Source organism: Lysinibacillus sp. NPDC097868, assembly GCF_044761135.1.
Classification (GTDB): Bacteria; Bacillota; Bacilli; order Bacillales_A; family Planococcaceae; genus Lysinibacillus.
Window position 1 is genome coordinate 57,672 of record NZ_JBIWBS010000008.1, and the last position, 49,787, is coordinate 107,458.

The 49,787-nt window shown below is 34.5% G+C and carries 49 protein-coding genes (1 of these 49 only partly in view); 43 read left to right on the forward strand and 6 right to left on the reverse strand.

The window, feature by feature from the left end; translation table 11 throughout:
• Both murJ and ACIQXJ_RS22945 read left to right on the forward strand, forming a co-directional pair.
• On the forward strand, positions 1 to 382 hold the 3' portion of the coding sequence (gene murJ / locus ACIQXJ_RS22940) for a murein biosynthesis integral membrane protein MurJ (protein WP_401014184.1). The gene continues 1,151 nt to the left of window position 1, outside the view; the window shows 382 of its 1,533 coding nt (coding positions 1,152-1,533); the start codon falls outside the window, past its left edge; the stop codon is at positions 380 to 382.
• A gap of 401 nt (positions 383 to 783) precedes the next feature.
• Positions 784 to 1,407, forward strand: a complete 624-nt coding sequence (locus ACIQXJ_RS22945) for a TetR/AcrR family transcriptional regulator (RefSeq protein ID WP_403058259.1) — start codon at positions 784 to 786, stop codon at positions 1,405 to 1,407.
• A gap of 414 nt (positions 1,408 to 1,821) precedes the next feature.
• Here the strand turns inward: ACIQXJ_RS22945 and ACIQXJ_RS22950 are convergent, their stop codons facing one another.
• Together ACIQXJ_RS22950 and brnQ are read right to left on the reverse strand one after the other, a co-directional pair.
• Entirely contained in the window at positions 1,822 to 3,210 is a 1,389-nt protein-coding gene (locus tag ACIQXJ_RS22950) for a S41 family peptidase (RefSeq protein ID WP_403058134.1), read from the reverse strand.
• A gap of 111 nt (positions 3,211 to 3,321) precedes the next feature.
• The gene (gene brnQ / locus ACIQXJ_RS22955; protein ID WP_403058137.1) at positions 3,322 to 4,644 is read right to left on the reverse strand and encodes a branched-chain amino acid transport system II carrier protein; all 1,323 of its coding nucleotides are present in this window, start codon (positions 4,642 to 4,644) and stop codon (positions 3,322 to 3,324) included.
• A 251-nt stretch (positions 4,645 to 4,895) separates the two neighbouring features.
• Here brnQ and ACIQXJ_RS22960 point away from each other — a divergent pair, with 251 nt between their 5' ends.
• The gene (locus tag ACIQXJ_RS22960) at positions 4,896 to 5,825 is read left to right on the forward strand and encodes a C40 family peptidase (RefSeq protein ID WP_403058140.1); all 930 of its coding nucleotides are present in this window, start codon (positions 4,896 to 4,898) and stop codon (positions 5,823 to 5,825) included.
• Between the two features lie 209 nt (positions 5,826 to 6,034).
• On the opposite strand, the gene ACIQXJ_RS22965 is transcribed toward ACIQXJ_RS22960, so the two are convergent.
• Together ACIQXJ_RS22965 and secA2 are read right to left on the reverse strand one after the other, a co-directional pair.
• Positions 6,035 to 6,934: an accessory Sec system S-layer assembly protein gene (locus ACIQXJ_RS22965; protein WP_403058143.1), complete on the reverse strand. Its 900-nt coding sequence runs from the start codon at positions 6,932 to 6,934 to the stop codon at positions 6,035 to 6,037.
• A complete protein-coding gene (gene secA2 / locus ACIQXJ_RS22970) occupies positions 6,934 to 9,297 on the reverse strand; it encodes an accessory Sec system translocase SecA2 (protein ID WP_403058146.1) in 2,364 nt (787 codons plus the stop codon). The genes ACIQXJ_RS22965 and secA2 overlap by 1 nt, the downstream gene beginning before the upstream one ends.
• 225 nt (positions 9,298 to 9,522) lie before the next feature.
• On the opposite strand from secA2, the gene ACIQXJ_RS22975 reads away from it, so the two are divergent.
• Positions 9,523 to 10,566, forward strand: coding sequence for a glycosyltransferase family 4 protein (locus tag ACIQXJ_RS22975; RefSeq protein ID WP_403058149.1), 1,044 nt, complete (start codon positions 9,523 to 9,525; stop codon positions 10,564 to 10,566).
• 318 nt (positions 10,567 to 10,884) lie between these two features.
• Here the strand turns inward: ACIQXJ_RS22975 and ACIQXJ_RS22980 are convergent, their stop codons facing one another.
• Both ACIQXJ_RS22980 and ACIQXJ_RS22985 read right to left on the reverse strand, forming a co-directional pair.
• Positions 10,885 to 11,940, reverse strand: coding sequence for an LCP family protein (locus ACIQXJ_RS22980; RefSeq protein ID WP_403058152.1), 1,056 nt, complete (start codon positions 11,938 to 11,940; stop codon positions 10,885 to 10,887).
• Between the two features lie 145 nt (positions 11,941 to 12,085).
• A complete protein-coding gene (locus ACIQXJ_RS22985) occupies positions 12,086 to 12,721 on the reverse strand; it encodes a YigZ family protein (RefSeq protein WP_403058155.1) in 636 nt (211 codons plus the stop codon).
• 165 nt (positions 12,722 to 12,886) lie between these two features.
• Between ACIQXJ_RS22985 and ACIQXJ_RS22990 the strand changes: the two genes are divergently transcribed.
• From ACIQXJ_RS22990 to ACIQXJ_RS23180, 39 genes are all read left to right on the forward strand, one after another.
• Positions 12,887 to 14,035, forward strand: coding sequence for a sensor histidine kinase (locus ACIQXJ_RS22990; protein WP_401014157.1), 1,149 nt, complete (start codon positions 12,887 to 12,889; stop codon positions 14,033 to 14,035).
• A 40-nt stretch (positions 14,036 to 14,075) separates the two neighbouring features.
• Positions 14,076 to 14,750 (forward strand): response regulator, encoded by a 675-nt coding sequence (locus tag ACIQXJ_RS22995; protein ID WP_173479690.1) that lies wholly within the window; start codon positions 14,076 to 14,078, stop codon positions 14,748 to 14,750.
• A gap of 199 nt (positions 14,751 to 14,949) precedes the next feature.
• Positions 14,950 to 15,498, forward strand: a complete 549-nt coding sequence (locus ACIQXJ_RS23000) for a DUF4440 domain-containing protein (protein WP_403058158.1) — start codon at positions 14,950 to 14,952, stop codon at positions 15,496 to 15,498.
• Positions 15,499 to 15,656: 158 nt separating this feature from the next.
• On the forward strand, positions 15,657 to 16,499 hold the full coding sequence (locus ACIQXJ_RS23005) for a DegV family protein (RefSeq protein WP_403058161.1): 843 nt from the start codon (positions 15,657 to 15,659) through the stop codon (positions 16,497 to 16,499).
• A 278-nt stretch (positions 16,500 to 16,777) separates the two neighbouring features.
• Complete coding sequence (locus ACIQXJ_RS23010; protein ID WP_403058164.1) at positions 16,778 to 18,139, forward strand: ATP-dependent helicase ComFA; 1,362 nt, start codon at positions 16,778 to 16,780, stop codon at positions 18,137 to 18,139.
• Entirely contained in the window at positions 18,136 to 18,726 is a 591-nt protein-coding gene (locus ACIQXJ_RS23015; protein ID WP_403058167.1) for a ComF family protein, read from the forward strand. The genes ACIQXJ_RS23010 and ACIQXJ_RS23015 overlap by 4 nt, the downstream gene beginning before the upstream one ends.
• 84 nt (positions 18,727 to 18,810) lie before the next feature.
• Positions 18,811 to 19,224, forward strand: a complete 414-nt coding sequence (locus ACIQXJ_RS23020; protein ID WP_173479685.1) for a TIGR03826 family flagellar region protein — start codon at positions 18,811 to 18,813, stop codon at positions 19,222 to 19,224.
• Between the two features lie 251 nt (positions 19,225 to 19,475).
• On the forward strand, positions 19,476 to 19,736 hold the full coding sequence (gene flgM, locus ACIQXJ_RS23025) for a flagellar biosynthesis anti-sigma factor FlgM (protein ID WP_173479684.1): 261 nt from the start codon (positions 19,476 to 19,478) through the stop codon (positions 19,734 to 19,736).
• A gap of 26 nt (positions 19,737 to 19,762) precedes the next feature.
• The gene (locus ACIQXJ_RS23030) at positions 19,763 to 20,263 is read left to right on the forward strand and encodes a flagellar protein FlgN (protein ID WP_403058170.1); all 501 of its coding nucleotides are present in this window, start codon (positions 19,763 to 19,765) and stop codon (positions 20,261 to 20,263) included.
• A gap of 33 nt (positions 20,264 to 20,296) precedes the next feature.
• Complete coding sequence (gene flgK / locus ACIQXJ_RS23035; protein WP_403058173.1) at positions 20,297 to 21,844, forward strand: flagellar hook-associated protein FlgK; 1,548 nt, start codon at positions 20,297 to 20,299, stop codon at positions 21,842 to 21,844.
• A gap of 45 nt (positions 21,845 to 21,889) precedes the next feature.
• A complete protein-coding gene (gene flgL / locus ACIQXJ_RS23040) occupies positions 21,890 to 22,804 on the forward strand; it encodes a flagellar hook-associated protein FlgL (RefSeq protein WP_403058176.1) in 915 nt (304 codons plus the stop codon).
• 78 nt (positions 22,805 to 22,882) lie between these two features.
• Positions 22,883 to 23,446, forward strand: coding sequence for a DUF6470 family protein (locus ACIQXJ_RS23045; RefSeq protein WP_403058179.1), 564 nt, complete (start codon positions 22,883 to 22,885; stop codon positions 23,444 to 23,446).
• Between the two features lie 18 nt (positions 23,447 to 23,464).
• The gene (fliW, locus tag ACIQXJ_RS23050) at positions 23,465 to 23,908 is read left to right on the forward strand and encodes a flagellar assembly protein FliW (RefSeq protein WP_403058182.1); all 444 of its coding nucleotides are present in this window, start codon (positions 23,465 to 23,467) and stop codon (positions 23,906 to 23,908) included.
• A complete protein-coding gene (gene csrA, locus ACIQXJ_RS23055) occupies positions 23,908 to 24,126 on the forward strand; it encodes a carbon storage regulator CsrA (protein WP_403058185.1) in 219 nt (72 codons plus the stop codon). Before fliW ends, csrA begins: the two co-directional genes overlap by 1 nt.
• Positions 24,127 to 24,323: 197 nt before the next feature.
• Complete coding sequence (gene hag / locus ACIQXJ_RS23060) at positions 24,324 to 25,136, forward strand: flagellin Hag (protein ID WP_403058188.1); 813 nt, start codon at positions 24,324 to 24,326, stop codon at positions 25,134 to 25,136.
• 232 nt (positions 25,137 to 25,368) lie between these two features.
• Positions 25,369 to 27,084, forward strand: a complete 1,716-nt coding sequence (locus ACIQXJ_RS23065; protein ID WP_403058191.1) for a motility associated factor glycosyltransferase family protein — start codon at positions 25,369 to 25,371, stop codon at positions 27,082 to 27,084.
• Positions 27,074 to 27,418: a DUF8042 domain-containing protein gene (locus tag ACIQXJ_RS23070; protein WP_403058194.1), complete on the forward strand. Its 345-nt coding sequence runs from the start codon at positions 27,074 to 27,076 to the stop codon at positions 27,416 to 27,418. The genes ACIQXJ_RS23065 and ACIQXJ_RS23070 overlap by 11 nt, the downstream gene beginning before the upstream one ends.
• A 10-nt stretch (positions 27,419 to 27,428) precedes the next feature.
• Positions 27,429 to 28,625, forward strand: a complete 1,197-nt coding sequence (locus tag ACIQXJ_RS23075; protein ID WP_403058197.1) for a motility associated factor glycosyltransferase family protein — start codon at positions 27,429 to 27,431, stop codon at positions 28,623 to 28,625.
• 5 nt (positions 28,626 to 28,630) lie between these two features.
• Positions 28,631 to 29,641, forward strand: a complete 1,011-nt coding sequence (locus ACIQXJ_RS23080; RefSeq protein WP_403058200.1) for an NAD-dependent 4,6-dehydratase LegB — start codon at positions 28,631 to 28,633, stop codon at positions 29,639 to 29,641.
• On the forward strand, positions 29,638 to 30,792 hold the full coding sequence (locus tag ACIQXJ_RS23085; protein WP_403058203.1) for a LegC family aminotransferase: 1,155 nt from the start codon (positions 29,638 to 29,640) through the stop codon (positions 30,790 to 30,792). The genes ACIQXJ_RS23080 and ACIQXJ_RS23085 overlap by 4 nt, the downstream gene beginning before the upstream one ends.
• The gene (locus ACIQXJ_RS23090; RefSeq protein WP_403058206.1) at positions 30,792 to 31,835 is read left to right on the forward strand and encodes a hypothetical protein; all 1,044 of its coding nucleotides are present in this window, start codon (positions 30,792 to 30,794) and stop codon (positions 31,833 to 31,835) included. Before ACIQXJ_RS23085 ends, ACIQXJ_RS23090 begins: the two co-directional genes overlap by 1 nt.
• Positions 31,836 to 31,845: 10 nt before the next feature.
• On the forward strand, positions 31,846 to 32,991 hold the full coding sequence (locus ACIQXJ_RS23095) for an FkbM family methyltransferase (RefSeq protein WP_403058209.1): 1,146 nt from the start codon (positions 31,846 to 31,848) through the stop codon (positions 32,989 to 32,991).
• 797 nt (positions 32,992 to 33,788) lie between these two features.
• Positions 33,789 to 34,928, forward strand: a complete 1,140-nt coding sequence (locus ACIQXJ_RS23100; RefSeq protein WP_403058212.1) for an FkbM family methyltransferase — start codon at positions 33,789 to 33,791, stop codon at positions 34,926 to 34,928.
• A gap of 20 nt (positions 34,929 to 34,948) precedes the next feature.
• Positions 34,949 to 36,121, forward strand: coding sequence for a Gfo/Idh/MocA family protein (locus ACIQXJ_RS23105; RefSeq protein ID WP_403058215.1), 1,173 nt, complete (start codon positions 34,949 to 34,951; stop codon positions 36,119 to 36,121).
• A gap of 22 nt (positions 36,122 to 36,143) precedes the next feature.
• Positions 36,144 to 37,646, forward strand: a complete 1,503-nt coding sequence (locus ACIQXJ_RS23110; protein WP_403058218.1) for a class I adenylate-forming enzyme family protein — start codon at positions 36,144 to 36,146, stop codon at positions 37,644 to 37,646.
• An 11-nt stretch (positions 37,647 to 37,657) separates the two neighbouring features.
• Positions 37,658 to 37,903: an acyl carrier protein gene (locus ACIQXJ_RS23115; protein ID WP_403058221.1), complete on the forward strand. Its 246-nt coding sequence runs from the start codon at positions 37,658 to 37,660 to the stop codon at positions 37,901 to 37,903.
• 73 nt (positions 37,904 to 37,976) lie between these two features.
• A complete protein-coding gene (locus ACIQXJ_RS23120; protein WP_403058224.1) occupies positions 37,977 to 38,858 on the forward strand; it encodes a polysaccharide deacetylase family protein in 882 nt (293 codons plus the stop codon).
• Between the two features lie 12 nt (positions 38,859 to 38,870).
• On the forward strand, positions 38,871 to 39,992 hold the full coding sequence (neuC, locus tag ACIQXJ_RS23125) for a UDP-N-acetylglucosamine 2-epimerase (protein ID WP_403058227.1): 1,122 nt from the start codon (positions 38,871 to 38,873) through the stop codon (positions 39,990 to 39,992).
• Positions 39,989 to 41,068: an N-acetylneuraminate synthase gene (neuB, locus tag ACIQXJ_RS23130; RefSeq protein WP_403058230.1), complete on the forward strand. Its 1,080-nt coding sequence runs from the start codon at positions 39,989 to 39,991 to the stop codon at positions 41,066 to 41,068. The genes neuC and neuB overlap by 4 nt, the downstream gene beginning before the upstream one ends.
• Entirely contained in the window at positions 41,061 to 41,684 is a 624-nt protein-coding gene (locus ACIQXJ_RS23135) for an acetyltransferase (RefSeq protein ID WP_403058233.1), read from the forward strand. Before neuB ends, ACIQXJ_RS23135 begins: the two co-directional genes overlap by 8 nt.
• Positions 41,685 to 41,688: 4 nt before the next feature.
• Entirely contained in the window at positions 41,689 to 42,735 is a 1,047-nt protein-coding gene (locus ACIQXJ_RS23140; RefSeq protein ID WP_403058236.1) for a nucleotidyltransferase family protein, read from the forward strand.
• Complete coding sequence (locus ACIQXJ_RS23145; RefSeq protein WP_403058239.1) at positions 42,732 to 43,412, forward strand: acylneuraminate cytidylyltransferase family protein; 681 nt, start codon at positions 42,732 to 42,734, stop codon at positions 43,410 to 43,412. The genes ACIQXJ_RS23140 and ACIQXJ_RS23145 overlap by 4 nt, the downstream gene beginning before the upstream one ends.
• A gap of 539 nt (positions 43,413 to 43,951) precedes the next feature.
• Entirely contained in the window at positions 43,952 to 44,335 is a 384-nt protein-coding gene (locus tag ACIQXJ_RS23150; RefSeq protein WP_403058242.1) for a flagellar protein FlaG, read from the forward strand.
• A gap of 22 nt (positions 44,336 to 44,357) precedes the next feature.
• On the forward strand, positions 44,358 to 46,856 hold the full coding sequence (gene fliD / locus ACIQXJ_RS23155) for a flagellar filament capping protein FliD (protein WP_403058245.1): 2,499 nt from the start codon (positions 44,358 to 44,360) through the stop codon (positions 46,854 to 46,856).
• Positions 46,857 to 46,890: 34 nt separating this feature from the next.
• Positions 46,891 to 47,250: a flagellar protein FliT gene (fliT, locus tag ACIQXJ_RS23160; protein WP_403058248.1), complete on the forward strand. Its 360-nt coding sequence runs from the start codon at positions 46,891 to 46,893 to the stop codon at positions 47,248 to 47,250.
• Between the two features lie 74 nt (positions 47,251 to 47,324).
• Positions 47,325 to 47,735 (forward strand): flagellar export chaperone FliS, encoded by a 411-nt coding sequence (gene fliS, locus ACIQXJ_RS23165; RefSeq protein WP_401019101.1) that lies wholly within the window; start codon positions 47,325 to 47,327, stop codon positions 47,733 to 47,735.
• A gap of 239 nt (positions 47,736 to 47,974) precedes the next feature.
• Positions 47,975 to 48,358, forward strand: coding sequence for a PilZ domain-containing protein (locus ACIQXJ_RS23170; RefSeq protein WP_403058251.1), 384 nt, complete (start codon positions 47,975 to 47,977; stop codon positions 48,356 to 48,358).
• An 88-nt stretch (positions 48,359 to 48,446) separates the two neighbouring features.
• Complete coding sequence (gene hpf, locus ACIQXJ_RS23175; protein ID WP_173479666.1) at positions 48,447 to 48,998, forward strand: ribosome hibernation-promoting factor, HPF/YfiA family; 552 nt, start codon at positions 48,447 to 48,449, stop codon at positions 48,996 to 48,998.
• A gap of 193 nt (positions 48,999 to 49,191) precedes the next feature.
• Positions 49,192 to 49,437, forward strand: coding sequence for a hypothetical protein (locus ACIQXJ_RS23180; protein ID WP_403058254.1), 246 nt, complete (start codon positions 49,192 to 49,194; stop codon positions 49,435 to 49,437).
• Positions 49,438 to 49,787: the final 350 nt, after the last annotated feature.

Genomic DNA, 49,787 nt, shown 5'->3' on the forward strand with positions numbered 1-49,787 from the left:
AATTAATGTATTTGGTGTCAATATTGCCGTTATTATGCTAATGGTGGACAATTACGGTGCTGAAGCAATCGCTTGGGGTACATTAATTAGTTCCATTACAAACTATATTATGTTAGTTATTTATGCGATACCTAAGTATGACTTAAAAATGGGTATATTCAGCAAAGAGCTGCATTTTTTCAGAGCGATGCCGCCAATGATTATCATTACGATTGTCATGTATTTCTCAAGTCATTATTTAGTGTTTGAATACAAGTGGTTAACATTCATTGTAGGGCTAGCTATTTTTATCGCTGTCTTTGTTGGCTCTTACTTAGTATTTGGCATTAATGAAGTAAAAGAGTATATAGATAAGCTGAAAAAGAAGTTATTAAAACAATAAAAAATGAAAAGGCTGTGTAAACAGTCAGTTAAAAATCCAATTTTTTATATGTTAAAAATATGCTTATTTTAACCAGATTATTTTTTAAAAGGCATGCCGGGAATACTCCCGGCATGCTTTTTATATTGTATCTAAAGCCTGTGAAGGCACATCTGTAAAGGATGTTAATGATGATTGGGTTGAATCTTTTAATCGATTGTATTTATTTTCAAAAGGCAAGAAAAGTACCAAACATCATATTATTGCTAAAAATGCATAGTGTAATTTTTTGAATTGTATTATAATTAACATTATTCAGGTAGTGAAAAGGAAAATGATGGGTTATTATATGGTATTAACTATTTTAAATACCATAATTAAACAAAATGATGAATATTTATTAATAGAGTAAGGTGACAATTATGGCAAGAGGTAGGAAGATTAATTCGAATGGTGAAAGAAGTAAACAATTATTACTTGAAAAAGCAGTGGAGCTTTTCTCTGAAAGGGGATATTATGCTACGAAAATAAGCGATATAGTGAAAGCAGCAGATGTAACGCAGCCGACATTTTATTTATATTTTAAAAGTAAAGAATCGCTCTACAATGATTTGAACATAAGATTTCAACAGGGATTCAATGAAATCATGTGCAATCAAAATGAAGATGTGGAAAAGGGGATAGAGGGTTTTATTCAAATACTAGAGCAAAAGTTATATTTGTTGTTCCTTTATATAATTGAGAATCCAAAGCTAACGAAAATAGGCTTTTTTGAATCTAAACAATCATCATGCGTTAAATCTCAATTGACACAGCAATTTATTGAACTAGTTTATCGTCATGATTGTGCTCGTCTGTTTCAATTACAAAATATCGATATAAAAATAATAGCAGATAGTTTAGTTGGCTCATTTGAACGTTTAATATTAACAAATTTACTAGAACAAAAAAGCAAGCCGTGTGAACTTGCACGAAATTTAGTGCATGTATTTTTTCTCCTAAAAGAATCTCCCAGTAGTGATAGTGGATGTAGCTATACTGAATAATGTCAAAACCCTTCTCCCCATAGCCTGGAGAAGGGTTTTTAATGTAAAGAAACCGTTGATTTCTGCTACGGGCGGACGCTTTCCGCTCTGCACTCTGTAAGCCGCAACCCTCGCTAACGTGCGGTCTGTTGCATCTTTTGTACTGTGTTTTGGCGCAAGAGTCATCACCTTTCCTCCATTCAAATTGTTTGAGTGCCTGGCACTTAGTCATCAGCTCCTATATCGTAAAAATCCACTTCGATTTCTGCAGGCACGGCTCCAACTATTTTTAGCTGCGAATCGTCCATTAAAATAGGATTATTCATTCAAATCGCTTCTTCCAAATCAATGCTATTAGAAAAGCGTTTGATTTTCGCAGCAAGCATCCACTTGAAGCAAAAATCAAACGCAATCTATTATGGGGTAGCCCCATCTTTATTTAGTTACTGCTATATGGAGATAAATCCCCTTTTGTAATTTGCCACCTGTAGGTTTTTGAATAGTTGGATGAACAAGCAGCATATATTCTTGCCCTTCAACTAGTGGGTCAGTAGGTGTAATCATTAAGGAATTATCTTTTTCTACTTTTGTTGTAAATGAAATTTCGTCTCCGCCTAGAGCAACTAGCTGTACGCTGCCTTCAGGGATTGGTGTAGAGAAAGCTTGTGAAAACTTAACAGTAAACGTTTTAGTAGTAGGTACATTTTTTAGGCTAACTAGTTCTTGATAATCTTTGTATTGCGCTTTAATAGCATCATAGTGAGCTTGGAAAATTGGTGCAGACTTCGTTTGGATGTTTGGTTTCACACCTACTTCATTAATAGTGTGACCTGCAGGGCCAGTAAATTTACCGACAGTAAGCTTTAAATAACTGCCGTCATGCAATTCATAGAAGCCTTGCATTGCCCCTTTACCGTAAGTAGTTTCACCATACAGAATAGCGGATTGTTGATCTTGTAACGAAGCCGCTAGCATTTCAGATGCACTTGCACTATAGCGATTTACTAAAATACGAGTATCTGCTGGGAATTTAACGTTTTGCTGTTTAGCTCGGACTTCGTAAGAGGCATGTGCTTCTTGCAATAAATAAGCGATTTTTGCCTTTGGGAATAAACCAGTAAGCTGTTCTGCAGTTGCAACATAGCCACCGCCATTATTTTGTAAATCCAAAATAAAAGAAGTAGCGCCACGCTGTTTAAGCTGAATCATTGCCTCTTTTACTAGTTGCGCACCATCCTCAGAGAAAGAAGACATTGCTATGTAGCCAACATCACCAAATAATAAAGCAGACTCTACGTTTGGCAGTGTGAATTTTTTACGTGTAATTGTTTTCGTAGAAGTGGAACCGTTGTCGTGTAATAGCTTAACCTGTACTTGTGAACCTTCATTACCGATTAGTAGGGAAGAGGCTTCTTCTATCGAGTTACCTACAATGGATTGCCCGTTAATGGCAATAATGATATCCCCAGCCACGACACCTGCCTCATAAGCTCCACCTTCGTCGATTACTTGTAAAATATGAATACCATCCTCATGTGCCTCGATTACAACACCAATACCAATTGTGGATAGATTGATGCTATTCATAAATTCCTCAAATTCTTGTTTAGAAAAATATGTTGAATAGGGGTCTAACATGTTAATGATGTCAGAAATGGTTGTTGCTTTTTGTAGGTCTCCATTAATTTTACCAACATAATTTTCCGTAATAATTTCTTTTATTTCTTCAACAAGTTGCTGGTCATTATTCGCAGCAGAAGCGTTTGATAATGGAAAAATGACAAAGCTCAATATGAACAAGAAGGACCATAATACTTTTTTCATAAGACACCTCTTTTCAGAATTATTTACATATATTATACATGAATTTCCATATTGACGTCGAATAAAAACAGACACGTCTATAAATAGAACGTGTCTGTGAGCAATTCGTATTTAGCTTTTCTTGAAAAGCTTATGAATAATGAAGCCTAAAATTGCTCCTATCATTGCAGGTACAAGCCATCCAAGACTTTGCTCGTACAGTGGTAATGCTTTTAGGATATTTTCATAGGAAGTAACTTTAATTTCCATTTGTTTTAAGCCATCGTAAAAACTAACAAAGAATGTCGGTATTAACGCTAAAATATAAACAATTCGGCCACCTTTAAAGAAATGATCGGCAAGCGATAACACCATTAATACCATAGCTAGTGGATAAATAATCAATAGTACAGGAAGTGATGTACTAATGATTGTTGATAACCCAACATTTGTAATGGCTACACTTAATAACGTAAATACGATTAAGAACGTTTTATAAGAAATTTGCGGGAATAGCTTATTAAAAAACTGCGCATTGGCTGTCAATAAGCCAACAGCAGTAGAAATACAAGCTAATAAAATGGTAAGCGATAAAATAATACTACCGAAGCTGCCGAAAAGGTATTCTGCAGATTTTGCGATGATGACGCCACCATTATCGGATGTACCGATTGCTCCTATGCTTGTATTGCCGATATAGCCAAGTGAAATATACACGAAGGCTAAGCCAATTGCAGCTACAATGCCTGCAAAAATTGTTGTTTTAACTTGTTTTTTAGTGTCTTTCATTCCCATATCGCTTAAGGCTTGTAAAATTACAATACCGAAAACAAGTGCACTTAGGACATCCATCGTTAAATAGCCTTGAACAAAGCCCTCTGAAAATGGTGAAACAGTGTATTTCCCAACAGCCATTCCTGATTCACCCATAGGTGTAATAAAGCTTTTAACAGCTAGTAGTAAAATAACAATTAAGAGTGCAGGAGTTAAAATCTTTCCTACACGATCTACTAGTTTAGAAGGATTGAATGCTAAATAAAGTATAAACGCAAAGAATACTACAGATGTAATGAATAGTGGAGCCCAATGTTCTTGTGCTGCCTGTGAAAGAAAGGGTGCAATGCCAATTTCATAAGACACAGAGCCAGTACGCGGAACTGCGAAAAATGGCCCGATTGCTAAATAGACAATTGACGTAAATATGATTCCGAATACAGGGTGAACACGACTTGCAAGTAGCTGTAAGTCGCCACCTGCTTTTGCAACAGCGACAATAGCAAGTAATGGTAAACCTACACCCGTGATTAAGAATCCAATCATCGCTATTGTAATATGTTCACCGGCTTGTTGGCCTAGTAATGGTGGAAAGATAATATTGCCTGCCCCTAAGAACAATGCAAAAAGTAGTAAGCCTACTGCTAAATTCTCTTTGATGAAAATCAAGATGTTTCTCATAAATACTAAAAACTCCTTTATAATTGAAAAAATAAAACTTTCTAAAAATTTTAAATACAGTCATGTATGTTATCATAGGACTATAAAACTTGCAATTATTATACTAATAGTAGATAGTCGGATTCTGTAGTATTCTATAGGATTCATAAATTGTTTGAAAAATAGTCAGTTTTTCCGATTTTTGTTTAGACACATCTTTAGTATGATAGACACACAAGGAAATATTCTACCATGAACGGAGGCTATTTGATATGCTAAAATCACAAAAATGGAGAATTCTCGCTTTAAGCACTATTGCTACTTCATTTTTCGCAATACAGACCGCAGAAGCTGCAACATATACAGTACAAAAAGGCGATACATTATCCAAAATCGCCCAAACACATCAAGTGACAATACAGGACATAAAAAAATGGAATAATCTATCAAAGGATACGATTTATGTAGCCCAAAAACTAGAGATTACGAAGCAGGCGACAACGGAAACAGTAAAACCGTCAAACCCTACAACGGAAACAGTTAAACCGTCAAAGCCAACAACAACTACACCTTCTAAGCCATCGACTGCCGTTCATACAGTTGTTAAAGGTGATACACTTTCAAAAATAGCAAAGCAATATAATGTGACATTAAAAGAGCTTAAAGATTGGAATGGAATAGAAAACGACACGATTTATATTGGACAAGTGTTAAAAATTTCTCCAGTAGCTGTTATACCCGAGGGTGATACAATACATAACAATGTGACTTCAGATACGGGGACGCCATCAAAAGTAACGAATCAAGATCCCACAGCGAATGGACAAGCTATATACAAAAAAACGGTGGAAATGGCTAATAAATTAATTGGAACACCGTATCTTTATGGCGGAAACACACCAGAAGGTCTTGATTGCAGTGGATTTATTTTTTATGCTTTCAATCAAGGCGGTTTGAAAATAGGAAGAGATAGCAGCGAAGGCTATTTCAATAGCAGTACAACGCAAGTGAAAAATCCTGTACCAGGAGACTTAGTATTTTTTGAAAATACGTATAAAGAAGGTATTTCTCATATGGGTATTTACCTAGGTAACAATAAATTTATCCACGCAGGTACGGATGGTGTGGAACTTTCTGATGTTACGTACTCTTACTGGTCAACTAGATTAGTAGCTTATAAACGATTCGATTCAGTGAAATAATAACTAGGCGATTTTTGCATTGCGCAAAAATCGCTTTTTTTCGATAGATAGAACGGAGCGAATCACCGATAGGACGGGGAGAACTGACGATAAAGCTATTTCAAGTGTTTCTCTGACATCCTTCATCCATTTTTGCGGCATCCACCAATCAACGATTTGTTGACACTAAAAAATCCTTCTTTCTAATAGAAAGAAGGATTTTGTTAATATTATTGTGTTACACGTGCTGTCCAGCGAGAAAGATCAGCTTGTTGAGCATCAACAAGTTCAGCTGGGAAGATGAATGTCCAAGGTTTTGTTGAGTTCGGTTGGACAGTTAGGATTGGATCCATTGTAAATGAACCTTTTGCAATTTGTTTACCTGTTGCATCGATAATTTCTAATGGTAATTGCTCTAGATTAATCGCTTTGTTGTGACCATTACGGATAAAGATCGAAACATTCAGGTTACCGTTATCAGCAAGTTTTGCTTGTAGACCAGTGAAGTTAACTTCCGTTTCGCCTAATTTTGGTAATGTATTGACGATTTTTGCAAGTTCTTCCTTTTGTGCTGCTGGTAACTGTTGCTCCCATGAAGGGTCTAATTCTAATTGGTGACCTCGTAATGAGACAAGGTTAAAGGCAATTTTCCAACCGTCTTCTGGCACTTCGTCAACTTTAATAGTTGATTTTTCAAATTCAAATACCCATGGACGTGCACTTTCAGCTGGAATTGTGCCAAGTGCTTTAAAATCGAATTTTTTAGATGCTATAAGCTCATCATTTTTATCCATAATGAATAATTCAATTTCACCAAGCTCAATCGCTTCAGCTAATGAAGAACGGAAAAATGCGCGAACAAGCCATTTACCTGTACGTGGCTCATCTTCAATACTAATAGAAGATAGCGATAATTGATTTGGTTTTAATGGCTCTAGCTCATTTGCTAGGAAGTTAAAAATGTATTTTTGCTCCTGTGGTACATCCCATTCAGGGTGGAATGAAAGTTTCGTCACCACATCACGATTGTCACCTTTATTCGTAGAAGCTTTACCTAGTAAATCTTTAGAGTCAATTGTGTTCTCTTGTACGATTTTGTCTGATTTCTTAAAAAATGAAAATAAGCCCATTATTGTACCTCCTGTTGTCCTTCAACCATTTTCATGAAGCCTGTAATTTCGATAATAATAGAACGGCGTAATTCTTGGAAGTTCTTGCCGAATAATTCAAGTCCTTCACGTTGATAAATGCGCATTGGATCTTCCTGTTGGTAATGACGTAAGCCAATACCTTCTTTTAAGTGAGCCATGGATTCTAAATGCTTCACCCAGCCACTATCTAAATAGCTCAACATAACTTGTGGAATAACAGCCATTACTTGCTCATTTTCTGCGAATTTTTGCATATGATCAAGGAGTTCTTGTTCAGAAGGCTGTACATCAGTTAAAATTTGTTTCACTTTGCCTACTTCACGATCAATCGTAACAGGAGTGATGAATAACGAATTAAGTGATTTTTCCATTTGATCATAAGCCCATTCTACAGAAGGGAGCTCTTCAGGCGCAGCATCGCGCACTGCGAAATCGACCGTTTCGCTCAACATTTTTTTCAGCTCACCCATTAAATCCTCGCCAGCTAAAATTTTGTCACGTAAACCATAAATAACAGTACGTTGATCATTAATAACATCGTCTAATTTTAAATTGTACTCGCGCATGCCATATTGTGAGCCTTCAACAATACGCTGTGTACGATTGATTAGCTCTTGTACATCTTTGTTTTGAATGACATCATTTTCATCTACAACCATTTTTGCAGAGAATTTTTCAACCTCTTCTTTTGCATAGCGGCGGAACATATCATCTTCAATAGAGAGAATGAAGCGACTTTCGCCTACGTCACCTTGACGGCCAGAGCGACCACGCAGCTGATTATCAACGCGTCGGCTTTCATGCTTCTCGGTACCGATAACATAAAGTCCACCAAGTTCATGGACATCGTCGCCTAGCACGATATCTGTACCACGACCAGCCATATTTGTAGCAACGGTAATACGACCTTTTTGACCTGCTTGAGAGATAAGTTCAACTTCTTGTTCAACCGTTTTAGCATTTAACAATTGGAACTTTAATCCCTCTTTTTTTAAATGATCTGCAACCGTTTCGGATTGTAGAATGGATGTTGTCCCGATTAACACTGGCTGACCTTTTGCATGGCGTCGTTTCGCTTCAGCAGCAACGAATTTATATTTGGCTGCTTGCGTTTTGAAAATCATATCAGGCTGGTCAACACGTTGACGTGGACGGTTTGTTGGAATTTGAATAACTTCCATGCCATACACTTCACGAATTTCTTTTTCCTGTGTTTTCGCTGTACCTGTCATCCCAGAAAGCTTCGGATACATACGGAAATAGTTTTGAATTGTAATTTGTGCTTGTGCTTTATTTTCTTCCGTAATCGTTACGCCTTCTTTTGCTTCGATTGCTTGGTGTAAGCCATCAGAAAGAGAGCGACCTTCTAAAATACGACCTGTGAACATGTCAACAAGCTCGATTTTATCTTCTTTAACGATATAATCAACGTCACGCTGGAACATGACATGTGCACGTACAGCTTGGATCACATAGTGATAAAGCGTTTGATGTTCTAAATCGTATAAATTATCAACATCGAATGCAGCCTCTACTTTTTCAATGCCTTTATCTGTTAATGAAGTTGCCTTTGTTTCATCATCGAAATCATAGTCTTCTTCAGCTTTAAAGCGTTTTGCTAGCATTGCTGCAATGCGGTGTAATTCATCGTTTGCAGGCATTTTACCAGCAATAATTAATGGTGTTTTTGCTTCGTCAATAAGCACACTATCGACTTCATCGATGATGGCGAAATGATAAGCACGTTGCACTTTATCGGCTAAGCTATGTGCCATATTGTCACGTAAATAGTCGAAACCAAATTCTGTACCAACACCGTACGTAATATCTGCGTTATAAGCTGCCTTTTTTTCAGTTGGCTCCATCATCGGTATATTTAAACCGACTGTTAAACCTAGGAAACGGTGAATTTGACCAACAAGCTCAAAGTCACGTTTAGCTAAATAGTCATTTACTGTAATGACATGAACACCTTTACCTTCTAATGCGCGAACATAAGAGGGCAGTGAAGCGACAAGTGTTTTACCTTCACCTGTAGGCATTTCAGCAATATTGCCTTCTGTTAATACAAGACCACCAATCAGCTGTACATCAAAATGACGCATACCTAAAACACGCTTTGAGGCTTCGCGTACAACAGCAAATGCGTCTGGAATAATTGATGTTATTGGTTCGCCTTGTTCTAAGCGATCCTTGAAAATAAAAGTCATCTCTCTTAATTCAGCATCTGACTTGTTGACATATTTTTCTTCTAAATGATTAATTTGCTCTACTATTTTATAGTAGCGTTTTAATTGACGAGCACTTGTTTGCTCGTTGTTGCGTTTAAAAATTGAGAACATGAATTTACGCTCCTTTAAAGTTGTCTAAATGCTAGACACCTCATTATTCTATCAAATTTTACGAATGATGACTACATTTGACATTAAGTAATACAAGTAGAATAATAGAGAAAAATGTAAATTGTGAAATCGTGGAAAATGAATAGAAAAAGTATATTTCAGAGCTTGTTCATGCTATAATCAAATTGGATTCAAATGTAGATTATTTTTTTGAGGGGGAGAGACATGCTTTACGTGTCTTTAATAGCAGCATTCGTTGCTTCCATTTTGTTAACTCCACTAGTTAAACGTTTGGCGTTTAGAATAGGTGCCGTTGACGCGCCAAACTATCGAAAAGTACATGCACGCATAATGCCAAGGCTTGGTGGTCTGGCGATTTTCCTTGCGTTTTTAATAGGGTTGGCGTTCTTACAGCCACAAGGTGAAAATAGTTTAGCGATTATTATCGGAGCTTGTATTATTGTAGCAACTGGTGTCATTGATGATATGCGCGAAATTTCCGCAAAGGCAAAAATGCTTGGCCAAGTTGTTGCTGCCCTTATCGTTATTTTTGTAGGCGGTATTCAAATTGATTTTATTAACTTGCCATTTGGTGGGCAATTAGATTTCGGTTTCTTAAGTATTCCATTTACTATATTATGGATTGTTGGTATTACAAATGCGATTAACTTAATTGATGGCTTAGACGGTTTAGCTGCAGGTGTTTCTTCTATTGCACTAATCACATTATCAGGTATGGCATTTATAATGGGCGATATGTTCGTATTAGCCTTTGCAGCAATTTTAGCTGCAGCGACAATTGGTTTCCTATTTTATAACTTCCATCCAGCAAAAATCTTCATGGGAGATACTGGGGCACTATTTTTAGGATTTATGATTTCTGTATTAGCATTATTAGGATATAAAAACTTTACGATCATTTCGTTAATTATCCCAGTTATTATGCTAGGTGTACCGATTTCTGATACATTCTTTGCAATTGTTCGTCGCTTACGTATGAAGAAAAAATGGTCAGATCCAGATAAATCGCATTTACATCATCGATTATTGGATATGGGCTTTACACATCGTCAAACAGTACTTATTATTTATGGCATTGCGATGATGTTCGGCTTAGCTGCTATTATCTTCTCAATGGCTAAATTATGGGGAGCAATTTTGCTTATTACAGTTATTTTAATTGCCATTGAAATTTTCGTCGAGATCATAGGACTTGCCGGCAAAAACTATAAACCGCTATTAAATTTCATGCGGATTTTTAATAAATAACATTAGAACCAACCATACTGTAGTATGGTTGCTCAGACTGAAGACAAACTCAAAGGGATTTTGAGTTTGTCTTCAGTCTTTTTTGTGGAGATTTTTTCATGTATCGCTATCGCGGAAAAACCTGGTTGCTTCGCGGAAATATGGTCCTAAAGCGCGGAATTAATCTCGTGAAACGCGGAAAAACGATGCCGAAGCGCGGAATCAATACCGTGAAGCGCGGAATCATCTCCATTGTATCGTATGACTCTTAATCATGAGCAGACAAAAAAACAACCAGTCACCGGTTAAATACCGGCAACTGGTTGTTTTTCAAAAACTTTATTGTGCTGACTCGTTAGTCGAACTGTCGTCGCCAGCTGCATTATCTTTATCTGTATTATTATTTGTTAAAGTAGAAGAAGATTTTAAAGCAAGATGGTTTTTAAGAATTTGTGACACATCATCAACTGATTGTTGGTCTAATTGATAATAGTAAGTGCCTGTCGACATATCATCGCTACCATCTAAAGTTAACGAATCGATGCGTGGTTTACCTTGTGTTAAATAAGACAGGAATGATTTCATTTCACTAAATGTCATATTTGTTTTCATATTATCGCCAATTGCTTTAATGACATCGTCATACTTTGTAATCGAACCGACTGAAGCTACTTTATTTGTAATAGCTGTTAGAATTTCTTGTTGTCGAATACCACGTTGGATATCATTATCTTGTTTACGTGTACGTGCTAGTGCAAGTGCTTGACTACCATTTAAATGTTGTAAACCTGGTTTTAGATTAATCGTATTACGATCAAATTCATCTTTTTCATGTAGAGCATATGGTACTTCTGCTTCAATGCCACCTAATGCGTCGACAACATCAATAAATGCATTAAAGTTCATGCGCACATAGTAGTCGATTGGAATATCTAGAAGTCCTTCAACCGTTTCAATTGTTGCCAGCGTACCACCTAAAGCATGTGCATGTGTGATTTTATCTTTATAGCCTACTGTAGGAATATAAACGTAAGAATCACGAGGGATGCTTAACATTTTAATCGTTTTTGTATTGTTGTTTAATGTAGCTAAAATCAGTGCATCTGAACGTGAGTGATCAGAACCTTGTCCACGATTTTCACTATCATCAACACCTACAAATAAAATAGAAACATTATCATGAACTGGTTCTACTTTTTCTTCTCTTAGTGTAGAAACATCGCGACCTTCTAATTCTTCATGTGCTGAGTTTGCAGCGTGTTCGGCTTGCTTTGTAATATAGACTCCGTAGGCCGTAACGCAAATTAGGAAACTAGCAACAAGTAGTAATGCTACTTTTATAATGAAAGAAGCTTTAGAAGACCTCTTTTTCCTTTTTACATTCGTTCTTTTCATGTCTGGTATATTCTCCTCTTGATTTTGGGAATAATTACGTGATTGAACTAAAATTTATTCAAATTAGCATAGTGGCGAAACTGAGTAAGTTAGCTCAATATTAAAATTATACTATGGACCTTCAGCATTAGACAATTAAAACTATTTATTTCACAATAAATTCGATAAATTGCGCGCTCTCGAATGAGATGGATGCTTGTCCATTTGTAAGTTCTGTAATCCAATTAATAAATTGATTTTCTTCCTCTTTTAACACGGAAACAATGATTTCGACACCTTCCAAGTAGCGAATTTCCTCTAATGAGTAAGCGGAGTTACGAATCTCATTTTCTACTTTTCCGAGCCAGGTGTAGTCGATTTCAATTTTCATTAGATGATGTAGCTTGCGTTCGACAACTTGTGCAGCGAGTAATCCCTCTGTTGTTGCCTTACCGTACGCACGAATAAGACCGCCACCGCCCAATTTAATGCCACCAAAGTAGCGTGTGACGACAACGACCGTATCTTTTAAGCCTTGTTTTTTTAATACCTCTAACATAGGGACGCCTGCCGTGCCGCTAGGTTCCCCATCATCATTTGCCTTTTGAATATGATCATGCTCCCCGATTATATAAGCAGAGCAATTATGTGTCGCATTATGATGCATTTTTTTTATGCGCTCAATAAACATCATTGCATCCTCTTCGCTTTCAGCGCGTTCTATATAAGTGAGAAAGCGAGATTTAGAAATTATGATTTCACTTTCTCCATAGCCTTTTACAGTTAAATAGTTATCTCTCATATGTGTCATTCTCCTTTAATGTAGGGTTGTATGCTATAAATTTCATAAAGAAAAAGCATTAATTTTTATCATTGTGATGCTATAATAGGTTTAGACTTAGATTCTATGAAATTGGTCTTTCAAAATACTATGTGGTAATAAGGACATTAGACTGGGGAGTACACTATGTTTTCAAATGATACCTTCGATTTAAAGTCGCTTGATGACGTATTTAATCGAATGTTAGAAACAATAATGAGCTCTAAAGACGATATTTTCATTATAAGTGAACAAAGCCGTAGAAGCTTTGAAGATATGCAACAAGAGCTAGAAATTGTTCGAAAACAGATTTCAACTGTCATCGATGAAGGCGATGCTTTAGAAAAAAGCACGCAACTTGCTAAGCAAAGACTTGTGTTAGTGAGTAAAGCTTTTGATAATTATACCGAAGAACAAGTTAGAGATGCATATGAAACGGCCCATGATTTTCAATTGAAGCTCTCTGTCATTAGAACACAAGAAAAGCAACTTCGCGACAAAAGAGATGATTTAGAGCGACGTCTAAGAGGATTACTCGATACAATTGAACGTGCTGATCATATTGTCAATCAAGTAAATGTTATTTTAAATTATTTAACTTCTGATTTGAAAAATGTTGGGTTAGCGCTTGAACAAGCGAAAATGAAGCAAGATTTTGGTATACGAATAATCGCAGCGCAAGAAGAAGAGCGAAAACGTTTATCAAGAGAGATTCATGATGGACCTGCCCAAATGTTGGCCAATGTCTTAATGCGTACGGACTTAATTGAAAGAACGTATCGTGAGAAGGGCATTGAATATGCTTTGGCTGAAATTGCTGATTTAAAGAAAACAGTGCGCAATGCGCTATCAGAAGTGCGACGTATTATTTATGATTTACGTCCTATGGCGCTAGATGATTTGGGAATAGTACCGACATTAAAGAAATATTTGTCGACTGTGACCGAATACAATCCTGGTGTTGAAATCCATTTTCAGTCAAGAAGCACAGAACAACGTATTCCATCAAATTATGAGGTATCCATTTTCCGATTAGTGCAGGAATGTGTAACAAATGCTATGAAACACGGGAAATGTAAGGATATTTGGGTAAAGCTTGAATGGTTGAACAATGCGGTAAATATTGTCGTGAAAGATGATGGCGTTGGATTCGACCAGAAAGTCGTAAAAGATCATTCCTTTGGTATTTTAGGAATGAAAGAACGAATTGAAATATTAAATGGTACAATCTCAATTGAAAGTGAGATAAATCGTGGCACCACGGTATTATTTAAAATTCCGTTAGAAGTAGATTAAAGAAAGAAATGTGTTGCAGAATTTTAGGGGGTAAAGACTAATGACGAAGATTATTATTGTAGACGATCACCAGCTATTCCGCGAAGGAGTTAAACGCATCTTAGATTTTGAAGATACGTTTGATGTAATTGCAGAAGGTGACGATGGCACAGATGTTGTAAACTTATACGCAGAAAATCAACCAGATGTTGTTTTAATGGACATCAATATGCCAGGAAAAAATGGTGTAGAGGCAACAGCTGATTTAATTGCAGAATTTCCAGATGCAAAAGTAATCATGCTATCTATCCATGATGACGAAACATATGTAACACATGCACTAAAATCAGGTGCACTTGGCTATATGCTAAAAGAGATGGATGCTGACGAAATCGTAGAAGCGATTAAAGTAGTGGCAAATGGCGGCTCTTATTTACATCCAAAAGTAACAAAAAATTTAGTAGCAGAATTCCGTCGCCTTTCTGAACATGAAAACAAAGGTAATTTCCACCAAACAGAAATTCGTCGTCCATTCCATTTGCTAACAAAACGTGAATGTGAAGTACTACAATTACTAACAGATGGCCAATCTAACCGTACAATCGGTGAGACACTGTTTATTTCGGAAAAAACGGTTAAAAACCACGTTTCAAGCATTTTACAAAAAATGAACGTAAACGACCGTACGCAGGCCGTAGTAACTGCCATCAAAAATGGTTGGGTTGAAGTACGATAACTGCATAGTATAGAATTCAAAGCTGTTTTTAAAAGCTACTTTAACAAATAAAGTAGTTTTTAAGGCAGTTTTTTTGTTGTGCAACATTTTAAATTAAAAGACGTCTTAAGAATGATATAAGCACCTAAAAGTAGAAAATGCGCAACAAAATTCCTACTAATGCATTTATATGCTACAATATTGCGCGGGAGGTTTTATGATGTTAAAGAAAAGTATTCTAGCAGTTTTAACCTTATTAGTGTTAACTGCCTGTGGCAATAAAGATGAAGATTTAACTGCTAAAGAACGTGAAAAGGTTATTGAAGATGGTACAGTAGGCTTTGAAATGATGGGTGGAGAAGTCGAAAAAGCAACGAATGTACCAGCAAATGAGGAAAAAGCAATTATAGCGGCGTTCGATGAATATATTGCCGCATTCAATGATAAAGACATTCATCGTTATATGAGTACGATATCTAAGAACCCAAAAGGATTTAACTATGATGAAGATAAAGTATTTGCAGAGAAAGTATTTGATCAATCCGATACGAAACGCGATGTTGCAAATGTGACTATTGCGAAGTATGAACAGGAAGAAGCTCAAGTATTTGCCAATGTGACAACGCATTCACTCCAACTTGAGACCAATGTAGAACACGAAAGTGCCGGGCGACAAGTTACGGTATTTGTGAAAGAGGATGGAGCTTGGAAAGTGACGAGCGTCTTTTATATTGGCGATGACTCCAAATCTAGCACGGGCAATCAATAAAGGGGAATCTTTCCCTTTACTATACATAGAAAATGAATGTGAAGTGGACGTCATCGTTTGAACAGCGGTTCAATCCTGATGCAATTACGTTAGGTCGTAATTCAATTCACATTCATTTCTTTTTGAGGTAAACTTGGAACATAGGAGAGTGGACATGAATGAGGACGGCAATCGTAACAGACAGTACTGCATACATTACGCGAGAAGAACGCGCGCGCTTAAACATTCGTATGATTCCGTTAAGTGTAAACATCGCAGGTGAATTATTCGCAGAGGAAGTAGATATTACTGCTTCTGAGTTTTATGATAAAGTACGTGGGGCAAAAGAATTCCCTAAAACAACACAGCCACCAATTGGTGAATTTGCTTCTCTCTTTGAAGAGTTGGCAAATGATTATGACGAAGTAATTTCCATTCATTTATCGAGTGGTATAAGTGGTACATATCAAGGAGCTGTCCAAGCAGGAGAAATGGTGGAAGGTATTGATGTGTACGCATTTGACAGCGAGATTTCTTGCGCTGTTCAAGGCTTTTATGTGCTACGTGCAGCTGAAATGGCGGCAGAAGGTTGCTCGGCACAAGAAATATTAGCAGCATTAGCGGACATGAAGCAGTATATTCGTGCTTACTTCATTGTAGATGACTTAGTGCACTTACAACGTGGGGGACGTCTTTCTTCAGCAGCAGCTTTAATCGGAGGCTTATTACAAGTAAAGCCTGTTTTGCATTTTGTAGATAAGGTAATCGTACCATTTGAAAAAATTCGCACACGTAAAAAAGCACTAAAGCGTGCAGAAGATTTACTAGCTGAAGATGCAAACAAGTATGACAAGATGGATGCAGTAGTCATTCACGGCAACTGCCAAAAAGAAGCAGAGGAATGGTTAGCGCAGCTCGCTGCGACATACCCAAACGTAAACTTTAAATTGAGCTATTTCGGCCCAGTTATTGGCACACACTTAGGTGAAGGCGCAATGGGACTAGGCTGGACAAAAAAATAATATGAAAAAGTCTCTACAACTTGTTGTAGGGACTTTTTTTATTGCGTTTATGGCGGGTGGTTGGTCGGTAGCATGGTGAGGTGGAAATCGCCAGTAAACCTAGGTAAATCGCCATTATCTGTCGTGGAATCGCCACTAAAGCCCCGTGAATCGCCGGTAAAACTCTTGAAATCGCCGATAAAACCGCGTAAAACGCCGACCAACTCGAGTAAATCGCCAATAACCCGGCAGAACCCCCTTTTAAAACTACTATCTCAAAAAGAAAGGAGCAAATTAGAATGAAATATAAAGGATGGCTGTTGCCTCCTGCTTTACGAGATTTTCATGAAGGGCGTATATGGTTAATGGAACATTCACCATTTGCTAATCATGACATACAGTATGCTATTGATAAAAAGTATCTTCATATAATAGAAGGTATTCAAACAAGACCACGATTAAGATGTAACCGTTGCTATAATGATAAGCCACAGTTTTTTACGATGTTTGATTGCTCAAAATGCCAACAACAATGTGTGTATTGTAGACATTGCCTAAGTATGGGCAGAGTGAGTAGCTGCACGCAACTGATCATATGGCGAGGGCCGAAAGCTTATAGAAAAAGACAGCATACGCTCCAATGGGCAGGCCAACTGACGGAACTTCAACAACAGGCGGCAAATGAGCTGCTTGAAAGTGTTAAAGCAGGTCGATGTCATTTGATTTCAGCGGTGTGCGGGGCTGGTAAGACAGAGCTGCTTTTTCAACCAGTACAGTATGCGCTGGAAAAAGGGATGCGCGTTTGTATTGCAGCGCCACGAACAGATGTAGTGCTAGAGTTGTTGCCACGCTTTCAAAAGGCTTTTCCTGAAACCGTCATTCACGCTTATTATAGTGGAGCGCCGAAGCAGAACGGTTATGCGCAACTAATACTGGCAACGACTCACCAGCTATACCGCTTTGAACAGGCATTTGATGTGATGATTGTTGATGAGGCGGATGCTTTCCCTTATTCATTCGATGAAACATTAGCAAGAGCCGTGAAAAAAGCCAAAACTGCGAAAGCCTCAACTTACTTTATTACGGCTACACCGTCACAGTCATTAATCAAAGAGTTTAATCATTGCTCATTTATTCCAAAAAGATATCACAACAAGCCTTTGCCAGTACCGCACTTCAGCTCGCTATGGGGATATGAAAAAAGCTTGAAGCGTGGAAAAATGCCTCGAAAGCTAAAAGAATGGACAGAGGAGCGGCTTACTAAAAAAGAGCCTTTTCTTATATTTTTCTCGAAAGTTGAATTGTTGAAAATTGCAACGCCACTTTTTCAAAGGCTACATGCAAGTATTTTAACCGTTCATGCTGATGACCCAGAAAGGAAACAGAAAGTACTTCAGCTACGTAATGAAGAAATTCCTGGGTTACTAACGACGACTATATTAGAAAGAGGTATTACGATAAAAAATGTACAAGTCGCTGTTGTTGGGGCAGAATCGACTATTTTTACTGCAAGTGCATTGATTCAAATTGCTGGACGAGTAGGGCGGCATGAAAATTATGCAGAGGGAGATGTGGTGTTTTTTCATCATGGCATTACAATAGCAATGGATGAAGCACGAGAGAAAATAGTATATAACAATAAAGTAGGGTTCTCGCTATGAAAAAAGTAGAAATGTTTTGTTTACTATGTGCACAGCCTTTGCGTATCGTTCCTAGCTGGAAAACACTTTTAATAAGCAACTTTTCACCTTGCCTTTGTGAAAAATGTGCCTCCAAATTTGAGCGTTCATCTACTGCAACAGCACTTTATCAATATAACGATGCAATGAAGAAGTATTTACATCAATATAAATTTCTCCAAGACGTTGCACTCGCTAAAGTATTTCGACAGGAGTTACATGCACAATTTAAACGAGAGACAGCAACAATTATTCCAATTCCTATGCACCCTATTAAGCAACAAGAACGTACCTTCTCACATACGGAGGAGCTTCTAAATGCGGCTAATATTCCTTATAAACAACTATTAGAAAAAACAACTATAGAAACACAAAGCTCAAAAAATAGGGAGCAACGTATAAAATCAGCTCCACTTTTTCGACTAATGCCTGCAGCACAAGTTGAGCATAAAGATTATCTCCTTTTTGACGATATACAAACTACAGGGACAACACTGCGGCATGCCAAACAGGTTTTACTAGAAGCAGGCGCCCAAAATGTTCGAACCTTCACATTAATTAATGGATGAAAATGCTAATACATCATGTATAATAGATTACGAATTTAGGATTCGTGTAATTAAATAGTGATCATGCAAGAGGAGGAAGAAGAGATGGCTGAGGTTCGAAATTGTCCAAAATGTAATGAGTTTTTTAATTATACTGGGGTCAGAGACGTATGTCATAAATGCGCACAATCAGAAGAGGAATTATATCAAATTGTTTATCGTTTTTTAAGAAAGCGTGAAAACCGTGCGGCTACAGTAGAACGAATTGTGGAGGCAACTGGTGCTGAAGAGGAGCTATTATATAAATGGGTTCGTAAAGGTCGTTTACAGCCTGCAATGTTCCCGAACTTAGGCTATCCATGCGATAACTGCGGTCATTTAACGACAACAGGGAAACTGTGTACAAAATGCCAAGATGAATTAAAGTCAGATCTTCGCACATTTGAGGCAGCTAAGGAGTTCCGTGAAAGTGTAGCTGAGCATGATCGCGTAACATATCATGCTGAACGTAAAAAATAACAAGATGGCACGTGTTGTTTTTTACACTAGAGTTTAGCTTCCTTCACTTACACATGTTCAATGCTCATGCGAATCAGCAAGCAGGATATTCAAAATGACGAAGTTAAATTATACACCTTAAAGATGGTTGATAAGCGAAAGTGTGTTAATTTTAAACAAAATTAGCACACTTTTTTATATTTGAAAACTTAACATTGTTGGAGACAATCCGAAATAATAGTAAGATAAGCTTTTAAGATAGGGGGATGAACATGAAAATCACATCGTATGGTGTTAATGCTGTTAACGCATATAAAAATCAAGTACGCAATGTCAAATCTGGCGACAACAAAGCGTCATTTGCTGACAAAATTGAAATTTCAAAAGCGGCGCAAGAAATGCAAGGTGTAACGACGTACAGTACTGAACGAGCTGAACGCGTGCAACAATTAAAGGCAGATATCGATTCTGGCGAATACAAGGTCAATGCTCGCAAAGTTGCTGAAGATATGCTGAAATATTATCGTTTCTAGGAAATACAGAAAGGGTGCTTAGTAATATGACTGTAGAAACAATTTGTTCTACATTAACAATATTAGAGAGAATGCATAAAAGCTTACTCGAACTAGCCTTTAGAAAAACAGAAATTATTAAAGCTGGCGATATCGAAGCACTAGACCAAATGCTCAAGGATGAGCAGGCACATGTAGCGGCCATTGATAAGCTCGAGCAACAGCGTCAGGTACAGGTAACCGAATACCTTGGAGCAAAAGGAATTGCTTCAACTGACACAATGTCTGTTGCTGATGTCATCGAGGCTGCTGAACAAGAAGCTGAAAAAGAAGCACTTTCAGCTGTTCGCAATCGACTAATGCTAATCATCAATGATTTACGCAAACAAAACGAACTCAATCAAAAATTGGTATTCCAATCATTACAATTTGTCAATCTTACATTAGATGCGCTACGTCCCCAACCAGAGCAAATGAATTACTCTGGTCGTGAGGTACGTGGTACAAACACAGTCGCAAAAAAATCGTACTTCGATTCTCAAGCATAGTTCTTTTAATCGTTACTAAAGGGAGGAATAAAGATGCGCTCAACATTTATGGGCTTAGAAACAAGTAGAAGCGGTTTATTTACACAGCAATCTGCTTTATATACAACAGGTCATAATATTTCAAATGCAAACACACTTGGTTACTCACGCCAACGAGTAAACATGCAAGCTACGCCAGGTTTTCCAACGGCAGGCTTAAACACGCCAAATTACCCTGGACATATGGGAACAGGGGTAGAGACAGGTTCCATTCAACGTATTCGCGATGAATTTATTGACCGTCAATACCGTCAGGAAACAAATAAGCTAGGTTATTGGGAATCACGTTCAAATGCAATATCCCAAATGGAAGATATAATGGACGAACCTTCGCAGTACGGTTTAAACGCAGCCTTAGAACAGTTCTGGAAAGGTCTGCAAGATGTTAGTACCGGTCCGGAAAACGCGGCATCACGTAAAGTAGCCATTGAACGTGCCAACCATTTAGCACAATCATTTAATTATATCGATACGCAATTAAAAACAATTCAAGGCAACTTAGGTAACGAAATTAGTGTTTCGACAAATCGCATCAACTCCTTACTAAAGCAAATTGCTTCTATTAATAAGCAAGTGCAAGAGGTTGAGCCAAATGGTCATGTACCAAATGATTTATATGATGCTCGCGATGTGTTAATCGATGAATTAAATAGTTACATCCCAGTCTCAGTTGAACGTGTACCTTCTGGTGGACTTGCTTCTAGTGTAGCTGAAGGCAGTGTAACTATTACATTTAAGCCATATGGCACAAACACAGCTATTAAATTAGTGAATGGTAAAGATGCTGCGAGCATTGAAGTAAATAGTGGAACTACACAAATTGATGGAACGGATTTATCAAAAGTATTTACGAGCATCAATGTAACTGGCACAGGTACAGCAGATTCAGGAACGATTACATATGACCAGTTAGAGCCTGGCAAAGGTAAATTATTATCATTGATCAACTCTTATGGATATCAAGATGGGGCCGATGTTAAAGGCTATTATCCAGAAACGATGGCTAGCCTTGATAAACTTGCCTCTGAATTTGCAAATGTCTTCAATGCGATGCATAAGCAGGGGTATGATTTAACTGGTGCTCAAAGCACAATCGATTTCTTTGAACCAATTGATAATACAAAACCGATGTCAGCAGGAAATATTAAAGTCAATGCTGACCTTTTGAAGGATTCTTCAAAATTGGCTGCTTCGAGCAAGCCAAATGAAGAAGGAAACGGCAAATGGGCACTTGAGCTTTCAAATATCCAATCAAAAGTTCAAGCAAATTTAGATGGTGCAACATTTAACTCATTCTATCAAGGAATCATTGGTAAGCTCGGTGTCGATGGGGAGGAAGCAGCGCGCTTAAACGGAACTTCAGAAACACTTCTTGTGACAATCGGCAACAGCCGTGCTTCGATCACTTCTGTATCACTTGATGAAGAAATGACGAATATGATTACATTCCAACAAGCGTATAACGCAAATGCACGTATGATTACCGTTATCGATGAAACATTAGACAAAATCATTAATGGCATGGGCCGAGTAGGAATTTAAATAAAAACTAATTGAGTATGACTAAAGGAAGGAGCTTTTACAAACATGCGCGTAACACAATCCATGTTATCGAATAACATGCTTCTAAACTTAAATAATAGCTACGGAAAAATGTCGAAGCTACAAGATCAAATCACTTCAGGCTCTAAAATAACGAGACCTTCAGACGACCCTGTAGTAGCAGTTAAAGGGATGGGCTATCGACGTGATCTAGGGCAAGTTGAACAGTACACACGTAATATGAATGAAGTGAACAACTGGCTAGATACATCTGACGAATCGTTAAATCAAGTAGGCGAGCAGATGAAGCGAGTTCGTGAGCTTGTAATTCAAGCTGCGAATGATACAAATACACCAGATGAGCGAGCGAAAGCGAAAGCTGAAATCGACCAAATTCGTAAACAAATTCAAGATGTAGCGAACACAAAAGTGGGAGATCGCTATATTTTCAGTGGTACAAAAACAGGTCAACCATTATTTATAAATGGCACACTTAACAATGCAAATGTCAATTCTGAAGATGTAAAGATTGAAGTATATGATGGTATTCAGATGACAGTGAATACTGCTGGCATGGATTTATTTAAAAGTGTTGATGATATGATGGGCAAAATTTCAGATGTTCTAGACCCGAATAGAATTCCACTTGCTACAAGTGACGAAATCAGCTCAACATTAGGTGGTGTTACAAGTACAAGCACTGACGATGACATTACAACAATGCACAATAAAATTCTCGAAACGCAGGCGGACATTGGTGCACGCCAAAATCGTGTGGAATTAATGGAAAACCGTTTATCTATTCGTGAAGTTAGCGTAACGAAGCAATTATCGAATAACGAAGACGTTGATTATTCAAAAGCTATTACAGAAATGGTAACATCAGAATCAATTCATCAGGCAGCATTATCTGTTGGCGCTAAAATAATTCAACAATCTTTAGTAGATTTTATTAGATAATACAATTGATTTTTCCGCTAATAAATCCAAGCGTTTGAACATTTTGTTCAGACGCTTTTCTTGAAAGGAGAGATGTACATGAGACTCCCGCAAATCCAAATCCGCACAACAGATGCACAAATTGACCTTAATATTTCCAAACCACAGCAATACATTAAACAGCCAAATGCTACGCAGCAGTTTGAACAGCCTGCTGCAATACTTGATATTAATACAACACGTGGTGTCTTGAAAATTGATTCATCCCAAGCAAGACGTGACTTAGGCTTAATTGGACCATTAGAATCAAGTGCAAATTATGCGCAAAAAGGTAAGCAAGAGGCAATCAAGGGTATGGCACGAAGAGCAAGAGAAGGCCGACAAATGATGGAGGCAGCTGGCAAGGATCAGGGGAGAGCAACTATCCAAAATATTGCTAAACAAAATCATGGCCCCCACCGTGTTCAATTTAATGTGAAATTTGTACCATCTGTTGGATCTGTTAAAATTGACTACACACCAGGTACAACTGACGTCAATATTCAACGAAGAGAACCAATAATTGACGCACAAGTGAACAAACCCATCCATGAATACACACCAGGTAAAGTAACTGGTACAATGATACAAAGACCAGACGTTGACATTGATGTCATCGTTTAAAGGAGTGCACCCGAAAATATGAAAATTGCTACTAAATTTTTAGGAGAAGTCGAAATCGTTGAACAAGATATCCTGACATTTGAACATGGCTTATTAGGATTAGAAGAAGAAAAAGAGTTCGTATTGCTTCCAATTGATGCAGACTTGCCCCTTGCATTACTTCAGTCTGTTCAGCATGTCGAAATCGGCTTTGTCGTTGCCTATCCATTTGCATTCAAAAAAGATTATAGCTTTGATATTAGCGAAGAGGATCGCGAGCAATTACAAATTGAAAAACAAGAAGATGTCCTTCCATACGCCATTGTCACAATGAAAGAGACATTCCAAGACTCTACGATTAACTTGTTAGCACCCGTTATTTTAAATATTGCTAAAAAACGAGGCAAGCAAATCGTTCTCCAAGATAGCAAAGCCTTTCCATTACGTTATCCAATGCTGCCATTGGAAGGAAGTGCGAAATAATGCTAGTACTTTCACGCAAAAAAGATGAGTCTATTATGATAGGCGATCAAATCGAAATAAAAATATTAGCTGTTGATGGTGACCAAATTAAACTTGGTATAGTTGCCCCGAAAACAGTAAAAGTACACCGTTCTGAAGTTTTTGAAGCAATCCAAGCACAAAATAAAGAAGCACTTTCCTCTTCAGCGAATTTTTTAGAACATCTAAAGAGAAAATAGTTACTATATTAATGGTAAATGCAAACTTAAAATCTATTACATAAAAAATAAAAAAACTTTTAAAAAACTATTAAACTTTTCCAACTACTAACGATATATAGATTGTAGGGTAAGGGAAGTACATACATACAACCTAAACCGACAATATTCCACACGGATGTGGAATAACAAAACAAACATTCAAGGAGGAATTCCAAATGAGAATTCAACACAATATTTCAGCTTTAAACACACACCGTAACCTAGCTTTCAACAACACTGAAGCTTCAAAAAACCTTGAGAAGTTATCTTCTGGTTACAAAATCAACCGTGCTGGCGATGACGCTGCTGGTTTAGCAATCTCTGAAAAAATGCGCGGACAAATCCGTGGTCTTGACATGGCAACTAAAAACGCTCAAGATTCAATCTCTTTAATCCAAACTGCTGAGGGTGCACTTAACGAAACACACTCTATCCTACAACGTATGCGTGAATTAGCAGTTCAATCTTCAAACGATACAAACGTATCTGCTGACCGTAATGATATTCAAAAAGAAATTAATGCATTATCTGAAGAAATTACACGTATTTCTACAGATACTGAATTTAACACTCAAAAACTTCTTAATGGTTCATTCAAAGGTAAAGTATTCCATATTGGGGCTAATGAGAAACAAAATATTAAGCTTTCAGTTGCTGACATGGGTGCATCTGCACTAAAAGTTAAAAATATTGATATTTCTAAACAATCTGCTGCTGATAATGCAATCACAAAAATCAATGATGCATTAAAAACAGTATCAGCTACACGTTCTGATTTAGGTGCTGTTCAAAATCGTCTAGAGCACACAATCAATAACTTAGGTGCAACTTCTGAAAACTTAACTGCTGCTGAATCACGTATCCGTGATACAGATATGGCAAAAGAGATGATGGGCTTCACGAAGAACAACATCTTAATGCAAGCTGCACAATCTATGCTAGCGCAAGCTAACCAACAACCACAAGGTGTTCTTCAATTACTACAATAAAAAACAAAAAAAAGAGAGGACAATTCCTCTCTTTTTTTTTGTTTTTGAAACCCCTCTACTCTTATCTATAGGTTTTAAGATGGCCTAGTTAAAATCAATTAAGAAAGTATTTTAGGTTCTGACTTCGTTGAATTTTCAATAACGAATGAAAAATCTAGAGTGTTAGTAAAAGACGTACTTACATTGTTCATATTTTCTCAAAAATGACGATATAAAATTTGAGGTGAAGGTTTTGGGAAAACATAATATTGAATATTTATCATCGAAAATTAATGTAAAAACAGTAATTGTGGATGGGCTATTACTACATAGTAAGTATGATCCAATAAAAGAAGCAGATAGAATAGTAGAAAAAGAGTTCGAACCGAATTTTGCTTATGTATTATTTGGTTTTGGATTAGGCTATATTAAAGATGCATTATTAGAGAGAATCGATAATCCATCTAAGCTAGTAATTATTGATCCAATATTTTCGTTAATAGAACATGATGATAAGTCACATCATGTCATTGAGAAAATAGACGAAAAAGAAATTGAAACCTATATTGCAAATCAGTTACCTCACTTAAGTAAAAAAGTAAAAGTAGTGTGTTCTCCGAATTACGAGAAATTATTTCCAAAAGAATATAAAATGGTTTTACAAATAATTAAAAACGTACAAATGATTAATTTAGTAAATGAAAATACAGTGAGATATTTTGCTGATTCATGGCAAGAAAATTCAATTCATAATTTAGTTAACGTTTATACAGGGATGTCATTAGAAATATTGAATAAGTATTATACTTGCCCAGTGATAATTGCAGCAGGGGGTCCTTCATTAACTAAACAACTGCCATTATTAAAAGAAATAGAAAAGAATGTGATTTTAATTGCTGCAGGATCAACAGTAAATTCGTTATTAAAAAATGAAATTGAACCTGATTATATTGTTACTATCGATGGCTCATTAGCTAATTATAACCATTTTAAGAATATTGGTGAAATAAAATCAAAATTGCTTTTTGCAATTACAAGTAATTACAAAATTCAATATGAATATAAAAATGAAAAGTATGCATTTGTTGATGCTAATGACGTTGAGTATAGAGAGCAAATTAAAAAAATGTTCGGTTATAACTTACCATTAATTCTTGGGGGAGGGTCAGTGGCTAATTTTTGTTATTCAATAGCAAATTATATTACTACTGGACCAATTGCTATGATCGGACAAGATTTAGCATATACGGACAATAAGTCACATGATGAAAGTAATAAACATTATATTGAAATTAGTGATGAAATCAAAAAAGAAAGACGATCATTTGAATTAGAGGGCTATTATGGGGACAAAGTTTTGACAGATTACTCTTTTCTATCAATGAAAAAAAGCTTTGAAATGCTGCACTATCATAACAATAATGATAATGAAATTTATAACTGTACTGAAGGTGGAGTGAAAATTGAAGGAATAGAGCAATTGCCTTTTCGAACTTTTGTTGAAAAATTTGTTGATAGAAACAATGTAATAGATATTGAAGTGGAAATTACAAGAAGGAAATCGGATGATAAAACTTTTTACAGTATAATGGATCAAAATATAAAAATATATGATGAAGTGATTAAAGAAATCAAAAATGCCATTATTTTTTTAAAAACAAACAGATCATCGGTTAATTTTGATAAAAAAGTACTGAGAGGTCTTGATAAGATAGACGCTAAATTAAAGAAAGCGTTTATTGAGCTTTCAATTGAATATATTACTGGTCCAATTACTATTGATGTTTTAAGAAATTATGAACAAGTACCAAATGAAAAACCAGAAGAAAGTTATAAAAGGATTTATAATCAAAATTTAGAGCTATATACTAGACTACTAGAGGTTATTGAAAAATCTAAGCTTTATACAATAGAAGCAACTAAAGAAGCAGAAAATTATTTAGATAAGGATGGGAATTATGGAAAATGAAATTTTAGAAGTGTTAGAAAGTTATAACGAGTATTTAGGGAAAATTCCATTTGGTTCGGAATATATTGCAAATAATTTAAGAAAAGATAATATTACTGATGCATTACAGGCTATTAGTAATTTTTCTGAAGGGGTTATTTGGATTACGGAAGCAAATAAGTTATTAAATAAAGGCGGAGTGAAAGTTGAAATGGATATCGATAAAATTAAAGAGTTTTTTATCGAAATAAATGAAGGATTAGAAAATAAAGATTACTTATTGGTCGCGGATTTATTTGAATATGAAATAGTACCATTCTTTAGCGAATCGAAACAAGCGACATTGAACATATAGTACAATGGTTATGAAATGGGAAGTAAAACTTGCAAAAAATAATGAAAAAACGTTAAAGCTAAATGACATTTCTATTTATAGTACTTATCGACCTTTTGAGAGTGTTGAGAAATGGATAAAAGCTGAAATAGATTTGAAAGTAGATAATTATTTGCTAATTGGATTAGGACTAGGCTACCATTTGAAATCATTACTTAATTATGCGAGAAATAAGAAAATTATTGTATATTATTTTAATCTAGAAGAATTATTATTGTTTAAGAAAAATAACAGCGATGATTGGTGGAAAAAAGATAATATTCAAATAGTCAATACTTTAAAGGGGTTGGACTTTAAATCATTTCAAGTGCTCTTTCCTAATAGTTGGTTGACTGCAATTGGAGAAACACATCCTTTATTTAATTCATTAGAAGTTATAAAAATTACACAAAATTCTTACAAAAAAAATGCTGATAAAATGCAGGAAAATTTCCAATTAAATAGTTTGTTAGGTGATGCTTCGTTTATTGAGATGCAGCAAGAAAAAGTAGTTTGCCTAGTAGCGGCAGGGCCATCATTAGACAAAACAATAAATTGGCTAAAATTATATCAAGAAAAAATAGATATTTTTGCAGTAGGGGCAGTGTTAAAAAAGCTATTAATGAATGAAATTATTCCTAGTGCTATTGTTTTAACAGATGCAAATGAGGTGATAAAATCACAAATTGATAATAGTGGTTTTACTGGAGATTTATACTATTTGAGTACGGCAAATCATAGTTGTGTTAAATTGCATGAGGGACCTCGTTATATAATGTACCAGAAAGGGTACACGGCAGCAGAAGAACTAGCGAAAAAATATAATTATCCAATGATAGAGACCGGAGGATCAGTTGCAACTGCTACACTAAGCTTAATAGAAGCATTAGGTTATAAAAATGTAATTTTGTTTGGAGTAGACTTAGGTTTTGAAAATGATAAAACACATGCTGATTTTACTAATTCAGTATTTGAGAGTTCCACAAACAGATTCCGCAAAATTATTGCAAATGATGGCAGTGTCATTAACACTCACGCTATGTTTCAGATTTTTTTACAATGGTTTAATGAGAAAATGAAAGACACTGAGCTTAATGTTTATAATACAGCAGAAAAAGGTGCAAAAATAGATCATGTTTCATTAATAGATAAAGAGGTTTTTGAAGAAATTGTCTGTAATAATTATTAAAAAGGATGAAAAAATTGAGATCGAAAATATTAGTAACTGGTGCTGATGGCTTCATTGGCTCACATTTAACAGAAACATTAGTACGACAAGGCTATGATGTTCGTGCATTTGTTTATTATAATTCATTTAATTCATGGGGCTGGTTAGATCAGTCTTCATCTGAAATTAAATCATCATTGGATGTGTTTTCAGGAGATATCCGTGATCCTTATGGTGTAAAAGAAGCAATGAAGGGTTGTACGCATGTCCTGAATTTAGCAGCGCTAATTGCAATTCCGTATTCCTACCATTCTCCTGCAACTTATGTAGATACAAATGTAACAGGGACATTAAATGTTGTACAAGCAGCGAAAGAGTTAGGTGTAGAAAAGGTAGTTCATACTTCTACAAGTGAAGTATATGGAACAGCGTTATATGTACCAATCGATGAAGAGCATCCATTACAAGGACAATCGCCATATTCTGCATCAAAAATAGGCGCTGATCAAATGGCTTTATCATTTTATCGCTCATTTGATACACCTGTATCTATTATTCGTCCGTTTAATACATATGGACCACGCCAATCTGCACGGGCGGTTATACCGACGATTATTAGTCAACTGGCAAGTGGCAAAACGAACATAAAGCTGGGAGCAGTAAGCCCTACACGCGATTTTAACTATGTAAAAGATACTGTTAACGGTTTTATATCTGTTATGGAATCTACTAAATCAATCGGTGAAGTCATTAATATCGGGTCAAACTATGAGGTTTCAATTGGTGAAACTGCAGAAATGATTGCAGATATTATGGGTGTAAATTTAAAGATTGAAACAGATGAACAACGCCTACGTCCTGAAAAAAGTGAAGTCGAACGTCTTTGGGCTGAGAATAAAAAGGCGAAGGAACTACTTGGTTGGGAGCCACAATATGGTGGCAAAGATGGTTTCCGTAGAGGTCTTGAAGAAACAATAGAATGGTTTACAAATCCTAAGAACTTATCTCAATATAAGGCAGATGTTTATAATATATGAATACGCAATGGTTGGAATTTGCAGATAATGTAAAGCAGTTTTATGGAAAAGAATTTGTGCCTTTACATGAGCCTACATTCAATGATAAAGAAGTTGAATATGTCACGGATTGTATAAAAACAGGTTGGGTTTCTTCAGTTGGCGCTTATGTTAATCGTTTTGAGGAGGATTTAGCTAAATTTGTCGGTGTAAAGCGAGCGGTTGCTGTTGTTAACGGTACAGCAGCACTTCATATAGCTTTAAAGGTAGCTGGGGTAGAGGAAAATGATGAAGTACTTATGCCATCACTTACCTTTATCGCCACAGCGAATGCGGTATCATATTTAAAAGCAATACCTCATTTTGTCGATGTAAATGAAGATACATTAGGTGTCGATCCAGTTAAACTTGACCGATATTTAGAGCAGCTTGCTGAGATGAGAAATGGAGATTTATATAATAAAGAAACAAATCGCCGAATTAAAGCTCTCGTACCGATGCATACATTCGGACATCCTTGTATGATGGATGAACTAATTGAAGTATGTAAGAAATTCAATCTTGTGCTTATCGAGGATGCCGCAGAATCATTAGGTAGTTATTATAAAGGGAAACATACAGGTAGTTTTGGAAAAGTAAGTGCGATGAGCTTTAACGGTAATAAAATTATTACTACTGGTGGTGGTGGTGCGATTCTAACAGATGATGATGAGATTGCGGATTATGCCAAACACTTAACGACTACAGCGAAAATACCCCATAAATGGGAGTATAGACATGATGAAGTTGGCTTTAATTATCGAATGCCAAATATAAATGCAGCACTGGGATGTGCACAACTTGAGAAGATGATTGAATTTATCGAACAAAAACGTCAGCTTACAAAGATATATATGGATTTAGTACAAGATTTAGATGGAGTTAGATTATTTACAGAGCCAAACTATTGTAAAAGCAATTACTGGCTACAAACATTAATTTTAGATGAAACATTGGACCGAGATGAAATTCTTACAATTTTAAATGATAATGGAATAATGAGTCGGCCTATTTGGCAGCCATTACACATGCTAGAAATATATAAAGAGTGCCCCAAAATGTGTCTTAGTGTAACAGAGCTATTAAAACAAACGATTATTAATATTCCAAGTACACCATTTGAGGTGAAATAATGAATAAATTTGATGAAAGATATGAAATACGTTTAGCCAAATATGCCGATATCAAAATGATTATGACATTTTTAAACGATCATTGGCGTGAAGGACACATTATGGCGATAGATCAAACGTTATTTGAATATGAATATGTGAATGGTGAAGATGTTAATTTTGTACTAGCTATTGATCGTAACTCAGGGTTATTAGAAGGGATTTTTGGGTTTTTAAATTGCTCACAAACTGCTGATTTAAATAAAAAAGATATTTGGGGTAGTATGTGGAAAGTAGTGGAGGTACGTAATAATATTCCTTTTTTAGGTATTGAGTTAGCAAAACGAGTAGTGGAAATAACAAAATGTCGTACTCAAATTGGTAACGGTGCAAATCCTAAAACGACTGTCCCATTAAGAAAGATGTTTTTTAAAGAAAAAGTTGATAAAATGCAACATTTCTATTTTTTAAACAATAATATAGAGGAATATAAAATAGCTATAGTCAATGAGCTACCTAACTTGAATCATAATACAACAAGAAAATCGAAAATTGTAAGATTGAACTCAATAGAAGATTTAAAAAGCGAATTTGATATTGAAAAATTAAATACAATTCCATATAAGGATAATTGGTATTTTAATAAACGCTATTTTGAACATCCGTATTATACTTATGAGGTTTATGGAGTTACAGATGAAAGAAATGAAGTAGGTGCAATACTAGTTTGTAGAGAAGTTATTCATAATGGATCAAAAGTGCTTCGAATAATGGATTATTTGGGTGAAGAAAGCCTCTTCGAAGGATTATATAATGAATTTGTGTGTTTAATAGAAGATAGAAATATAGAATATATTGATTTTTATGTTTATGGCTTCGAAAATCAGTATATCACAAATGCGGGGTTCGTTTTAAAAAATGAACTAGATACTAATGTAATTCCTAATTACTTCGAACCTTTTTTACAATCAAATGTGGATATATGGGTACATTATAAACTGCCTAGCACAAAGTTTTTTAAGGCAGATGGAGATCAAGATAGACCAAATCTAATTAGAAGATAGAGAGAGAAAAATGGAAAATTTATTAATAGATGAGAATGTATTTTACGAAAATTATAATAATTATATACAGCATATAAAGGATAAAGAAGAAATATTAATTTGGGGTAGTGAACTTTCGAGTGCTAATATTATTGAATTAATAAAGAATGAAAATATTTGGTTCAAAGTTATTGGATTTGTAACCAATAATAAAGATTTGTGGGGAGGGAGAATTCAAGAGAAAAGAATATTTAGTCCTGTTGATGTAGTAAATAATCTACAGAAAGATAATGTACTGGTTATTATCGCTGCTCAACAACAAAGCGCTATACAAAGTCAATTAGAAAAACTTCAAGTACCTAATGAAAAAATTGATTTAAAAGGATTTGGTTTATCTAAAGATTATCTTACTTATAAGGATAATCAAACTCCATTTGAAATAATTCAAGAAAATTTATTAGAAATTAGAAAAACTTTCGATTTATTGGAAGATCAAAAATCAAAAAATGTGTTAAGTAACATACTAAATTCTAAGATAACTTTAGATAATAGTTATTTGAATGGTATTGCTTCTCCACCAGTACAGCAATATTTTGATGAAGAATTAATTAGTTTAAATGAAGGGGAAGTCTTTATAGATTGTGGAAGTTTTAATGGAGATACTTTAAAATCTTTCTTGAATTTCTCGAATGGAACGAAATACAAAAAGTATATTGCTATTGAAGCGGATCCAAAAATATATAAAGATCTTTTATTAACAATAGAAAAGGAAAAAGTAGAAAATGTTTTACCTATTAATATAGCTTGTTGGTTTGAAGAAGCTACTTTATCATTTATGCAACAATCAAGTTCAGGTTCAATAAATACTGAAGGATCGATGTCTGTTCAAGCAAACAGTTTAGACAATTTATTTTCTGAAGATAAAATTACATTTATAAAGATGGATATAGAAGGAGCGGAACAAAATGCTTTGTTAGGTGCAAAGAAATTAATAGATAAAAATTCACCTATTTTAGCAATTTGTCTATATCATAAGCTAGAAGATTATTTTAAGATTCCATTAATGATAAATGAGATGAATTCTGAATATAAGTTTTTTATAAGACATTATACAGAAAGAGTAGATGTTGAAACGGTATGTTATGCAATTCCTAAAAATAGATTGAAGCAAATTTGAATAATTTTTAGACAGAAAGATTATGTAAGTAAAATAACAGGCTAACGACATTAAGTTTATTTAATTATTAGATGTATTATTTTAAGAATTTTAGATAAGGACTCAATTAAAATTATACTATTTTAAATATAATAGAGAAAAAGTAATCACTTGTGAAGCATCGAATAAGGTTGAATTAATATTTCATCTATTTCAGGAATTTCCAAATAAATCAACTTTGAATCTATACTAAACTATGTAGACAATAATAAAACTAAATTAGGGGAGATAAAAATTGTCGAAAGATTATCTCTCCAAATGATATAAAGGAATTGGCCTTAGAAAACGAACTTTTTAATTAAAAGTTGAAGATAAAATTGCAAAATAAAAGTATTGCCTAAATTAACACATCATGCAACAAAGAAATCTAAAATAATGAAATTAACCTCTATAGAAGATTTAAAAGACGAATTAGATATTGGAAAATTCAATAAAGCTCCATTGAATAATGGATTATTTAGGAGAAGAAAGCCTCTTCGAAAGAAGATATGAGGAATTTATGTGTTTAATAGGAGAAAGAAATGTTTACAATACAATGATTTCTTTATTTATGGCTTCGAAATACATTTTATTACAAATGTGGGAATCGTTTAAAAACTAAATCCGAAATTTTTTGTTCGATTAAATGTGGATATATTTCATTATAAACCTGCCTAACACAAAATTTTTTAAGCTGAAGGGAATCAAGATAGACCAAAGTTTGTAAAAAATTAAAAGCATTTTATTTAGATTACTGAAAGTGAGTGGGGATTTTGAATTTGCTGAAATCTATTTTTTTAGAGGATTTATTTGAGTCTTCTATCAATCAATATGTTGAGGAACTAAGAAATGTAGAGTTTATTGTAATTTGGGGAACTGGAAATGGAGCTTCTCTAGTTTATAACTTTTTAGATGAATACAACATAAGTAATAAAGTTAAATATTATGTAGACAGTAACTATGCTATTGTAGGTACTTATAGAAATGGTTGTAGTGTTATTAGTCCTCTAGATTTAAATAATATTATGATAGAGGGAAAGTATAAAATCATTATCTCTTCAATGTTTTTAGCTGAGATTAAAAACCAAATATTAAATTTAAATATAGATGAGAAATGTATTGATATAAGGGGATTTGGGCTAGCAAAAGATTATTGGACTTTTAAAGATTGTTCGCCTTATAAAGTAATATATAAAAATATTGAATTATTTGAAACAGTATATAATAGTTTAAATGATGACTTTTCAAAAAGGATATTTACAGGAATTTTAAATTCTAAAATTGCTTTAGATAATAAATATTTAGTAGGAATTAATAGTGAGCCATTACAACAATATTTTGAAAAGGACTTAATAAAATTAATTCCAGGCGAAGTTTTTGTAGACTGTGGTAGCTATGTTGGCGATACTTTAGATATTTTTTATAAATTAACAGAAGGAAAATTTGAAAAATATATTGCCATTGAAGCAGATCTGAATAATTTTGGAAAGTTGAATGAAAACATACATACACATAAATATGAAAATATAGTCACCTATAATTTAGCTTGTTGGAATGAAGAAACAACACTAAAATTTGATTCAAATCAAACTGCAGGGCATATTGTAAAAGAAGGTCAAGTTACTATAGAAGCAAACACTCTGGATAATATTTTAGAAAATGAGAATGTTACTTTCATCAAAATGGATATTGAAGGTGCTGAAGAGAATAGTTTAATAGGTGCTAAACAAATTATTAGTAAAAACAAACCAATTTTAGCAATTTGCTTGTATCACGGTTTTGAGGACTTGTACAAATTACCATTAATTATGAAAGAATATAATAATGAATATAAATTTTATATTCGTCATTATACTGAATTAGTAGATCAAGAAACGGTTTGCTATGCAATTCCTGAAAATCGATTAATTAGTTATTAAATATATAAGGAGGGCTTAATATGAAGCCTATCGTAATAGGTATGGTAGGAGCAGGACGTGCAACGGAACTACATATGCAAGCACTTCAGAGAGTAAGTGGAATTCCATTACGTTTTAAAACAATTGTAGCTAGGCGTGAGGAGCAACTAATGCCAGCGAAAAATTTATATGGATTTGAAATCGCTTCATATGATTTCGAAGATTTATTAAATGATCAAGAGATTGATGTCATTGATATTTGTACACCACCATATGTTCATGAAGATATGGTCATTCGTGCAATGGAAGCAGGCAAGCATGTTATCTGTGAAAAGCCTCTTTCTGGATTTTTTGGGCGCGAAGGCGATCAAGTACCGATTGGTGATAATGTTTCTAAAGTAGAAATGTATGAACATTTATTAAAATCTTTAGAGAAATTACGAGATGTAGTTGAAAAATCTGAAAAAAAATTTATGTATGCTGAAAACTTTGTGTATGCGCCAGCAGTAATGAAAGCAGCAGAAATAATTAAAGCGAAGAAAAGCCGTATTTTATATATGAAAGGTGAGGAGAGTTTAAAAGGTTCGAGTTCTCCAGTTGCTGGCGAATGGTCAAAAACAGGAGGAGGTACCTTTATAAGAACTGGTTCTCACCCATTATCAGCTATATTATGGCTAAAGCAACAAGAAGCTGAGACAAGAGGGACTAAGATTTATGTGGAAAGTGTGTTAGGAGATATGGCACGAATTACACCTTCCTTAACAGATTATGAACACCGTCATATTATGGCAAGACCAAACGATGTTGAGGATATGGGGACTGTCATTCTTACCTTTTCAGACGGTTCTAAAGCAGTAATTATTGCAACTGATGTTTGTTTGGGCGGTAGTAAAAATTATGTTGAACTATACTGTAATGATGCTTCTATTAATTGTACGATTACATTAAATGATTTAATGGAAACTTATTTTTTAGATGAAGATGGGTTAGATAACGTTTATCTTTCTGAGATGTTACCGAGTAAAAAAGGGTGGAATAAACCTTTTATTGCTGATGAACTTATTAGAGGCTATACAGGTGAAATGCAAGACTTTATGGAGTGTGTATATTATAATCGAGATCCTAAATCTGGATTCGAATTAGCGTACGATACGATAAAAGTTACATATGCTGCATATAAGTCTGCCGAAATTGGAAGTAAAGTGAACTTGTAATTAAGGAATTGAGGAAAGCATAATGAATAAGTTAGCGGATTTATTTTTTGAAACGGCTATCTTAAACAAAAATAAGTTAGCTATTTGGTGTGAAGGTGAGAGTATAACTTATGAAGAATTAGCAAATTTAATAAGTCGTTATGCTAATCTTTTGTTAAACAATGGAGTTAAATATGGTGACCATATAGGTATAACCATGAATAATAGTATTACTTCTGTTGCTCTAATTTTAGCTGCTGCAAATAATGGTTTAGGATTGGTTCCAGTAAATCCTACTATGCCTAAAGAAGCTCTCATTCATGCTTTTGAAGTAGCAAATGTAAAGCATATTATTGCTACGAAGAAGTTTTACGAAAAACATGAAGGTCTAAACTTTAGTGGTAAAACGTTTTGTTTAGATGCAAATATGGAAGAGAAAATATCTTTTTTAGATAGTAAAAGTCAATCGGAGGAAAGACCTTATGTTAAAGAGGTTACCGGTAATGAATCTTTTATTATAACTATGACTTCAGGTTCAACAGGAAATCCTAAGCCAATTTTATTAACACAGGAAAACAAATATAAGCGTATAATAGCCCATTTAAATTTGTATAATATTACATTTGAAGATAGGGTATTAGCGGCTACACCGTTATATCACTCATTGGCAGAAAGATTGGTACTAATACCATTGATAATTGGTGGTACTAGTATCCTGATGTCGCGTTTCACACCAATGAGATGGTTAGAAATTATTAAAAATCAACGCGTAACATTTACTATTGCAGTCTCTGCACAATTAAATCAAATAGTTAATTGCCTTCCTAAAGTTGAATTGGATGATATTAGCTCGCTGAGATGTGTTGTTTCCTCTTCAGCATTGTTAGAAGAACATGTTAGAAAAGAGTTAGTTGCAAAACTAGAATGTGATTTTTATGAGATGTATGGTACATCAGAAATATCTACTGCAACAAGTATTAATTTTAAAGAAGCTCACCTGAAGCAAAATTCTATTGGAACACCTTTGTTAGAAGCGAGTATTAGGATATTAAAAGAAAATGGTGAGCTTGCAAAGCCATACGAAGTGGGAGAAATTCTTTGTAGAACCTCTTTAATTTGCGAGGGGTATTATGGAAGAAACGAATTATTTAATGAAAGTGTTAAAGATGGATTTTTTAAAACAGGTGATTTAGGCTATCTAGATGAGGATGGGTATTTATTTTTTTCTGGAAGGAAAAAAGAGTTAATTATTACCGGAGGGATTAATGTCTATCCAATAGATATTGATAAATGTGTAGCAGAATTGTCTGAAATAGAGGAATGTGCCGCATTTGCATGTCCTAATGAGAATTTAGGAGAAGTAGTGGCCTTAGCTGTTATTTTAAAGAAAGATGCTTCTTTATCTATAAGGGATATCCAACGGCACTGTGCAAAAAATTTAGCTGACTATCAGCAACCACAAAAAGTTTACTTTGTGCAAAGTCTCCCTAAAAATGCTATGGGGAAATTATTGAGAACTAAAATTATGGATACTGTCATTAAATGAGGGACTAAATAATGAACATTACAGATTATATTTTAAGTGCTTTACAAGAAAAACATACTATTGAAGATATGACTGACTTAAATAATTTAAATTATGTCCAAGAAGGATATATTGATTCTTTTGGCATTATTCAATTTGTTTGTGATATTGAGGAACATTTCGATATTACCTTTTCTGATGAAGAAATGATGTCAGATGAATTCCAAGTTGTAGGAAAGTTAATTAATTTGATTGAACAGAAAATAAATACAAAATAATATTTAGCTCATAGCTTTTGATTTTATATAAAATATAAAAGTTATGAGCTTTAATTAAGTTGGAGTGTAATTAATGAAAGATTTGATAATTATGTACCATTATGTGATGGAGCCTGAGCAATGGAAAGGTAGTGTTCCAATTAGTCCAGAGAATTTCAAGAAACAAGTATTATGGGCAAAGAAACATTATGAAATTGTAAAACCAGAAGATATACATAAGCCTACTTCAAAACCAAAATGTATCATTTCATTTGATGATGGAACAAAGGATCAATATATAAATGCATTTAATATTTTAAAAGAGCTCGAGGTTCCTGGATATTTTACTATAATGTATGGTCCCCTTAGACTAAAAAAGATACCTATTTTTCATTTAGTACATACAGTGCTTTCATACTTCGATGATCAAGTAATTTGGAATGAAATTTCCTCTAAAGTAAATCAAGATGAAATAAGAAATAGAAGTGAAATTTATTCATATGAAACGAACAAATATAGACGTTATGTTAAATATTTATTCAATTTTTATTTTGAAGAAAAAGAGAGTAGAATATATTTAGAGGAAAAGGTTATTTCAATTTATGGATCTTTAGAAAAATTTATAGAGGAATTTTATATTTCAGAACAAGAAATTCTGGAAATGGACAATGCAGGTATGTCTATCGGAGTACATTGTGTAAATCATAAACCTTATGGTGGAAATGCTTTAGATTTTTATAATAAAGAAATTGCACCATGTAAAAGCTATTTAGAGAAGCTTTTATCGAAAGAGGTTAAACTTTATACCCCAGCCTTTGGAGGTGGTGAGAATGCGGTTACTATGCAAGGGGAACTACTTCCAATTTTACAGCAAAAAGGATTTATTGCAGGGTTCACTACTCAAAAAGGATTCACTGATTTGCAACAAGGTTTTTGGCATAATAGAATTGATTGTAATCAATTAAACTATGAATGAGGTAATCGTGGAATGAAAATTTGCTTCATAACAGCTACTAGAGCAGAATACGGGTTGTTAAAACCATTAATAAAAAAGATTCAAATGAATGATTATTTCGAACTAAAAATGATTGTTACAGGTATGCATTTGTCTTCAGAATTTGGACTAACTTTTAAACAAATTGAAGAAGATGGATTTAAAATAAACGAAAAAGTGGAGGCACTTTTATCATCAGACACAGCTATAGGTGTGGCAAAATCTATGGGGTTAACAACGATAGGATTTGCTGATGCTTTTGCGCGCTTAGAACCTGATTTAATAGTAATTTTGGGTGATCGGTTTGAAATGTTAGCAGTTGCTCAAGTTGCGCTTGTCATGCAAATTCCAATTGCACATATCCATGGAGGAGAATGTACATTTGGTGCTTATGACGATGCTATTCGACATTCGATTACAAAAATGGCAACTTGGCACTTTACAAGTACTGAAATGCATAGAAAGCGTGTTATTCAATTAGGTGAACACCCCGATAGAGTTTGGAATGTAGGGGCAATAGGTATTGAAAACACGAAAAAATTACAATTAATTTCAAAAGAAGATATTTATAGAGATTTAGGTTTAAATATAGAATTGCAAACAATGTTAATTACATATCATCCAGAGACTGTTGATAATGAGAATGGAATAACGGAATTAATTAACGCTCTAAGTGAGTTTACTCAATTTAATTTAGTGTTTACAAAAGCTAATGCAGACAATGGCGGACGTTATATTAATCAAATAATTCAAGAATTTGTCCAAACGCATAAAAATGCATTTTTATTTGATGCATTAGGACAACTTAAATATTTAAGTATGGTACAAGCATCCTCGGTAGTCATAGGGAACTCATCAAGTGCTCTAATTGAAGTACCTTATTTACATACCCCTGCAGTTAATATTGGAACGCGTCAAGCGGGGAGGGAAAAACCAGATTGCGTTTTTGATTCTCAACCAAATAAAGAAGCAATTATAAATGGAATAGAAAAAGCACTAACCTTTAAAGGTCCTTTTAATGAGATTTTTGGAGATGGTAATACCTCAGATAAAATAATTGAGATTTTAAGTAATTTAACCCAGACTAAAGTAGAAAAGGGGTTTTATGATTTATGAAAATTAAAACATATATTATCGCTGAAGCAGGTGTCAATCATAATGGGTCATTGAAAATGGCAAAAGAGCTTGTAATGGTTGCAAAAAAAGCAGGAGCTGATGCGGTAAAATTTCAAACATTTAAAGCTGAAAACTTAGTAACAAAGCAAGCACAGCAAGCAGCTTATCAAGTTGAAAATTTAGGTGAGGCTTCATCTCAATTTGCGATGTTGAAAAAATTAGAATTAACGTATGAGGAATTTATTGAATTGCAGTCATTTTGTCTAACAGAACATATAGAATTTCTATCGACACCTTTTGATTTCGAAAGTGTCGATTTTTTACTAGATGAATTGAACATACCGATAGCTAAAATTCCTTCAGGAGAATTAACAAATGCGCCATTTATTCATTATATTGCAACAAAACGAAAACCAATTATCTTATCTACTGGAATGGCAACTGTTGAGGAGATTCATGAGGCACTAGCATTTATTTCTTATGGTTTAGTTAAATCTAAGGATCCCGTTACTTTAGAGAATGTATATAATTTTTATGCTACTGAAGAAGCGAAAGAAGTGTTAAAAAAATATGTAACAATTCTACATTGTACAACACAATATCCAGCGCCAATGGATTCCATTAATTTAAAAGCAATGATTGAAATGGAGAAAACCTTTCAATTACCTATTGGTTTATCAGACCATTCACAAGGTATCCATATCCCCATTGCAGCAATAGGTATGGGTGCAACAGTAATAGAAAAGCATTTTACATTAGATAAAACATTAGAAGGACCTGATCATCTTGCTTCCTTAAATCCAGCCGAGTTGCAGGCTATGACTAAAGGAATTAGAGATATAGAACGAGCTTTGGGGGATGGTATTAAAAAACCTACTCCGATAGAAATACAAAATCGTATTCCTGCCCGAAAAAGCCTAGTTGCTAAGTCTCTGATAAATGAAGGGGAAGTATTTACTCCTGACAATTTAACTGTAAAAAGACCAGGTCTCGGAATTGAACCATCAAAGTATTGGACATACATTGGAAAAAGAGCTTCAAAATCCTATAATGAGGATGAGTTAATTGATGAATAAACCTATTATTATTATTGGGAATGGTGGTCATGCGTCGGTATTAACAGAAATTTTACTTGCACAGAAGCAAATGATTATAGGTTTTACTGCACCGACTATTGAAGAGAATGCTTTTGATTTAGCTTACTTAGGAACTGATGAGATAATAAAAGATTATAAATCCTCTGACATTGAACTAGTACTTGCTATAGGTTCTATTAAGCCGTCGCCATTACGAGAAAATATATTTAATACGTTTACGCAAAAAAAGTATCAGTTTAAATCTGTAATCCATCCTTCGGCCATTATTGCTCCATCCGTTCAATTGGGACAAGGAGTACAAATAATGGCTGGAACTATTATTCAAACGAATACAACAATTGCCGATAATAGTATTATAAATACTGGTGCGCTAATTGATCATGATTGTCAAATAGGTTCCCATATACATATTGCGCCGGGCACTAAAATATCGGGCAGTGTTCATATTCATAAAGGAACACATATCGGAACAGGTGCAACAATTATTCAAGGCATTCATATAGGATCAAATTGTTTAATTGGTGCAGGAGCAGTTGTGGTTAATAATATTACAAATGGCATAAAAGCAGTTGGTGTACCTGCAAAGGAAGTGTAATGCTATGAAACAATGGCAAAAAACATTAGTTAATCAAAATCATACTTTACTAGATACAATGAAAATCATTGATGACTCTTCTTTGCAATTTGCAGTAGTTGTAGATGAAGAACAACATTTGCTTGGGACTGTAACAGATGGAGATATTCGCCGCGGTATTTTGCGAGGTGAGGGTCTTGATGTAACAATCACATCCATTATGAATTCAAATCCAATAAGTGCAAGAAGCGGTCAAAAATATCACAAATATAAGCAACTAATGAAATCGAAAATGCTTAAGCAATTACCTATTGTGGATGATAATAATAAAATTATAAATATACTTTTTGCCGATAATATTGAAACTTCATTAAATAAAAACACGGTTATATTAATGCTTGGTGGATTAGGTACAAGGTTGAGACCATTAACAAATGATACGCCAAAACCAATGCTTAGAGTAGGGAATAAACCAATCTTAGAAACAATAATAGAAGGATTTAAACAATATGGTTATAATGATTTTATCTTTTCCGTGAATTACAAAAAGGAGGTTATCCAAGACTATTTCCAAAATGGTGAAGCTTTTGGTATAACGATTGAATATATTGAGGAAGACAAAAAAATGGGAACTGCAGGAGCACTTTCTTTACTGAAAAATAGGCCAACCAAACCATTTTTTGTGATGAACGGAGATTTGCTAACACAAATTAATTTTGATCAGCTGATGCAATTCCATATGGAGCAACAATCTATTGCAACGATGTGTGTAAGAGAATATGAATATCAAATTCCATACGGTGTTATTGAAACTGATGGTACAGATTTAGTGACAATTAGAGAAAAGCCAATTCATCGTAGTTTTGTAAATGCGGGAATCTATGTATTAAATCCTAATGTGCTTGATTATATTCCACATGATAAGTTTTATGATATGCCTTCTCTGTTTGAGAAATTGATTGATAAAAAAAGTAAAACTTCTGTTTTTCCAATTAGAGAATACTGGCTAGATATTGGACAAGTGGATGATTTTAATAAAGCGAATAATGAATTTAAGGAGCTTGTATTATGAAGCCTAAAGTTTTAGCAATTATTCCTGCACGTGGAGGCTCAAAAACTGTCCCCCGAAAAAATATTAAAGATTTAGCAGGGAAGCCATTAATTGTATGGACAATTGAAGAAGCAAAAAAGTCCAAATATATTGATAGAGTTATTGTCTCGTCGGAGGATAAGGAAATCTTACAGGTGGCACAAAGTTTTGGTGAAGATGTACCTTTTCTAAGACCTGCTCATTTAGCAGAAGATACGACAGCAGGAATTGAGCCAATTCTACATGCGTTGGAACATTTCTCTTCCTACGATTTTGTTGTTGTGTTACAACCAACATCTCCCTTACGTTTAGTAGAAGATATTGATGGATGTATAGAACAGCTTTTACAAGAAAAAGCGGAATTTTGTGTTAGTGTTTGTGAAGTAGAACAATCACCTTATTGGATGTATACAATAGATAATACTGCTAAAATACAACCGCTATTGAAACAACAATCTTTAATAACAAGGCGTCAGGATTTGCCTAAAGTATATACGTTAAATGGAGCAGTATATATAGCCAATATTAGTCTTTTAAAACAAACAAGAAATTTTATTACGGAAGAAACTATAGCATATGTTATGCCCGTAGAAAGGTCTTATGATATTGATACAGAAGAGGATTTTAAGATTTGTGAATTTCTTTATCAGAAAATTTAATACAAACTATTAATAAAAAAATTAGAGAATTTTAAGACCGGATTATTTTAGACCTAAGTGTAACGCCTGTTGAAGTAAAAAATCATTTCATGAAATATATAATAAGTGAGTAACTCATTACGGGTTACTCACTTATTTTTTTAAAATATTCTTTCAGGTATTTGTGATTACAAAACTAATACCTGCCATACCTTAAATATTTTTATTTGAGCTAGTGCTAAATAGTGAATATTCTGTGTCGGCATATCTATTGGAAGTGGTTCATAGGAACTCATGGCATCAGCGATAAATGTTAGATTAAAATTTTCACCTTCAATGGATAAGTCATTTAATAAACCAGTGGTAGTTTCAATATGGAAAAGTGCAACACAAGTAAAAGTGTTCAGATGCTTTTCAAGTTTACGGAGATATATTTGAACTAGAGGTTTTTTTAATTTAAAAGATAGCATAGAATGTTGTTTTCCGTAAAAAGGTGAAACATTCCTAAAAACTTCCGATACTAAATATAAGAAAAAGAAATGTTTAGGAGGTTACATATTATGCGTATTGCAGCTCAAGGACAATCTTCAGATGTAGGAACTGCAACTTCATCAACATTTTCTAAAAAAGTTGCTTCAGAGGAACTCCCGATGACAAATATTAAATCGCAGTCGGTAGAGCAATCTAGAGAACTACCAACTGCCGAAGACCAAGAAATATCAAAAGACAAGTTGCAAAATGCGGTAGATACTGTAAATGAGTTTTTACAAGTAAATCATAATGCTTCTAAGTTTGTGTTACATGACGGTTTAGATCGTTATTTCGTACAGGTTGTTAACACCCAAACAGATGAAGTCGTAAAAGAAATCCCGCCTAAAAAACTTTTAGACGCATTTTATGAAATGAAAAAGTTATTAGGAATGATTGTTGACGAAAAGATATAAAGGTATCTAGGAGGAAAATAGAATGGTAAATAGAATCGGTGGATTAGCTTCAGGAATGGATATAGATGCATTAGTAAAAAAATTAATGACTGCGGAAAAAGCGCCATTAAACAAGTTATATCAAAAGAAACAAACATATGAATGGCAGCGTGACGCATATCGTAGTGTTAATACAAAATTAAAAACATTTGATACCTACATATCAGATAATTTAGTTTTAAAAAGTTTCCTATCTAAAACAGCAGCTAGTACAAACTCAAATTTAGTATCTGCTACTGCAACAGGAAGTGCTGCGGGAACACTTTCAATTGAGGGTGTTTCACAATTAGCTACAGCAGCTCGTAAAGTTGGTGACCAAGTAAATGCTATCGGTACGACAAAAATGTCGGATTTAGGGGCAACTGGGACGATTGAATTTAGAGCTATACAAAGTAATGGCAAATTAGCAAGTGAAGCAACAAAAATTCAAATTACTTCTGATATGACGGTAAACCAGTTTATTAATAAAGTGAATACTAGTAATGCGGGTATTAGCGCTGTATTTGAAAACGGCCGATTCTCATTTACTGCCAAGAACACTGGTGATGTTAAAGGCGATGAGGAAATTAAAGTTACAGGTGGAGTAGATATTTTCAACAAGTTAGGATTTGCTGACCCTAGTAAAGTCCAAACTACAGAAGGAAAAAATGCTATTTTCACTGTGAATGGTATAGCAACAGAACGAACAACTAATACGTTTAATATTTCGGGTTATAATGTTACGTTAAAAGAAACGTTCAACGGTGTTCAAACAATTGCAGATAAATATAAGGCTGCTGTGGAAGAATTTAAAAATGCTACAACTAATTTAGCAAATAAACAAGCAAACCTTGCAACTAAAAAAGGAGCTTATGGTGCTAGCGATATTAATAGTTACACAACAGCACACAACCAGGCTTATACCGATGCTTTTAGTGGTTCTTTAACTTTTTCACAGCAAGTGCAATATAATAAATTAGGAAGCGCTTTTTGGAAAGGCTTAGCAAATGATGAAGCTAGTTTCATCAATGATAAATTATCTGCAGGTCAATCAATTGAGGAGATAAGGAAGGCAATTGATGAAAGTGGTATGAGTCCAGAGAAGATAGAAAAATTCCAATCTTTAAAAGATGATGAATTACAAGCTTTATCTTCTCTTGATACAACGCAACTAAAAGCATTTAAAACTCAAGCTGATTACGAACAATATGGGATAACATTAAAAGACTTTGATCAAAATGCCATTGATGCACTAAAACGCTTCCCGTATAATGCTAATGATTCAATTGATAAAATTCATAAAGATATTGACGATAATACGGAATTTTCACAAGAAGTAAAAGATGCATTAAAATCATTAAGTAAAGATGATTTAACTAATCTAATTGCAACAGATTCAGCAACGTTAAAAACGTATGCGGAAAAAGCGCAAGGAGATGATTTAAAACAAAAGTATAGTCAATTTGGTGATGCAGGATTAAAAGGTTTGCAAAATGGTAGTATAAAAGAAGAAAATTTATCAGATGACCAAAAAAAGATTTGGAATGACTTATCAGCTGATCAAAAAAATAAATTTTATGCACTAGCGGATCAAAATATTCTGCGAAAAGAATACTTAACTGCAGATGCTGAAGAAAAAGCAGCTGTTACACGCTTAAATGAAGCTACTAGTACGCAAAATGCGGCCAAAGCAGATGCTGATGCAGCGGGTATTTTAAAACCTGATGGCAGTGTAGATGATACGATTGTAAATGCCGCACCAAAAGCACAAGCAGTGACGATGACTTCCACAACAAATGTTGACGATATTATGGCTAAAATTAAAGAATTTGTTACTACTTATAACGGTCTAATTAAAGATTTTAGTGATCAAACAAAAGAAACAAAATATCGTGATTATACGCCTTTAACTAGCGAGCAAAAAGAAGAAATGTCTGAAAGTGAGATTAAACTTTGGGAAGAGAAGGCGAAGAGTGGTTTACTTCGCGGAGATACTCTTATCCGTGAAGGATTGTCTAGTATGCGTGCATTAGTGTATCAATCTAATCCAAGTATTGATTCTAAATATAATACGTTATTTAGTATTGGAATTACAACATCTAAAAACTATAATGACGGTGGTACATTAGAAATTGATGAAACTAAATTAAGAAAAGCATTAGAAGAAGATCCGGATTCAGTCGAAAAACTCTTTAAAAATAGTGAAGGTAAAAAAGAGGATGTTGTAGATGGCAAAACAGTCGATACACGTGGTTATGTAGATAAATTACGTGAATCGATGAAAAATTTAGAAATTAGTATTGAGAAAAAAGCTGGTCGTTCGACTATGACAGATGCTCAATATGCAATTGGGAAAAATCTTATTGATACTGAAAGTCGAATTAGCACTTGGAAGACCAAACTCGAAAATATTGAAGCTCGTTATTGGAAACAATTTACGGCAATGGAGCAAGCGATAAATAAAGCAAATTCACAATCAAGTTTATTCTCTCAAGGTTCTTGATTAGGCTTTTAATGAAGCAAAGTAGGGGAAGTTTATGCAACTAACAAATCAATTATTGCAGGCGTCTGCGAATCTATTTAAATTATTAGGTGATATCCCAAAGGGCGAAGATCGTGATGACTATGTGGATACTATTAATAGTTTGTTGGACAAGCGCGGAACGATTATCGATGGTTTGAAACAAGAGGGTTTTCATTTTGATGAACAAGATCGTGTTCATCGTACCTTGCTTGAATTAGATAATGGAATTAAAGAACGATTGGCTGCTGTAATGAGCGCAGTAAAGCAAGATATGGCAAACCTTCAAAAAACGAAAAAAAGTGAAGTGCAATATTTTAATCCATATGGTAATGTCCGTGTGATGGATGGGATGTATTACGATAAGAAAAATTAATTTCTCTATTAGCTTTTCTTCGTTTAATGGTTTAAAATAGTAAATAAGTAACATCTAAAAGGAGTTGTCCTTTATTGGCAGCAAATTTAACAGCACAAAACGCGTATAAGCAAAATAGTGTCACAACTGCTTCACCTGGTGAGCTAACATTAATGCTATATAATGGGTGTTTGAAGTTCTTAAATAAAGCTAAACTTGCGATTCAAGAAAAAAATATTCAAGACAAAAATACAAATTTATTAAAAGCACAAGCGATTATTAGTGAGCTTATGGCGACACTTAATATGGATATTGAAGTGTCGAAAAATATGTTAGCACTCTATGAATATATGAATCGTCGGTTAGTAGAAGCAAATATCCAAAATGATGTAAGCATCATCGAAGAAGTTGAAGGCTTAGTGACGGAATTTCGGGATACTTGGAAAGAAGTTATTCGCATTAATCGACAACAACAATTCGGTAATGGGAATAACGGACAAGTTTAATAAAAAATTAGAGACCATCGCTTGATGATGGTCTCTTTTGTTTATTAGACAAATTATGCAAATAAAAAAACGATAAAGTTATTAAGATTATACAAAAATCGACAAGAGGAACTTTACATATAGTCATAAATTAGGTGATTTAACGGTAAAATATGTTACTAATTCCCTCTAGATGAAAATCATGTATTCGTGTCATAATCAAGCTAACTAAATGTTTGAAAAGTATTGGGGTGGGGAAGATGATATTTAAGCGTCAAGAAGGCTTTCGTTTTAAATTTGACGAGCCGGTTAATATGACCTTTGCGATATATGAGAATGGTAAAGTAAATCATGCGCAAACTGCAATGGCTGATTTATTGGATATTAGCCCGAGGGGATTAAAGATGTTTACTGAGGTTGATTTAGGTGTACGACCTTCTCCTCTTGATTTACGTTTTGTCCTAGATACAAGAGAAATTCGAGTATATGGCGAAGTGATTTGGAGCCGTCCTCATGGTAATGGGAAACAATACGGCGTATTTTTCAATAATCAAGGCGCTATTGAGGATTTGATTGTTGACGAGCTGAAAATGCGTCGAAAAAAAGAAATGGCTGAAGCAAAACAGAAAAAAATAAATTCATAAAATTTTATTGAAAAAAGAATTATTTTAGAGGAATTTCACACACTTGTGTAGAAATAAGAAGTATAGCAGTCATAAAGGAGGAGTTTACATGTTAAACTTTAACATTCGTGGTGAAAATATTGAGGTAACGCCAGCTATTCGAGAGTATGTAGAAAATAAAATCGAAAAAGTTGAACGTTATTTTAACGAAGATGTTAACGCCAATGCTAACGTAAATTTAAAGGTTTATAATGACAAGCAAACAAAAGTGGAAGTTACGATTCCAATGAAGAACTTAACACTTCGTGCAGAAGAACGTCATAATGATATGTATGCTGCAATCGACTTAATTGTTGATAAATTAGAGCGACAAATTCGCAAGCATAAAACAAAAGTAAACCGTAAATTCCGTGAGCGTGAAGGTGCAGGACTTTATTTTGCTATAACGCAGGCAGCAGCTGATACTGTAACAGAGGAAGACGAATATTCCATTGTACGTACTAAACAATTTGATTTAAAACCGATGGATCATGAAGAAGCGGTTTTACAAATGAACATGCTAGGCCATGATTTCTACATCTTTACTGATGCTGAATCAAACGGTACTAACATTGTTTACAAACGAAAAGATGGCAAGTACGGCTTAATTGAAACAACTTAAATAATAACTAAGAACTCTCATATTATATGAGGGTTCTTTTTTTATGCTTTTACAACTTCCTACTCTCCTAATGTTATGTAAAGTCAAAATGTTTAAAACTTTTTTTGAAAAATGGTTGTTGAATCGAGACGAAATTCCCTTTATAGAGTGTTAGCTAACAAATAAAAAAACAAATACAATAGGGGGAATTAAAATGGGTCTTTATTCAGACACAAGAACGGTTGAGGTAACTACAGCTCAAATCGCAGAAATGGTTCTTGCACAAAAGAAAGCAGTGGAGCTACTTGCAGACAATAAGGTAAATGAATCTATCGTAAGAAACACATATGCTTCATATGGAGGCGCTGTTTTAGGAATTGGCTGTGCGAATGGCAGACGCACAGCTAGAAAACTGAGGTTATTCCTACATAATAAAACAATTACTACATCTACTTTATAGTAGGGAAATAAAAAACGAACTTTTTTTATAATTTTTGTTGACTAATCTATAATTAACATGATATTATTTACTCCTGTCGTAAAACACGGATTATATTAATGAAATATTTATAAAATGAAAGTGTTGACAAACGAAATATTATCGTGTTATATTGTAACCCTGTCACTTTGACAGGGGAAAAACAACTTGAAAAAAGTTATTGACAAACACATTGGTATTTTGATATAATAATTTTATTGCTGCTGAAACGCAGCGCAAAATGAACCTTGAAAACTGAACAAGCAAAACGTAATCAATATAGTTTTTATTAGCTAACTTCGTTAGTGAACGAAACAAAATTTTGGACATCA

Bases quoted from the DNA above. Each gene is read 5' to 3' on its own strand.
- ACIQXJ_RS22945 (WP_403058259.1), top strand. From the start codon at position 784: ATGGCAAGAGGTAGGAAGATTAATTCGAATGGTGAAAGAAGTAAACAA.
- ACIQXJ_RS22950 (WP_403058134.1), bottom strand. From the start codon at position 3,210: ATGAAAAAAGTATTATGGTCCTTCTTGTTCATATTGAGCTTTGTCATT.
- brnQ (WP_403058137.1), bottom strand. From the start codon at position 4,644: ATGAGAAACATCTTGATTTTCATCAAAGAGAATTTAGCAGTAGGCTTA.
- ACIQXJ_RS22960 (WP_403058140.1), top strand. From the start codon at position 4,896: ATGCTAAAATCACAAAAATGGAGAATTCTCGCTTTAAGCACTATTGCT.
- ACIQXJ_RS22965 (WP_403058143.1), bottom strand. From the start codon at position 6,934: ATGGGCTTATTTTCATTTTTTAAGAAATCAGACAAAATCGTACAAGAG.
- secA2 (WP_403058146.1), bottom strand. From the start codon at position 9,297: ATGTTCTCAATTTTTAAACGCAACAACGAGCAAACAAGTGCTCGTCAA.
- ACIQXJ_RS22975 (WP_403058149.1), top strand. From the start codon at position 9,523: ATGCTTTACGTGTCTTTAATAGCAGCATTCGTTGCTTCCATTTTGTTA.
- ACIQXJ_RS22980 (WP_403058152.1), bottom strand. From the start codon at position 11,940: ATGAAAAGAACGAATGTAAAAAGGAAAAAGAGGTCTTCTAAAGCTTCT.
- ACIQXJ_RS22985 (WP_403058155.1), bottom strand. From the start codon at position 12,721: ATGAGAGATAACTATTTAACTGTAAAAGGCTATGGAGAAAGTGAAATC.
- ACIQXJ_RS22990 (WP_401014157.1), top strand. From the start codon at position 12,887: ATGTTTTCAAATGATACCTTCGATTTAAAGTCGCTTGATGACGTATTT.
- ACIQXJ_RS22995 (WP_173479690.1), top strand. From the start codon at position 14,076: ATGACGAAGATTATTATTGTAGACGATCACCAGCTATTCCGCGAAGGA.
- ACIQXJ_RS23000 (WP_403058158.1), top strand. From the start codon at position 14,950: ATGTTAAAGAAAAGTATTCTAGCAGTTTTAACCTTATTAGTGTTAACT.
- ACIQXJ_RS23005 (WP_403058161.1), top strand. From the start codon at position 15,657: ATGAGGACGGCAATCGTAACAGACAGTACTGCATACATTACGCGAGAA.
- ACIQXJ_RS23010 (WP_403058164.1), top strand. From the start codon at position 16,778: ATGAAATATAAAGGATGGCTGTTGCCTCCTGCTTTACGAGATTTTCAT.
- ACIQXJ_RS23015 (WP_403058167.1), top strand. From the start codon at position 18,136: ATGAAAAAAGTAGAAATGTTTTGTTTACTATGTGCACAGCCTTTGCGT.
- ACIQXJ_RS23020 (WP_173479685.1), top strand. From the start codon at position 18,811: ATGGCTGAGGTTCGAAATTGTCCAAAATGTAATGAGTTTTTTAATTAT.
- flgM (WP_173479684.1), top strand. From the start codon at position 19,476: ATGAAAATCACATCGTATGGTGTTAATGCTGTTAACGCATATAAAAAT.
- ACIQXJ_RS23030 (WP_403058170.1), top strand. From the start codon at position 19,763: ATGACTGTAGAAACAATTTGTTCTACATTAACAATATTAGAGAGAATG.
- flgK (WP_403058173.1), top strand. From the start codon at position 20,297: ATGCGCTCAACATTTATGGGCTTAGAAACAAGTAGAAGCGGTTTATTT.
- flgL (WP_403058176.1), top strand. From the start codon at position 21,890: ATGCGCGTAACACAATCCATGTTATCGAATAACATGCTTCTAAACTTA.
- ACIQXJ_RS23045 (WP_403058179.1), top strand. From the start codon at position 22,883: ATGAGACTCCCGCAAATCCAAATCCGCACAACAGATGCACAAATTGAC.
- fliW (WP_403058182.1), top strand. From the start codon at position 23,465: ATGAAAATTGCTACTAAATTTTTAGGAGAAGTCGAAATCGTTGAACAA.
- csrA (WP_403058185.1), top strand. From the start codon at position 23,908: ATGCTAGTACTTTCACGCAAAAAAGATGAGTCTATTATGATAGGCGAT.
- hag (WP_403058188.1), top strand. From the start codon at position 24,324: ATGAGAATTCAACACAATATTTCAGCTTTAAACACACACCGTAACCTA.
- ACIQXJ_RS23070 (WP_403058194.1), top strand. From the start codon at position 27,074: ATGGAAAATGAAATTTTAGAAGTGTTAGAAAGTTATAACGAGTATTTA.
- ACIQXJ_RS23075 (WP_403058197.1), top strand. From the start codon at position 27,429: ATGAAATGGGAAGTAAAACTTGCAAAAAATAATGAAAAAACGTTAAAG.
- ACIQXJ_RS23080 (WP_403058200.1), top strand. From the start codon at position 28,631: ATGAAAAAATTGAGATCGAAAATATTAGTAACTGGTGCTGATGGCTTC.
- ACIQXJ_RS23085 (WP_403058203.1), top strand. From the start codon at position 29,638: ATGAATACGCAATGGTTGGAATTTGCAGATAATGTAAAGCAGTTTTAT.
- ACIQXJ_RS23090 (WP_403058206.1), top strand. From the start codon at position 30,792: ATGAATAAATTTGATGAAAGATATGAAATACGTTTAGCCAAATATGCC.
- ACIQXJ_RS23095 (WP_403058209.1), top strand. From the start codon at position 31,846: ATGGAAAATTTATTAATAGATGAGAATGTATTTTACGAAAATTATAAT.
- ACIQXJ_RS23105 (WP_403058215.1), top strand. From the start codon at position 34,949: ATGAAGCCTATCGTAATAGGTATGGTAGGAGCAGGACGTGCAACGGAA.
- ACIQXJ_RS23110 (WP_403058218.1), top strand. From the start codon at position 36,144: ATGAATAAGTTAGCGGATTTATTTTTTGAAACGGCTATCTTAAACAAA.
- ACIQXJ_RS23115 (WP_403058221.1), top strand. From the start codon at position 37,658: ATGAACATTACAGATTATATTTTAAGTGCTTTACAAGAAAAACATACT.
- ACIQXJ_RS23120 (WP_403058224.1), top strand. From the start codon at position 37,977: ATGAAAGATTTGATAATTATGTACCATTATGTGATGGAGCCTGAGCAA.
- neuC (WP_403058227.1), top strand. From the start codon at position 38,871: ATGAAAATTTGCTTCATAACAGCTACTAGAGCAGAATACGGGTTGTTA.
- neuB (WP_403058230.1), top strand. From the start codon at position 39,989: ATGAAAATTAAAACATATATTATCGCTGAAGCAGGTGTCAATCATAAT.
- ACIQXJ_RS23135 (WP_403058233.1), top strand. From the start codon at position 41,061: ATGAATAAACCTATTATTATTATTGGGAATGGTGGTCATGCGTCGGTA.
- ACIQXJ_RS23140 (WP_403058236.1), top strand. From the start codon at position 41,689: ATGAAACAATGGCAAAAAACATTAGTTAATCAAAATCATACTTTACTA.
- ACIQXJ_RS23145 (WP_403058239.1), top strand. From the start codon at position 42,732: ATGAAGCCTAAAGTTTTAGCAATTATTCCTGCACGTGGAGGCTCAAAA.
- ACIQXJ_RS23150 (WP_403058242.1), top strand. From the start codon at position 43,952: ATGCGTATTGCAGCTCAAGGACAATCTTCAGATGTAGGAACTGCAACT.
- fliD (WP_403058245.1), top strand. From the start codon at position 44,358: ATGGTAAATAGAATCGGTGGATTAGCTTCAGGAATGGATATAGATGCA.
- fliT (WP_403058248.1), top strand. From the start codon at position 46,891: ATGCAACTAACAAATCAATTATTGCAGGCGTCTGCGAATCTATTTAAA.
- ACIQXJ_RS23170 (WP_403058251.1), top strand. From the start codon at position 47,975: ATGATATTTAAGCGTCAAGAAGGCTTTCGTTTTAAATTTGACGAGCCG.
- hpf (WP_173479666.1), top strand. From the start codon at position 48,447: ATGTTAAACTTTAACATTCGTGGTGAAAATATTGAGGTAACGCCAGCT.
- ACIQXJ_RS23180 (WP_403058254.1), top strand. From the start codon at position 49,192: ATGGGTCTTTATTCAGACACAAGAACGGTTGAGGTAACTACAGCTCAA.